This window comes from Staphylococcus sp. CoH_129_LAB_1, from assembly GCF_058191515.1.
The window spans coordinates 1-57,671 of sequence record NZ_JBXWKZ010000012.1 but is presented as its reverse complement, the minus strand read 5'-3'; the positions used below and the strand labels follow the sequence as shown (position 1 = coordinate 57,671).

65 protein-coding genes and 1 riboswitch (1 of these 66 running past the window's edge) are annotated in these 57,671 nt (G+C 31.3%); of the genes, 7 read left to right on the top strand and 58 right to left on the bottom strand.

Features of this window, described 5'->3' with window-relative positions; all coding sequences use genetic code 11:
* From AC2FB1_RS05390 to AC2FB1_RS05320, 15 genes are all read right to left on the bottom strand, one after another.
* A protein-coding gene (locus AC2FB1_RS05390) for a Tex family protein (RefSeq protein WP_490674260.1) crosses the window boundary here: on the bottom strand, window positions 1–388 show its 5' end (the start). It extends 1,760 nt beyond the left edge of the window; 388 of the gene's 2,148 nt are visible here — the first part of the coding sequence; its start codon is at window positions 386–388; the stop codon falls past the left edge of the window.
* 126 nt (window positions 389–514) lie between these two features.
* The gene (sigB, locus tag AC2FB1_RS05385; protein WP_490674259.1) at window positions 515–1,285 is read right to left on the bottom strand and encodes an RNA polymerase sigma factor SigB; all 771 of its coding nucleotides are present in this window, start codon (window positions 1,283–1,285) and stop codon (window positions 515–517) included.
* Window positions 1,260–1,712, bottom strand: coding sequence for an anti-sigma B factor RsbW (gene rsbW, locus AC2FB1_RS05380; RefSeq protein WP_049335593.1), 453 nt, complete (start codon window positions 1,710–1,712; stop codon window positions 1,260–1,262). The genes sigB and rsbW overlap by 26 nt, the downstream gene beginning before the upstream one ends.
* Before the next feature lie 28 nt (window positions 1,713–1,740).
* On the bottom strand, window positions 1,741–2,067 hold the full coding sequence (locus tag AC2FB1_RS05375) for an anti-sigma factor antagonist (RefSeq protein WP_490674258.1): 327 nt from the start codon (window positions 2,065–2,067) through the stop codon (window positions 1,741–1,743).
* A gap of 85 nt (window positions 2,068–2,152) precedes the next feature.
* Complete coding sequence (locus AC2FB1_RS05370; protein ID WP_490674257.1) at window positions 2,153–3,154, bottom strand: SpoIIE family protein phosphatase; 1,002 nt, start codon at window positions 3,152–3,154, stop codon at window positions 2,153–2,155.
* Between the two features lie 369 nt (window positions 3,155–3,523).
* On the bottom strand, window positions 3,524–3,886 hold the full coding sequence (locus AC2FB1_RS05365) for a type II toxin-antitoxin system PemK/MazF family toxin (protein WP_490674256.1): 363 nt from the start codon (window positions 3,884–3,886) through the stop codon (window positions 3,524–3,526).
* Window positions 3,883–4,053 carry a type II toxin-antitoxin system antitoxin MazE gene (gene mazE / locus AC2FB1_RS05360; protein WP_368863466.1) on the bottom strand — a complete coding sequence of 57 codons (171 nt, stop codon included), beginning with the start codon at window positions 4,051–4,053 and terminating at the stop codon, window positions 3,883–3,885. The genes AC2FB1_RS05365 and mazE overlap by 4 nt, the downstream gene beginning before the upstream one ends.
* A gap of 85 nt (window positions 4,054–4,138) precedes the next feature.
* Window positions 4,139–5,284, bottom strand: coding sequence for an alanine racemase (gene alr / locus AC2FB1_RS05355; RefSeq protein WP_490674255.1), 1,146 nt, complete (start codon window positions 5,282–5,284; stop codon window positions 4,139–4,141).
* Window positions 5,285–5,326: 42 nt separating this feature from the next.
* Window positions 5,327–5,680 (bottom strand): holo-ACP synthase, encoded by a 354-nt coding sequence (gene acpS, locus AC2FB1_RS05350; RefSeq protein WP_490674254.1) that lies wholly within the window; start codon window positions 5,678–5,680, stop codon window positions 5,327–5,329.
* Window positions 5,681–5,706: 26 nt separating this feature from the next.
* The gene (locus AC2FB1_RS05345; RefSeq protein WP_490674253.1) at window positions 5,707–6,183 is read right to left on the bottom strand and encodes a PH domain-containing protein; all 477 of its coding nucleotides are present in this window, start codon (window positions 6,181–6,183) and stop codon (window positions 5,707–5,709) included.
* A complete protein-coding gene (locus AC2FB1_RS05340; RefSeq protein WP_490674262.1) occupies window positions 6,180–7,679 on the bottom strand; it encodes a PH domain-containing protein in 1,500 nt (499 codons plus the stop codon). Before AC2FB1_RS05340 ends, AC2FB1_RS05345 begins: the two co-directional genes overlap by 4 nt.
* Window positions 7,669–8,148 carry a PH domain-containing protein gene (locus AC2FB1_RS05335; RefSeq protein WP_490674252.1) on the bottom strand — a complete coding sequence of 160 codons (480 nt, stop codon included), beginning with the start codon at window positions 8,146–8,148 and terminating at the stop codon, window positions 7,669–7,671. The genes AC2FB1_RS05340 and AC2FB1_RS05335 overlap by 11 nt, the downstream gene beginning before the upstream one ends.
* A 313-nt stretch (window positions 8,149–8,461) precedes the next feature.
* On the bottom strand, window positions 8,462–9,973 hold the full coding sequence (gene cshA, locus AC2FB1_RS05330; protein WP_490674251.1) for a degradosome RNA helicase CshA: 1,512 nt from the start codon (window positions 9,971–9,973) through the stop codon (window positions 8,462–8,464).
* Between the two features lie 231 nt (window positions 9,974–10,204).
* Window positions 10,205–11,560 (bottom strand): UDP-N-acetylmuramoyl-tripeptide--D-alanyl-D-alanine ligase, encoded by a 1,356-nt coding sequence (locus tag AC2FB1_RS05325; protein WP_490674250.1) that lies wholly within the window; start codon window positions 11,558–11,560, stop codon window positions 10,205–10,207.
* 15 nt (window positions 11,561–11,575) lie between these two features.
* Window positions 11,576–12,646 (bottom strand): D-alanine--D-alanine ligase, encoded by a 1,071-nt coding sequence (locus AC2FB1_RS05320; RefSeq protein WP_490674249.1) that lies wholly within the window; start codon window positions 12,644–12,646, stop codon window positions 11,576–11,578.
* 375 nt (window positions 12,647–13,021) lie between these two features.
* Here AC2FB1_RS05320 and AC2FB1_RS05315 point away from each other — a divergent pair, with 375 nt between their 5' ends.
* Window positions 13,022–14,206, top strand: coding sequence for an FtsW/RodA/SpoVE family cell cycle protein (locus tag AC2FB1_RS05315; protein WP_490674248.1), 1,185 nt, complete (start codon window positions 13,022–13,024; stop codon window positions 14,204–14,206).
* Between the two features lie 78 nt (window positions 14,207–14,284).
* Here the strand turns inward: AC2FB1_RS05315 and AC2FB1_RS05310 are convergent, their stop codons facing one another.
* The 3 genes from AC2FB1_RS05310 to csoR all read right to left on the bottom strand — a co-directional run bounded on the left by AC2FB1_RS05310 (window position 14,285) and on the right by csoR (window position 15,052).
* Window positions 14,285–14,422 carry an Lmo0850 family protein gene (locus tag AC2FB1_RS05310; RefSeq protein WP_002437525.1) on the bottom strand — a complete coding sequence of 46 codons (138 nt, stop codon included), beginning with the start codon at window positions 14,420–14,422 and terminating at the stop codon, window positions 14,285–14,287.
* Window positions 14,423–14,533: 111 nt separating this feature from the next.
* Window positions 14,534–14,743 (bottom strand): putative copper chaperone CsoZ, encoded by a 210-nt coding sequence (gene csoZ / locus AC2FB1_RS05305; protein WP_490674247.1) that lies wholly within the window; start codon window positions 14,741–14,743, stop codon window positions 14,534–14,536.
* Between the two features lie 15 nt (window positions 14,744–14,758).
* The gene (csoR, locus tag AC2FB1_RS05300; protein ID WP_490674246.1) at window positions 14,759–15,052 is read right to left on the bottom strand and encodes a copper-sensing transcriptional repressor CsoR; all 294 of its coding nucleotides are present in this window, start codon (window positions 15,050–15,052) and stop codon (window positions 14,759–14,761) included.
* A gap of 166 nt (window positions 15,053–15,218) precedes the next feature.
* Between csoR and cls the strand changes: the two genes are divergently transcribed.
* Window positions 15,219–16,703, top strand: a complete 1,485-nt coding sequence (gene cls, locus AC2FB1_RS05295; protein WP_490674245.1) for a cardiolipin synthase — start codon at window positions 15,219–15,221, stop codon at window positions 16,701–16,703.
* A 48-nt stretch (window positions 16,704–16,751) separates the two neighbouring features.
* Window positions 16,752–17,399 carry an HD domain-containing protein gene (locus AC2FB1_RS05290; RefSeq protein WP_490674244.1) on the top strand — a complete coding sequence of 216 codons (648 nt, stop codon included), beginning with the start codon at window positions 16,752–16,754 and terminating at the stop codon, window positions 17,397–17,399.
* A 68-nt stretch (window positions 17,400–17,467) separates the two neighbouring features.
* Here the strand turns inward: AC2FB1_RS05290 and yidC are convergent, their stop codons facing one another.
* The 7 genes from yidC to AC2FB1_RS05255 form a co-directional block, all read right to left on the bottom strand.
* Complete coding sequence (gene yidC / locus AC2FB1_RS05285) at window positions 17,468–18,337, bottom strand: membrane protein insertase YidC (RefSeq protein WP_490674243.1); 870 nt, start codon at window positions 18,335–18,337, stop codon at window positions 17,468–17,470.
* Window positions 18,338–18,425: 88 nt separating this feature from the next.
* Entirely contained in the window at window positions 18,426–19,064 is a 639-nt protein-coding gene (gene thiE / locus AC2FB1_RS05280; protein ID WP_490674242.1) for a thiamine phosphate synthase, read from the bottom strand.
* Between the two features lie 2 nt (window positions 19,065–19,066).
* Window positions 19,067–19,855, bottom strand: coding sequence for a hydroxyethylthiazole kinase (thiM, locus tag AC2FB1_RS05275; RefSeq protein ID WP_490674241.1), 789 nt, complete (start codon window positions 19,853–19,855; stop codon window positions 19,067–19,069).
* Complete coding sequence (gene thiD / locus AC2FB1_RS05270; protein WP_490674240.1) at window positions 19,848–20,669, bottom strand: bifunctional hydroxymethylpyrimidine kinase/phosphomethylpyrimidine kinase; 822 nt, start codon at window positions 20,667–20,669, stop codon at window positions 19,848–19,850. The genes thiM and thiD overlap by 8 nt, the downstream gene beginning before the upstream one ends.
* Window positions 20,662–21,351 (bottom strand): thiaminase II, encoded by a 690-nt coding sequence (gene tenA, locus AC2FB1_RS05265; protein ID WP_490674239.1) that lies wholly within the window; start codon window positions 21,349–21,351, stop codon window positions 20,662–20,664. Before tenA ends, thiD begins: the two co-directional genes overlap by 8 nt.
* Window positions 21,352–21,426: 75 nt before the next feature.
* A riboswitch (TPP riboswitch) is annotated at window positions 21,427–21,529 on the bottom strand.
* Window positions 21,530–22,168: 639 nt separating this feature from the next.
* A complete protein-coding gene (locus tag AC2FB1_RS05260; RefSeq protein WP_490674237.1) occupies window positions 22,169–22,915 on the bottom strand; it encodes a transglycosylase family protein in 747 nt (248 codons plus the stop codon).
* A 400-nt stretch (window positions 22,916–23,315) separates the two neighbouring features.
* Complete coding sequence (locus AC2FB1_RS05255) at window positions 23,316–23,711, bottom strand: single-stranded DNA-binding protein (protein WP_490674236.1); 396 nt, start codon at window positions 23,709–23,711, stop codon at window positions 23,316–23,318.
* A 193-nt stretch (window positions 23,712–23,904) separates the two neighbouring features.
* Between AC2FB1_RS05255 and AC2FB1_RS05250 the strand changes: the two genes are divergently transcribed.
* Window positions 23,905–24,345, top strand: a complete 441-nt coding sequence (locus AC2FB1_RS05250; protein ID WP_490674234.1) for a YwpF-like family protein — start codon at window positions 23,905–23,907, stop codon at window positions 24,343–24,345.
* Between the two features lie 49 nt (window positions 24,346–24,394).
* Here the strand turns inward: AC2FB1_RS05250 and fabZ are convergent, their stop codons facing one another.
* From fabZ to fdaB, 27 genes are all read right to left on the bottom strand, one after another.
* Window positions 24,395–24,832: a 3-hydroxyacyl-ACP dehydratase FabZ gene (gene fabZ / locus AC2FB1_RS05245; RefSeq protein WP_490674233.1), complete on the bottom strand. Its 438-nt coding sequence runs from the start codon at window positions 24,830–24,832 to the stop codon at window positions 24,395–24,397.
* A gap of 27 nt (window positions 24,833–24,859) precedes the next feature.
* The gene (gene murA, locus AC2FB1_RS05240) at window positions 24,860–26,125 is read right to left on the bottom strand and encodes a UDP-N-acetylglucosamine 1-carboxyvinyltransferase (RefSeq protein ID WP_490674232.1); all 1,266 of its coding nucleotides are present in this window, start codon (window positions 26,123–26,125) and stop codon (window positions 24,860–24,862) included.
* Between the two features lie 106 nt (window positions 26,126–26,231).
* Window positions 26,232–26,462 (bottom strand): DUF1146 family protein, encoded by a 231-nt coding sequence (locus tag AC2FB1_RS05235; protein ID WP_490674231.1) that lies wholly within the window; start codon window positions 26,460–26,462, stop codon window positions 26,232–26,234.
* A gap of 309 nt (window positions 26,463–26,771) precedes the next feature.
* Window positions 26,772–27,173: a F0F1 ATP synthase subunit epsilon gene (locus AC2FB1_RS05230; protein ID WP_490674230.1), complete on the bottom strand. Its 402-nt coding sequence runs from the start codon at window positions 27,171–27,173 to the stop codon at window positions 26,772–26,774.
* A gap of 21 nt (window positions 27,174–27,194) precedes the next feature.
* Window positions 27,195–28,607: a F0F1 ATP synthase subunit beta gene (gene atpD / locus AC2FB1_RS05225; protein ID WP_490674229.1), complete on the bottom strand. Its 1,413-nt coding sequence runs from the start codon at window positions 28,605–28,607 to the stop codon at window positions 27,195–27,197.
* Window positions 28,608–28,628: 21 nt separating this feature from the next.
* Window positions 28,629–29,495, bottom strand: a complete 867-nt coding sequence (gene atpG / locus AC2FB1_RS05220; RefSeq protein WP_490674228.1) for an ATP synthase F1 subunit gamma — start codon at window positions 29,493–29,495, stop codon at window positions 28,629–28,631.
* 31 nt (window positions 29,496–29,526) lie between these two features.
* Window positions 29,527–31,035, bottom strand: a complete 1,509-nt coding sequence (atpA, locus tag AC2FB1_RS05215; RefSeq protein ID WP_490674227.1) for a F0F1 ATP synthase subunit alpha — start codon at window positions 31,033–31,035, stop codon at window positions 29,527–29,529.
* Window positions 31,036–31,053: 18 nt separating this feature from the next.
* Window positions 31,054–31,593 (bottom strand): F0F1 ATP synthase subunit delta, encoded by a 540-nt coding sequence (locus AC2FB1_RS05210; protein ID WP_490674226.1) that lies wholly within the window; start codon window positions 31,591–31,593, stop codon window positions 31,054–31,056.
* Window positions 31,593–32,123, bottom strand: a complete 531-nt coding sequence (locus AC2FB1_RS05205; RefSeq protein WP_490674225.1) for a F0F1 ATP synthase subunit B — start codon at window positions 32,121–32,123, stop codon at window positions 31,593–31,595. The genes AC2FB1_RS05210 and AC2FB1_RS05205 overlap by 1 nt, the downstream gene beginning before the upstream one ends.
* 86 nt (window positions 32,124–32,209) lie before the next feature.
* Entirely contained in the window at window positions 32,210–32,422 is a 213-nt protein-coding gene (gene atpE, locus AC2FB1_RS05200) for a F0F1 ATP synthase subunit C (protein ID WP_002448651.1), read from the bottom strand.
* A 32-nt stretch (window positions 32,423–32,454) separates the two neighbouring features.
* Window positions 32,455–33,180 carry a F0F1 ATP synthase subunit A gene (gene atpB, locus AC2FB1_RS05195; protein WP_002448665.1) on the bottom strand — a complete coding sequence of 242 codons (726 nt, stop codon included), beginning with the start codon at window positions 33,178–33,180 and terminating at the stop codon, window positions 32,455–32,457.
* Between the two features lie 28 nt (window positions 33,181–33,208).
* Entirely contained in the window at window positions 33,209–33,556 is a 348-nt protein-coding gene (locus tag AC2FB1_RS05190; protein WP_490674224.1) for an ATP synthase subunit I, read from the bottom strand.
* 147 nt (window positions 33,557–33,703) lie between these two features.
* Entirely contained in the window at window positions 33,704–34,849 is a 1,146-nt protein-coding gene (gene wecB / locus AC2FB1_RS05185) for a non-hydrolyzing UDP-N-acetylglucosamine 2-epimerase (protein WP_490674223.1), read from the bottom strand.
* 20 nt (window positions 34,850–34,869) lie between these two features.
* On the bottom strand, window positions 34,870–35,499 hold the full coding sequence (upp, locus tag AC2FB1_RS05180) for a uracil phosphoribosyltransferase (protein WP_490674222.1): 630 nt from the start codon (window positions 35,497–35,499) through the stop codon (window positions 34,870–34,872).
* Between the two features lie 24 nt (window positions 35,500–35,523).
* Window positions 35,524–36,762: a serine hydroxymethyltransferase gene (gene glyA / locus AC2FB1_RS05175; protein WP_490674221.1), complete on the bottom strand. Its 1,239-nt coding sequence runs from the start codon at window positions 36,760–36,762 to the stop codon at window positions 35,524–35,526.
* Between the two features lie 24 nt (window positions 36,763–36,786).
* Window positions 36,787–37,311, bottom strand: coding sequence for a TIGR01440 family protein (locus AC2FB1_RS05170; protein ID WP_490674220.1), 525 nt, complete (start codon window positions 37,309–37,311; stop codon window positions 36,787–36,789).
* A gap of 109 nt (window positions 37,312–37,420) precedes the next feature.
* On the bottom strand, window positions 37,421–37,837 hold the full coding sequence (locus AC2FB1_RS05165; protein ID WP_490674219.1) for a low molecular weight protein arginine phosphatase: 417 nt from the start codon (window positions 37,835–37,837) through the stop codon (window positions 37,421–37,423).
* Entirely contained in the window at window positions 37,834–38,874 is a 1,041-nt protein-coding gene (locus AC2FB1_RS05160; RefSeq protein ID WP_490674218.1) for an L-threonylcarbamoyladenylate synthase, read from the bottom strand. The genes AC2FB1_RS05165 and AC2FB1_RS05160 overlap by 4 nt, the downstream gene beginning before the upstream one ends.
* A gap of 84 nt (window positions 38,875–38,958) precedes the next feature.
* Window positions 38,959–39,795 carry a peptide chain release factor N(5)-glutamine methyltransferase gene (prmC, locus tag AC2FB1_RS05155; RefSeq protein WP_490674217.1) on the bottom strand — a complete coding sequence of 279 codons (837 nt, stop codon included), beginning with the start codon at window positions 39,793–39,795 and terminating at the stop codon, window positions 38,959–38,961.
* On the bottom strand, window positions 39,782–40,858 hold the full coding sequence (prfA, locus tag AC2FB1_RS05150) for a peptide chain release factor 1 (protein ID WP_490674216.1): 1,077 nt from the start codon (window positions 40,856–40,858) through the stop codon (window positions 39,782–39,784). The genes prmC and prfA overlap by 14 nt, the downstream gene beginning before the upstream one ends.
* Window positions 40,858–41,457, bottom strand: a complete 600-nt coding sequence (locus AC2FB1_RS05145) for a thymidine kinase (RefSeq protein WP_490674215.1) — start codon at window positions 41,455–41,457, stop codon at window positions 40,858–40,860. Before AC2FB1_RS05145 ends, prfA begins: the two co-directional genes overlap by 1 nt.
* Before the next feature lie 174 nt (window positions 41,458–41,631).
* A complete protein-coding gene (locus AC2FB1_RS05140; protein ID WP_490674214.1) occupies window positions 41,632–41,889 on the bottom strand; it encodes a type B 50S ribosomal protein L31 in 258 nt (85 codons plus the stop codon).
* A gap of 115 nt (window positions 41,890–42,004) precedes the next feature.
* On the bottom strand, window positions 42,005–43,321 hold the full coding sequence (gene rho, locus AC2FB1_RS05135; protein WP_490674213.1) for a transcription termination factor Rho: 1,317 nt from the start codon (window positions 43,319–43,321) through the stop codon (window positions 42,005–42,007).
* Window positions 43,322–43,566: 245 nt separating this feature from the next.
* Window positions 43,567–44,994, bottom strand: coding sequence for an aldehyde dehydrogenase family protein (locus AC2FB1_RS05130; protein ID WP_490674212.1), 1,428 nt, complete (start codon window positions 44,992–44,994; stop codon window positions 43,567–43,569).
* A 556-nt stretch (window positions 44,995–45,550) separates the two neighbouring features.
* On the bottom strand, window positions 45,551–45,886 hold the full coding sequence (locus tag AC2FB1_RS05125; RefSeq protein ID WP_002448699.1) for a winged helix-turn-helix transcriptional regulator: 336 nt from the start codon (window positions 45,884–45,886) through the stop codon (window positions 45,551–45,553).
* 86 nt (window positions 45,887–45,972) lie between these two features.
* Window positions 45,973–47,244 (bottom strand): UDP-N-acetylglucosamine 1-carboxyvinyltransferase, encoded by a 1,272-nt coding sequence (murA, locus tag AC2FB1_RS05120; RefSeq protein WP_490674211.1) that lies wholly within the window; start codon window positions 47,242–47,244, stop codon window positions 45,973–45,975.
* 395 nt (window positions 47,245–47,639) lie between these two features.
* Window positions 47,640–48,497 (bottom strand): class IIb fructose-bisphosphate aldolase FdaB, encoded by an 858-nt coding sequence (gene fdaB / locus AC2FB1_RS05115; RefSeq protein WP_490674210.1) that lies wholly within the window; start codon window positions 48,495–48,497, stop codon window positions 47,640–47,642.
* 162 nt (window positions 48,498–48,659) lie between these two features.
* Between fdaB and AC2FB1_RS05110 the strand changes: the two genes are divergently transcribed.
* Window positions 48,660–49,181 (top strand): DUF2529 domain-containing protein, encoded by a 522-nt coding sequence (locus tag AC2FB1_RS05110; protein WP_490674209.1) that lies wholly within the window; start codon window positions 48,660–48,662, stop codon window positions 49,179–49,181.
* Between the two features lie 151 nt (window positions 49,182–49,332).
* On the opposite strand, the gene pyrG is transcribed toward AC2FB1_RS05110, so the two are convergent.
* From pyrG to AC2FB1_RS05095, 3 genes are all read right to left on the bottom strand, one after another.
* Window positions 49,333–50,943, bottom strand: a complete 1,611-nt coding sequence (pyrG, locus tag AC2FB1_RS05105; protein WP_490674208.1) for a CTP synthase — start codon at window positions 50,941–50,943, stop codon at window positions 49,333–49,335.
* A gap of 197 nt (window positions 50,944–51,140) precedes the next feature.
* Window positions 51,141–51,668, bottom strand: a complete 528-nt coding sequence (gene rpoE, locus AC2FB1_RS05100) for a DNA-directed RNA polymerase subunit delta (RefSeq protein WP_490674207.1) — start codon at window positions 51,666–51,668, stop codon at window positions 51,141–51,143.
* Between the two features lie 109 nt (window positions 51,669–51,777).
* Entirely contained in the window at window positions 51,778–52,638 is an 861-nt protein-coding gene (locus AC2FB1_RS05095; protein ID WP_490674206.1) for a GNAT family N-acetyltransferase, read from the bottom strand.
* A gap of 178 nt (window positions 52,639–52,816) precedes the next feature.
* Here AC2FB1_RS05095 and coaW point away from each other — a divergent pair, with 178 nt between their 5' ends.
* Window positions 52,817–53,617: a type II pantothenate kinase gene (gene coaW, locus AC2FB1_RS05090; RefSeq protein ID WP_490674205.1), complete on the top strand. Its 801-nt coding sequence runs from the start codon at window positions 52,817–52,819 to the stop codon at window positions 53,615–53,617.
* 69 nt (window positions 53,618–53,686) lie between these two features.
* Here coaW and AC2FB1_RS05085 read toward each other — a convergent pair whose 3' ends face one another.
* The 3 genes from AC2FB1_RS05085 to AC2FB1_RS05075 form a co-directional block, all read right to left on the bottom strand.
* Window positions 53,687–54,352: a DUF2750 domain-containing protein gene (locus tag AC2FB1_RS05085; protein ID WP_490674204.1), complete on the bottom strand. Its 666-nt coding sequence runs from the start codon at window positions 54,350–54,352 to the stop codon at window positions 53,687–53,689.
* 103 nt (window positions 54,353–54,455) lie between these two features.
* A complete protein-coding gene (ldmS, locus tag AC2FB1_RS05080) occupies window positions 54,456–55,652 on the bottom strand; it encodes an L-aspartate--L-methionine ligase LdmS (protein ID WP_490674203.1) in 1,197 nt (398 codons plus the stop codon).
* Window positions 55,653–55,656: 4 nt separating this feature from the next.
* Entirely contained in the window at window positions 55,657–56,832 is a 1,176-nt protein-coding gene (locus AC2FB1_RS05075) for a M20 family metallopeptidase (RefSeq protein ID WP_490674202.1), read from the bottom strand.
* A 259-nt stretch (window positions 56,833–57,091) separates the two neighbouring features.
* On the opposite strand from AC2FB1_RS05075, the gene AC2FB1_RS05070 reads away from it, so the two are divergent.
* On the top strand, window positions 57,092–57,562 hold the full coding sequence (locus AC2FB1_RS05070; protein ID WP_183958337.1) for an S-ribosylhomocysteine lyase: 471 nt from the start codon (window positions 57,092–57,094) through the stop codon (window positions 57,560–57,562).
* The last annotated feature ends 109 nt before the right edge of the window (window positions 57,563–57,671 follow it).

Genomic DNA, 57,671 nt, shown 5'->3' with positions numbered 1-57,671 from the left:
TTAAGAAACGAGCGAATGGTTCTAATCCTTTTCGTTTTGCTTCAGTTGCTCTCGTTTTCTTTTTTTGTTTAAAAGGACGATATAAATCTTCAACCCTTTGTAATTTTGTTTGCTGAAGAATATCTTTTTTTAATTCGTCAGTAAGTAAACCTTGTTGCTCAATATTATGTATAACTTCTTCTTTACGTTTTTGAAGATGCGCTGCATATTGATATTCATCAGATATCTGTTTAATTTGAACTTCATCTAAACCGCCAGTTGCTTCTTTTCTATATCTTGCTATAAACGGTACTGTGTTATTTTCGTCTAATAAATTTAATACAGCTATGACTTGTTTCTCTAAAAATTGATATTTTTTTACAATATCTTTAATTAATATTTTTTCCACGTTATAACCACACTTTTTTAATAAATTCTTTTTAATTTTAACATATCTTTATTTTTACAATACATGTTCTAATAATAAAAGGAGCGACATAGAATTCAATATGAACTCATTGTTCGCTCCTTAATTTTATTGCTTGGCAGCTTGTTGTAGTTTTCGTATTGCTGTTCGTTGTAATCTAGAGACATGCATTTGACTAAGTCCAATACGTTCACCAGTTTCCTTTTGACTTAATCCTTCAATAAACGTACATTGAATAATTTCTCTTTCTCTGTCAGATAAGATAGGTAAAATGCGTTCAAGTATCATTCTTTTTTCAGTAAGATCGTAGTTGTCATCTTGCTGTCCCATAATATCTAGCAATGTTACTGTTGAGCCATCTTTATCTGCTTCAATTGAATGATCCACACTTAGTGCATTATAACTTTGACCCATTTCCATTGCTTCTAATACTTCTTCTTCACTTACTTCTAAACGATTCGCAATCTCCAAAATTGAAGGAGAACGGCCAAGTTCATTCGTAAGTTCATCGCCCACTTTTTTTATCCTCGGGCCAATTTCTTTAATTCTTCTAGGAACATGAACGCTCCACGTTTTATCTCTTAGATATCTTTTAATCTCACCAATAACAGTTGGCACTAAGAATGCTTCAAATTTGCGATCGAAAGATATATCAAATCTGTTAATAGCACCTATTAAACCAACCATACCCACTTGAACTAAATCTTCATGATGTGATTGTCCTTTTGAATATTTATATGCTAAAGACTCAATTAGTTTACGATAATGTTTGACTAGTTTGTCTTGCGCATGAGGATTTATATTGTCTTGGTGTTCTTTAATCCATTGGTTAATTTGTTCAGGTGATATTTCATTAACTGATTTCGACTCTTTCGTCATTATTTGGCACCTGCTCTTTTTTTATATACTTAATCATACTGATTGTTACACCAGACTCTTTTGAAACTTTTACTTCATCCATTAATGATTCAATTAAAAATAGTCCTAAACCACCTTCACGTAAGAAATCGATATTTTCGTTTTCTTGATAAGGTCCTAATTTCGATTTTGTAGATTCATAATCAAAACTTTCACCTTGATCTGAAATAATAATTTTAATTTTATCATCGAATAATTCAAAACAAATATTAATCATACCATTTTGTTCACTATGTTTATATGCATGTTTTACTGCATTTGTTACTGCTTCACTTACTGCTATTTTTGAATCCTCAATATCATCGTATGAAGCTCCTGCTCTTGTAAAGACTCCTGACAATGTTAGACGGATTAAACTTACATATTCTGCTGAGGCAGGCAACTTCATTTCAATATAATCATTTTTGAGTGACAAGTTACTCTACCTCCGTTCCTTCATTAACATGCATTAAATCTTTTAAACCAGTAATATCAAATAATCTACTAATTCTATCTGTTACACCTAAAATATATAATTCTTTATCATTTTGATTTAAAGCTTTTAATGTACCTACGAATAAACCTAACCCTGTTGAGTCCATATAACTTACATTTGCTAAATTCACATGAATGTCATGAGTTCCTTCTTGGCGCATAGGCACAAGTACTTCTTCTAACTCAGGCACTGTATATACGTCTAATTCTCCACCAACAATAACTTCATAATAATCATCATGGGTTATCGTTTCTACATTAAGATTCATTTAATTACACTCCTAATCTTTTTCAATATGTATACTATAGCAACTATACCCATTATAATTATAATATAATCAAAATATTAAATAATTAATTCACTCTTTTTATTATTAAAATTGTCATGTCATCTCTTTTTTGAGTATTTTGTATTTTCAAAATAGCTTCATATAAGATTTGAACAATATCTTGGGGGTGCATGTGTTTATATTTTCTAATCAAATTTAAAATAGTATCTTTTGCGATAAATTCTCCTTCTTTATTTCTAGCTTCTGTTACACCATCAGTTAAAATAATAATTAAATCATCTAAATAAATTGGAATTTCTTGTTGGCTATAACGTGTATGTTGACTAACACCTAGCACTCTTCCTCGAACTTCAATTTCTTCAAATGTTTCGGTTTCAGCTCTATAAATATATCCAGGTTCATGACCAGCTGAACTACAATACAGTAAGTGATTCATTTCTTCATATAATCCATAAAACATCGTAACAAACATATTTTGATTAACATTTTTTTCTACTACACGATTAAGTCGCTTTAAACCATCACTTGGTAATTGTGAATGTCCATAAGAGTCCATTCCAAATTTAATCATACTCATCGCTAATGCAGCTGGAATCCCTTTTCCAATAACATCTGCCACAGCAAAACTCATGGTACCATCTTTATGATCAATTAAATTAAAATAATCTCCGCTTACTTTCTGAGCAGCTACTGAAATAACACCTATTTGTATACTGTCAAATTGTGGAATATCTGTTTTTAACATCGTTTGTTGAAGTCTAGAAGCTAAGTCAATTTCTTTATCGTGGAATTGCATTTTATCAACTAAATTTTGATAATCTCTATAGCTATATCCAAAACCTTTTACTACTTCTTTTAGTACATCCAATGTATCTATAATTTGAGTTTTGTTTAAATTTAGAGAAGTAATATACGTTTTATGTAAATCAACAATATCCTCTGGTAGAATATCCTTTTTAATTACTTCTTCAGTGAATTCGTCACACTTCTTTAAAAATTGTTCTCTATTTTTAGTAACTAAGCTCTCATCTATAAGTTGCTTATAGTTTTTTTTAAATTCTTCCACGAATCTTTGCCTCCTTACTTCATAGCTGATTAAACATTTTTCTAATATTGTCTGACAATCCAATATTTTAATAATTTATATTAATACGAAATAAATATTATTCTAAAATAACTGTTCTACTTAAAAAGGGAGCGAGACAGCATTTTTTGTAAATACACTGTCTCACCCCCGCAAGGTTAATTGAAATTGAAAACTTGATTTAAACATTTTCAATACAGTTAACTGCTGCGACATCTCTAAATAGTCATAAACTTACTCAATCGTATTACTGTGTCTAACTAAATTTAATCTAATTAAAATCATTTAAAAGTACAATTGATTTATTTTAAAAGTTTATTTTGTATTTTTTTGATTTATACATATAAAACACTAATTTTTTTGAGAACGAACATCGTGTAAGCCTAAACTGATATCCAATGCATCGTCAACTTCTTTCATTTTATCTTCTGATAAATATGTAACTTTCTCTTTCAATCTTTTTTTATCTAATGTTCGTATTTGTTCGAGAAGAATAACTGAATCTTTATCTAAACGATATTTTTTCTTTTCTATTTCTACATGTGTTGGTATTTTCGCTTTATTAATCCTACCAGTAATCGCAGCTACGATTACTGTAGGACTATATTTATTACCAGTATCATTTTGAATGATAACTACGGGTCTTACTCCCCCTTGTTCAGACCCTTGAACTGGTGATAAATCAGCTAAATATACATCGCCTCTTCTAATCATTCACTTTTATAATTAGATGTAAGATATGATTCGTTACAATCACAAGCTTCACATTCTAATGGAAATGCTTCAGTTGCTAGGGAGAGGTTTAAATCGGCCATTTGGACATAGCCCTCTTTTAATGATTGTTCAAGACTGTAGCTTCTATTCTGATTAAAAGTTAACATACACTGAACCTCCAATTGATACAAATAAGACATTATAAACTTTAATTTAATTTTATAATAACAAATTTTGTAACAAGTGACTATACTAATTTAATAATTCATTTGTAACTTCAAATTTTTTATTTAAATAATATATTCTTGGAAGTCTACGACCTAAATTACATAAAACTTCATAATTAATTGTATTTTGTTTTATAGCTAATGCTTCTACTGCTTGTGGAGAATTTAAATTGTTATCTATTAAAATAACCTTATCTCCTTCTTTCACATCCTCAGGTACACTAATAATCAATTGATCCATACATACTCTTCCAATAATTGTACATTGATGATGATTGACATTTACGTCAAATCCTTGCATAGATCTTAAGAAACCATCTGCATATCCAATTGGTAAAATCGCTATTTTCATTTTTTCGGTTGCAGTGAATGTACTTCCATAGCTTACAGAGTCTCCCGGATTTAAATATTTAGTTTGAACGACTTGAGTCAATAATTTAGCACTTGGTTTTAATTGAACATCTATTTTCTTTCTAACATATTCGGAAGGATAATAACCATATAGTGAAATTCCAAGTCTTAACGCATTACATAATTTACAATTTGCTAATAAAGCGCCCGCTGAGTTTTGAGCATGTATATATTTTGGTTGCTCTGCTTTAGTTACAAGGTCTTCAAAAAATGCATATTGTTGTTTCATTGAATCACTAGGTTCATCTGCATTGGCAAAGTGAGTAAAGACGCCATCAAAAATAAGAGTTGGATGTTCTTTAATAAGATTAATGACTAACTGATACTCTTCAAGCGTTTTAATTCCTAGTCTTCCCATTCCGGTATCTAATTTCACGTGAAGATATACATGATCTGAGTTATCTTCTATATACTGAATCGCTCGTTCTAACCAAAACTGTGAGGGCACAGTTAAGGTAATGTCATATTGAATCGCTTTATTTATATCTTTCGGTGATATCGCACCTAAAACTAATAATTTAGCATTTATATTATGTAAGCGTAATTCAATAGCTTCATCTAAAGTAGCAACTGCAAAAAATTGAGCCCCATTATTTTCTAAAATTTCTGCTATTTTTACACTTCCTAATCCATACCCATTCGCTTTAATTACAGGAATCACTAACTTATCACTTTGAAGTGTTTTAAAAATATTATAATTGTATATAATGGCATCAAGATCTACATTTAAATATGTCGGTCTATAAGCAACATCTGACATATGAAGCCCTCCTTATTTAAACTTATAAAAAATTGATATGATTTATTTTTCTAATATTACTTCACTCATTGCGTAATGTTGTGTATGCGTAATCGAGACATGAACAACAAAACCAGGATATTCGATGCAAGGTTTACCCTTTTCATCGTTATAACAATCAATATCATTAAATGATACCGTTTTTCCTAATCCTGTTCCTAATGCTTTACTAAATGCTTCTTTAGTTGCAAACCGTCCAGCTAAAAACTCGAATTTTCTTTTGTCATTTTTAAAAGAATTAAATTTTTGTTGTTCTTGCTCTGTTAGTATTCTCTGTATTAGTTTATCCTTCTGTTTAATATACACGTCTTTTATTCGGTCAATTTCAATTAAATCAATACCAATACCATGTATCATATTAATACCTCACTTCATTATACGCTTTAGTTCATATAGGTCTTTTTTTTATTTTGAATCATTTGTTTCAAATCATTCGCTTCTTTTTTTGTAATTAGCTCTATATTGTATCCTCCACCTGCAGTAGATAAATGAAGATGCGCTAACTTATATTTTCTCATTATAAATCCTTCTATGACCTCTATATTTTGTATTCTATAAAATGGAATAATGACTGTTTCAACAGCAATCATCCCTTTTCTAATATAAATATCATTTTCGTCGTAGTAATAACGAAAATAATGATATCTCAAAAGCGGTATAATAATAATAAATAATATGATATACAGCAATATAATTACTATAGAAATCACTATGTTAATTGAAAGTTTTGATATATGCGTAAAATAAGAATCTATAACATTGAGTAGAAATAAAATAACACTAATAATAATGAGTCCTATCATTGATGCGATTCTCATCACCTTTAAACCGCTTGTATTCATAAAACTATACTCACTCAATAGTCAGAACCTCCTAAATAGGTACCTATATATAATTGCACCTGTTTTTCAGAAGCATATTTAAGCTTAATATCTTCACTTACTGCACCCTTAGCTATTATAAAATGTAAATGCGCTAAATGGCTCTTTTCTAACAATGGATTTTGATTAACATTCATACCAATAATTTTATCCTTTTTAAAGTAATAAGAGTTAATATTCATTATACTTACTTGGCGAAGTACTATTTCATTTTTTCTATTGCATAATCCAGAAATAGATATGTACAAATACGCATGAATTACCATAAAAATAATAATTATCAACGCTAAAACATAGCTCCACATACTCCAATAATAGGCACCTATACTTGCACCAAGAATCAATATGATACTAGGTATAAAAAAGTGGCGATGATACCCTCGTTTTGGCACATTTTCAGTAATAGAGTTAAATTGCATTTCAGGAACTAATTTTCTAATAATAGAATAAGCCTCTTTTTTATTAATAAATGGAAGAATCATAATTTTTCCGTTTTCACTTACATCTTCATTAGATTTAACTTCTAAATCACTTGTAATAATAAAGTATATAGAGGTATATCCAAATAACTTTCTAATAAATGACTGTTTTTCTACAACAGCTTGTAATCGTTCGGTGGGTACTGTTATATTTTTTACATTTAGTAATCCGTAAGTAATTTTCAACTCATTATCACGTTGTGTGATTGTATAGTTATAATAACGAAGAACAACAATTAGAGTACCTATAACATAACAAAATATAAGTACAATCAATATAATAATAGTCACTAAAAACGTAACTGACTGTATCCATTGAAAAAGACGAGACGTCCATTTTTCCCATGGGATAATATCTTCAAATGCACCTATAATGGGGGAAATAGTGGCGAATGCTACACCTATCACGCCACTTGTCAATGCCATAAAAATCAATAGTTTATTAGACATTTTAAATATTACTTTATTATTACTACTATCTTCAGATATTAATTCTTGTTCGCTATTATTAGGCTTATTATAATCCTCTATTTCTTGACTGTCTAACTGAAGTTGCCTTTTTTTAATTGTACGTTCAATCAATTCACTTTGTTGTTTCGAAATCGTTTCAAGTTCAATACCATCACTCGGCGTTTTAATTTGTAATCGTACGCCACCTACTAATTGATTAATCAGTCCTTGTGTGGTATCTAAGGATTGAATTCGATTCAAATTTAATTCTTTGCGTTTTTTATTTAACCATCCAGATGTGACTATAAATTGATCATTTTCTATCCAATAACGCGTTAGACGTACTTTTTGAAATTGATTAATCATAGAAAAAAGAATAATCAATAAAAAGATACCTGGTCCAATATAATGTCTAATATTTGTAAAATCAAAATTCCATATATTAAATCCAATAAACACGATAATAACAAAAATGTTTTGCTTTATAACATCTATTAGACCCGTGAAATAAGAAATCGGATGTAATTTTTGAGGCTTAAATATCATCATTACTACCTCGCATTTGTGATAAGATATGTAATATTAATCGTTCTGCTTCTTTATTAGAAACAACAGGTGTTGTGAGTTCATGACCTGCAGTCACAACAATGACTCTCTTAAGATTAAACTTTTTCAATAGCGGATTTGTTTTAACCTTTAAAAGTTGTAACCTTTTAATTTTTGTTGTTTTATAGCTTTTAAAAATAAAAGCATTCAAAATTTCTACATTATTATTTTCTATATTATAAAATCTATAATAATATCTAATGATAGGATCGAAGATGAAACGAATAAGAGAAAAAACAGTTAATACAAGTAGAATATACAAAGTAAAATGTGGCCAGTGAAATGCTTTCGAACAATAAAACAAACCACCTAAAATAATGATCTCTATCAGAAACGTGACTCCACTTACTAACCAATGATATAAAAATGCAGATTTAGGACTTTTATGAAAAGAGCGATGTAATTGCACAAATAAACTCCTTACCAATTTTTTTTATATTATATCATACTATTTTTTTGCATTAATTTAACTCATATTAATGTAAATATCAAAACTAAAATACCATATATTTAAATACATTCAATTATTTTTTTCTTTAAAACATTATTAGTTAGTATAGGCATCTGTAAAATTAATTATTATTTAATAAGTACTTATAATCAAAAAATCCTTAGACACTATCAAATGTCTAAGGATTTTTTGATATTAGTGATTGATGACTGAGGTGAAAATGAATTCTATGCCATTCTCAATCATAAATATTTAATCTTATAAATAACACCTATTTTTGTAAATCAGCAAACGTACGACCTTTGATAGACGTTTTTCTTTTATCTTGTCTATCTCGACGATCTTGCTTTTTACCTTTTTTCTTATTGAAATTGCCTTTTGATCGTTTATTTTTGTTATCAAATTTATTATTTCGTTTACCGCCACGTCTTGACTGATTGCCTTTATTATTACGACTCTTTCTTGCAAGTGGTTTTTCGAAAGTTAATTGAACTTCAACTTCATCATTTGCTTCTACAAGTTCTTGTAATAATGAAGCTACTAATTCAGTGCTATCATATTCTTCTAATAATTCATTAGAGATACGTTTTAAACGATCTTCACTCTCACGTGACAACCAGTTTTTAACTTTGTCTTTGATGTCTTCTTCACGTGCTTTAAGCACTTCTTTACGATGAGGTGGTCTTAAAGCTTTCATTCGTCTGCCATTAACTTCTTCAATTTGACGAATATAATCCATTTCAATTGGATTAACAAAAGTGACAGCAATACCTTCTTTGCCTGCACGACCTGTACGTCCAATTCTATGTGTATAACTTTCAGTATCTTGAGGTATATCAAAGTTATATACATGACTTACACCTGAAATATCAAGACCACGAGCTGCAACATCTGTGGCAACTAATATATCAATTTGATCGTTTTTGAATTTTTTTAGTACTTCTAAACGTTTAGCTTGGGTAATATCTCCGTGTAATCCTTCTGCTTTGTAGCCTTTAGTTAGCAATGCACTTGTTAATTCATCCACACGACGTTTTGTTCTACCAAATACAATAGCTAACTCAGGTTGATGTACATCTAAAAAATTAGTAAATGTATCAAATTTTTCTAATTCCTTAACAATTGTATAGTATTCATCGATTTGAGGATCCGACATTTCATTATTCATCGTTTTAACAATTTGTGGTGATTTCATAAATTGCTGTACTAATGTCTGAATAGCTTTAGGCATTGTCGCTGAAAACAGCATTGTTTGTCGTTGTTCAGAAGGGATTTTATCCATAATAAATCTCATATCATCAATGAAGCCCATATTCATCATTTCATCCGCTTCATCTAAAATTAAAGTATGAATATCATTCGTTTTTAATGTACGACGATTTAAATGATCGATAACACGTCCTGGCGTCCCCACTACAATTTGAGGTCCTCGTTTTAACGCTTTAATTTGTCTATCAATTGGCATACCACCAAAGACAGTAACAACTTGAATATTTTGTCCACGACTAAATTCGCGTAATTGTTCGGCAACTTGCATTGCTAATTCTCTTGTAGGCGCTAAAATTAAAGCTTGAACACCTGATTTTCCAACAACTTTTTCGATTAAAGGAATCCCAAAAGCTCCCGTTTTACCCGTGCCTGTCTGAGCTTGTCCAAGGATATCTTTTCCTTCTAATGTATAAGGGATACTTTCTTTTTGGATTGGTGTTGGTTCTTTAAAACCCATTTCTTCTAGGGTTTTTACCGTTTTATCCGAAATCCCTAATTCTTTAAAATTTTGCAATATAATTCTCCTTTTAATTCTTTTATTTATCAATATACGTTTTTGTATATAAGGTCTGCTTATTACGTCAACTTCTATATAGTACCACCTAAAAATAGTTATAGCAATAAAGCAATTTTTATATCTGTAGTAAATAACGCTTTTAAGTAGGATCTTCGTTCTATTAAAATAATAAAAAGAAGTTGCTTTGAAACCTTTCATTTCTAAGCAACTCTCAACTATTATAAATAATTAAATTAAAGCATTTACTACTTCTTCAAGTTTATTTCCACGTGACCCTTTAACTAACACTTTATCATTAGGTTGCAATATAGACTTTAAGTAATTAGTCAGTTCATTTTTATCTGAAAAATAAGCTACATCTTCCACAAACTGTCCGCCTGTATTACTAATAAACTTAGCATCATTACCATAAGTCAGTAATGTATGAATACCTTTATTTTCCATATAAGCACCTACATCTTCATGCATATATTGACTATTTTCACCCAACTCTAAAGAATCAGCGAGTACAATAATTTTACGTCCATTCATATGACTTAATGTATCAATAGCAGCTTTCATACTTGTTGGACTTGCATTATAAGCATCATTTATAACAGTAATTTGATCATCAGTAACATGTCGTTCCATTCGCATACCTGTAAGTTGTACATTTCTTATATTTGTTTGAATCGTTTCATAATCTAAACCAAGTTCGTGTCCAATTGCAATAGCGATAGTAGCATTTTTCATATTGTGAATACCTAAAATGGGTAATTCATAATGTTCGCTATTATTTATCATAAATGCTATGCCATCACTTTTACTATCTTCAACTTTACATACTAATGCATTATCTTGATTTAAACCGACACTTAACAGTTTAGTATTATTTACTTTTTCAATATGTGGTTTTAGAAGTGGCTCATCTCCATCATATATGAAGGTACCCCCAGATTTAAGTCCTATAGTAATTTCGAATTTTGCTTTGGCAATACCTTCTCTAGAACCTAAATCCTGCATATGAGATTCACCAATATTAGTTATAACCGCAATATCAGGTTCTGCAATTTTAGATAACAATTCAATTTCATGGAATCCTGACATACCCATTTCCAAAATAGAAATTTCAGTGTCTTCGTCCAATTGAAGAATGGTTAAAGGTAATCCAATTTCATTGTTATAGTTACCTTGTGTTTTTTTAACTCTAAATTCCGTATGTAAAACACTTTCAATCATATCTTTAGTTGTTGTTTTACCATTAGAGCCCGTCACTCCAATAACTTTGGGGTTAACATGTTTTAAGTACGCTTTAGCTAATTGCTGTAAAGCTATTAATGTATCATCTACCCATATGATAGGCCCTTGAATTGAATCGCTAATGTCGTGTCCTTTTTCATAAAATGAAGCACCAGCGCCATCTTTGAGAACTTGTTCTACAAATCGATGCCCATCTACATTTTCTCCTTTAAACGGAATAAATAACATATCTTTTTCTACTTGACGAGAATCGATAGTGACTCCTTTAATTTGATGTTCTAAATATGCTTCTTCAATATCACAAGATATCCAACTTTGAATTTGTTTTAATGAAACTTCAATCATACTTAGGCCCCTCGCTTAATCGATAGTATATTTATTTTTCTTTTTATCTTCATAACGTTCTTTAGCTAAATCGATTAATTTAGTGATTAAATCAGTGTATGATAATCCCATATTTTCCCATAAACTTGGATACATACTAAATGCTGTAAAACCAGGCATCGCGTTTGTTTCATTAATGTAGATTTGATTATCTTCTGTCACAAAGAAATCAGCACGTACTAATCCAGAACAATCTGTAGCTTTAAATGCTTCTAATGCCATATTACGTAAAGTCATTTGAACATCTTCATCTAAATCAGCTGGAATTTGTAAACTAATTTTACCGTCTTTATATTTTGACTTATAGTCATAGAATTGAACATCTTTAATAACTTCTCCAGGACATGTTGTTTCAGGATAGTCATTACCTAAAACTGCGACTTCAACTTCACGCGCATTGATACCTTGTTCAATCACTAACTTACGATCAAATCGAAATGCTTCTTCAATACCTTTTTTAAGTTCATCTTCATTATTACATTTACTAATTCCAACACTTGATCCAAGGTTAGCTGGTTTTACAAATACTGGATATGTTAATTTATCATTAACGAGTTTAATGATATTACCTTCATATTTTTCATATTCACTTCTTAAAAAACTAATATATGGTAATTGTGGTAAACCGCGATGTTCAAACAATTGTTTCATTACTAACTTATCCATCGAACTTGATGCAGCTAATACACCGTTTCCTACATACGGTAAATCTAACACTTCAAATAAACCTTGAATTGTACCATCTTCTCCATTTGGACCATGTAATAATGGGAAGATTGCATCATATTTATTACCTTCTCCATTTTCTTTTAAAAGTAGTGTAATTTCTCCACAATCTGTGTCTTCTAAATGTAATTCTTCAACAGTTTCAATATTTTTTGTAATATTTTCTTTTTTCTTCCATTGACCATCATTTGTAATATATATAATATCTACTAGATACTTATCTTTATCAATCGCATTTAATACATTTTGTGCTGTTAATATTGATACATCATGCTCAGCACTTTTACCGCCATATACGATACAAATATTTTCTTTTACCATGTTTTATATCCTCCATCGAGAAAAATAATGACAAAAGCATTTTATAAAGTAATGTTTGATTACGCCTTTGTTTTTCTCATCATAATTATAATACTATAATGTATTAAGTTTAAGTTGTTAATTACACTTTTCATTAACGTTATGTAATTTAGATTATTCTTTCTAAATGTCAATATTATCACAATATCAGTGTTTTTTGCATTTACCAATAAATAAAAAATTGTTTATTTATTAAAGAAAAGTCCCTTATTATTCATTATTATTTTTTAGATTAAACCGCTTCCACTTTATTTCATCTTCTTTATTTTGTAGCATAATCATATAAAGTCATGTAAAATCTATATATACTATTCAACAGAATTTAAGGAGTTTTTTATGAAATATTCATCCCGTCAACAGCCTACAACACATTGGCTTCGAAAAATTGACTGGATACTTATAGCATTAATAACGATTTTAGCAATCATTAGTGTTACTACAATCAATTCTGCTATGGGTGGCGGCCAATATAGTGCCAATTTTGGTATTCGTCAAATTATTTATTATATTTTAGGAGCAATACTAGCATTTATTGTGATGATTTTCTCTCCAAAAAAAATAAAAAATAATACATATATACTGTATATCTTCTTTTGTATCTTATTACTAGGTTTATTAATTATTCCTGAAACACCTATTACGCCTATTATTAATGGTGCTAAAAGTTGGTATGCATTTGGCCCAATAAGTATTCAACCTTCAGAATTTATGAAGATTATTTTGATACTTGCTTTGGCTAAAATCGTTTCTAATCATAATCGATTTACATTTAATAAATCTTTTCGTACTGATTTAATCTTATTTTTTAAAATCATTGGTGTATCTTTGATACCTATGATGTTAATCTTACTTCAAAATGATTTAGGGACTACATTAGTACTGTGTGCCATTATTGTTGGAATCATGTTAGTAAGTAGTATTACATGGCGTATTCTTGCTCCAATCTTTGTAACTATAGCAGTAATAGGAAGCAGTATTGTTTTAGCCATTATATATAAACCCTCTCTTATTGAGAAAGCATTACATATCAAAATGTATCAAATGGGGCGAATTAACTCATGGTTAAATCCATATGCTTACAGCACTGGAGATGGCTACCATTTAACTGAATCACTAAAAGCGATAGGTTCTGGTCAATTATTTGGTAAAGGTTATAATCATGGCGAGGTTTATATTCCAGAAAATCATACCGATTTTATTTTTTCTGTTATCGGTGAAGAAATTGGATTTATTGGTGCAGTGATATTGCTTCTTATATTTCTAGCTTTAATTTTCCATCTTATTCGCTTAGCCATAAAAACAACGTCATCATTTAATAAGATATTTTTAATTGGCTATATTTCTTTGCTCGTCTTTCATATTTTACAAAATATAGGTATGACGATTCAGCTCTTGCCTATTACAGGTATACCGTTACCATTTATTAGTTATGGTGGTAGTGCATTATGGAGTTTAATGCTAGGTATTGGTGTTGTACTTTCTATTTATTACCATCAAAAGCCATTATCAAAAGAGACTTAGTATAAACGTTAATAACTTGAAAATAATTTAAAAGCCTGCGATATGATTTGATATCGCAGGCCTTTGTTCAATTAAATATTATTTAAGTTCTTGAGTAACCGTTTTTGTGGTAGGCAAAGTATTAATAATGTCGAAACGAGATTTTGTTTTTTTTATATTTACGCCTAAAGAGGATAATAATTTGACTACATTTTGTAACTTATCAGATTTATTCATGGTATTTCACCTCGTTTTTTGACCTTCAAGGTTATACTACCCTAATTTGTCATGCTTTACTACCATATTTGAAAATTATTTTAAATTATTTAAATCACATTAAAATTTTTATTAAGATAATACTTTAAATCCATCATCATAAATTTCTTTTTCAATACTATTTAAATTAGTAGGTGTTTCATATTCAATATTAACACTATTTCTTTCTCTATCGATTAATACAGTATTCACACCAATCATATTTAGTAACCGTTCTTTTAATATTTTTGCTTGTTCATCCGTTTCAATATTATCTACAAATATAGTATTACTTTTTAACATACTATCATCTCCTAACTAATCTTTAACTAGTTTTTGAAATGTCACTAGTAGTTCTTCCATTGCTTCTTCTTCAGCCCCTTGATTTATTTTGTCCATAATACAGCTTTTCATGTGATGTTCTAGTAATTTAGTAGCAACACTATTAAGTGCTGAACGTGTTGCTCTTATTTGAGTTAATACATCATCACAATATACGTTTTCATCAATCATTCGATTGATTGCTTTAACTTGTCCTTCTATTCTATTTAATCGAGATTTTAAATTTAATTTAACTTGCTCAGAATGATGGGCATGATCTTGACTTTCCAACTATTTCACCCTTTCTATAGCTTCTATATCATCGTATAATCTACTCTTTATTTCGTCAATTACACATTTTAATTTTAAAAATTAATTATAGTATTTATTATAGTGCATGATACAATATTTGTTAGTACATTAATTTTAAAATATTTAGGAGGTTCAATTTATTAATATGGTAGAAATCGTACAATTATCCTTCTCATATTCTTCTTTAATTATTAACATCATATTAATCACTGCCTTTATATTAAACTTTATTTTCGCATTTATCATTATCTTTATGGAACGTCGTAGTGCAGGCTCGATTTGGGCATGGCTTTTAGTTCTTGTATTTCTACCTATAGTAGGATTTATTTTATATTTATTATTAGGACGTCAAATACAACGCGATCATATTTTTAAATTAAAAAAAGAAGATCGTAAAGGTTTAGCTATGATTGTTGATGAACAGTTAAATGCACTTGAAAAAGACGATTTTTCTAAAGGTAATCATCAAATTGTTAAGTTTAAAGAAATGGTACACATGTTACTCTATAATAATGCTGCATTTTTAACTACTGATAACAGTATAAAAATCTTTACAGATGGTCATGCTAAGTTTGACGCTTTAATTGAAGATATTAATAATGCTAAAGATTATATACATATTCAATACTATATTTTTAAAAGTGATGGTCTTGGACGTCGTATTTTAAAGGCACTCGAAGACAGACTTGAAGATGGTATAGAAGTTAAAATGTTATATGATGATATGGGCTCAAGAACATTACGCAAGAAAGATTTGAAACAGTTTAAAGACAAAGGTGGATACGCAGAAGCTTTCTTTCCTTCCAAATTACCTTTAATTAATTTAAGAATGAATAATCGTAATCACCGAAAAATTGTCATTATAGATGGTAAGATTGGCTATGTTGGTGGTTTTAATGTTGGCGATGAGTATCTTGGTAAAGATAAAAAATTTGGTTATTGGAGAGATACTCATTTAAGACTTGAAGGTGACTCTGTCAATGCATTAGAGTTAAGATTCATTTTAGATTGGAATTCACAATCAACACGTGGCAATATCAGCTATGAAGATAGATATTTTCCTGACGTAGATTCAGGTGGCGAAATTGGTGTTCAAATTGCTTCAAGTGGACCTGATGAAGACTGGGAACAAATTAAATATGGCTATTTAAAGATGATTATGTCTGCAAAACATTCTATTTATATTCAATCACCTTATTTCATTCCTGATCAAGCTTTTATTGATGCTATAAAAATTGCCGCTTTAGGGGGCGTCGAAGTTAATTTAATGATTCCAAGTAAACCTGATCATCCTTTTGTTTATTGGGCTACATTAAAAAATGCTGCTTCTTTATTAGATGCAGGTGTTAAAATTTATCAATATAATAATGGATTTCTACATTCAAAAACACTTATTGTCGATGATGAAATTGCTACTGTAGGTACAGCAAATATGGATAATCGTAGTTTTACATTAAATTTTGAAGTTAATGCATTCATTTATGATGAAGATATTTCTCTTCAACTTAAAAAAGCATTTATTAAAGATATGAAGGTCTCATATGAGTTGACTAAAGAATTATATAATCAACGTAGTACTTGGATTAAGTTTAAAGAAGGTATATCTCAATTATTATCCCCAATTCTTTAAACTCATTCATGCGATTTTTCATGTTAAATGATTTTAAAGGAGTAGTTTATGAAACAAGAACAACAAATTTCATTAGCTAAAGAATATATGTATCAATTCCATAAAAATGATTACTCAGGTCATGATATTGCACATATTGAACGTGTTACATCGTTAGCTAAGTATATTGCCAAACAGGAACATCAAGGTGATTTTCTTACAATAGTATTGTCGGCTTTATTGCATGATGTCATAGATAATAAATTGACTGATAAAAAGCATGCTTTAAGAGAATTAAATCGATTTTTTAAAGAAATAGAATTGGAAGATACTGTTCAAAAACATGTCATTTTTATTATTAAACATTTGAGTTACAGTAATGGTAAAAATGATGATATTCAACTTTCAATTGAAGGACAAATTGTTAGAGATGCTGATCGTTTAGATGCGATTGGAGCTATAGGCATAGCAAGAGCTTTTCAATTTTCCGGTCATTTTAATGAGCTTATGTGGACAGAATCTCCTCATAGTTCGGTTCCTTCAGAAGATGAAATAGTCAATCTACCTCCTTCAGCCATTAGACACTTTTATGATAAATTGCTAAAATTAAAAAGTTTAATGCATACACCAACTGGATATCGATTAGCTAAAGAACGCCATGAGTTTATGAAAGCATTTTTAACTCAATTTTATAATGAATGGCATGTAGCTGAATAAAAAAAGAGTAGGAAAAGATTTCACATAATCTTTTCCTACTCTTTTTTCGTTCTCGTATTAACCTTATATTATTTTTTCTTTTTATTATTTTTAGAAACTACTTGCGTATTTTTCCCTTTTTTATTTGAATTATTTTCTTTATATGCTTCAATCATGGGTCCAACTTCTTGTTTTGCGACTTTTTCATAATGTTTATTTGCAAAGAATGTTTGAATAATTAAGAATGCCGCACTGACAGACCAATATAAACCTAGTGCTGAAGCTGAACTTAATGAAATCCAAATAATCATAATTGGTGAAACAATCATCATCATATAAGTCATTTGGCGTTGTTCTTCAGGCATTTGTTTACTTGATACCCATGCTTGAATAAAGTATAACACACCTGCAATAATAGTAATCCAAATATCAGGATGTACTAAATTAAACCATAAGAAATGTGGATGTTCTGTAATACCGCCACCAATACGATAACGCAATACGAAATATAATCCCATAACAACAGGCATTTGAATTAAAACAGGTAAGCAACCTAAAGCGCTTTTCATAGGATTGATGTCATATTTTTTATAAACTTCCATCATTTCCTGATTAGCAGCCATTTTTTCTTCTTGATTACGTGCTCGTTTAACTTTTTCTTGTACACCTTCTACTTCAGGTTTAGCAATTTTCATTTTTTCACGCATCATATGACTATTTTTATAGTTTGACAGCATGAAAGGCAATAAGATAATACGAATAACTAATACTAAAACGATGATTGCAATACCATAATCATCATGAAAAACAGAATGGCCTAACCAATGTAAAATTTTAGACATTGGTTCAACGAATGTATTGTAGAAAAATCCATTTCTATTACTAGATTTGGAATAGTCACATCCAGCTAAAAAGACCATTACCCCTAATAACAAAGGTAGTAGCGCTTTCTTCTTCATTTTTACACCTCTATTGATATATTCACATAGAAATTATTTTATCATAGTTAGAGTGTACTAGAAAACAAAAAATGAAAAAAAGAGATATTTATTTGAAATAGTGCTTTAATTTATTAACAGTCTTGTCAATATTTTTACTGTGTGTAATGACTGAAATAACTGAAACACCATCCGCTCCTTCTTTAGCTATAGGTTCACAATTATCTTCAGTAATTCCTCCTATTGCAACCATAGGTAAACTTGGATTGAATTTTTTAAGTGTTGAAATCATTTTAGGACCTACAGGAGCACTTGCATCAGATTTTGAAGATGTCTCGTACATTGGACCCACGCCTATGTAATCTACATGTTCTAAATCTGACTGTTGATATTCTTTTACGTTACCTACACTTAATCCTATAATTTTATTTTTAAAACGTTCAGCAAAAGAAGCAATCATTTCATCATCTTGACCTACGTGTATACCATCTGCATCAATTTTTTCAGCTAAATCCACATCATCATTAATTAAAAAAGGTACTTTATACTCATGGCAAAGTGTTTTCAATTCCTTAGCTAAGGCTTCTTTTTCATCCCCTACTAAAGCATTTGGCCCTTTTTCACGAAATTGAAATAAAGTAACTCCTGATTCTAATGCTGCTTTTAAAACATCTTTAATGTTTTGATCACCGATTATGTCTTGTGTTCCACATATAAAATAGACTTGTAAACTTTTTGAATCAAACATATTTAAACCTCTTCACGTTTTACAAATTGTTTATAAGTATCATAGTTAAGTTGATACATTTCATCAAGTAATTGAGGTAAGAATGTTCCAGGTCCATTAACCTTTTCGCTTTTTTCAGCAATCTCTGCGGCAATATTATAATAACTTACTGATTCTTCTAATACTTGTAATGATGGATGTGTATTTCTAAATAAAAATCCAGCAATTAAACCGCCTAATAAACAACCAGCGCCTGTGATTTTTGCAAGTAATGGAGAACCATTTGTTAATTTGACAATTTGATTATCTTGAATAATAACATCTTCTCTACCTGTAATAACAATTGCTGTTTGATATTTTTCATAAGCTTTTTTAGCGATTGTCACTACATCTAAGTCTGTTTCTCCATCAGTGCCTTTCATTGTAGTATTTGAATCTACTAGAGTAAGAATTTCAGATGCATTTCCTTTAATTACAGAAACATTTATTTCAGAAAGAAAAGTTTCACAAAATTGTTTACGATATGTTGATGCACCTACTGCAACTGGATCAAATACAATGGGTGTACCTTGTCTATTAGCAATTTTTCCGATTCTTAAAATATCTTTTTCATTTACTTTAGTTAATGTCCCAATATTTATAAGTAGTGCCCCTGCTACTTTATAGAACTCTTCTGCTTCTTCTGGAGCTTCACTCATTGCTGGACTTGCACCAATACTCAAGAGTCCATTCGCAGTGAAATTTTTAACTACATCATTGGTATAACAGACTACTAGTGGATTCTCTTGTCTTATCTTTTCTAAACTATTCATCGTCTAAACCAACTTTCTTCATATAAGCGAAATGGTTTACCGGACCACGTCCTTGACCGATTTCAGGTGTATGTTCAATACTTAATGAAATAAATTTTTTAGCTTTTTTTACAGCTTCATAAATTGTTTTGCCTTTAGCGAGTTCGGCTGTGATAACAGCTGAGAATGTGCAACCTGTACCATGAGTATGTGGCGTATTAAATCGCTTCTCTTCAAATGTATAGACATCATCTTTAGTAAATAAAAAGTCTTTAGCATTTTTTAAATCAGCAGAATGACCACCTTTAATGACGACACCTTTGCTTCCTATTTCATTTATAAATATGTGACCTGCTTTACGAATATTTTTTTCAGTATCAATTTTCAAACCAGTAATTTCTTCAGCTTCAGGAATGTTAGGAGTAACGACATCAGCTAATGGTAAGAGCGTTTCCTGAAGATGTTTTTTTGTTTCATCATCCATTAAGGAATCGCCACTTTTAGCTAGCATAACTGGATCGATAACATAGGGAATATCGCTATGCTTTTTTAAATACGTTTGAATCAGTTCCATCGTTTCATGTGTAGCAATCATTCCAGTCTTAATTGCATGAGGTAATTCATCATCAAATACACTATCTAATTGTTCTTTAACCCAACTAGTTTCTAGATTATGAATATGTTGAACTCCTTTAGTATTTTGAGCCACAATACTTGTAATAGTAGCCATTCCATATACTCCACAAGCATGGAATGATTTTAAATCTGCCATAACTCCAGCACCACCGGAAGGATCAGTACCGGCAATTGTTAATGCAATCTTAGGTTTATTCATGATTTTTTCCTCCAAAATCCCATTTCTCATCAATATAGGCCATATTAAAGAAATGACGTTCGTGGATAGTACTTTGTAAAAACGCTTCTTTAATTTCTCTTTTTTCATTTTCAGTACAATGTTCCGTTAGTTCATTTAATAAACGATCAAACACTTCAATTAAAGGAGCCATTTCTGTACTATAAAAATCAAACCACTTAGCAGTAAGTGCATCTCTATTAAGGTTTGAATCTTCTAGACCCCATTTGGCAATGACTTCATATACATAAGGACATGGTGCCATTGCAGCAATAGTATATGCAGCATTTTCATGTGTATACGCATGATAATACATATGTTTAATGTAATGATCTCCACTAGGTGGCCATACTTTTTCTTTTACAATTTCTTCATATGATTCATTAATATAGTCAGCTAAAATTTCGTGGGCTTCTACTTCGCCATCTAACATAAATTCAATTTGCTCTACTAAGAATTTTACATCTTTCATACTAGGTGCTTTAGGAATAAGTAAGGCATATAAATTAGTAAATTCTTTTAAATAAGAAGCATCAGCACGTAAGTACTGGCGCACTGCTTGTTTTGATAATTTTCCTTTTAATAAATCTTGAATAAAACCATCATTATAAATTTCCTCAATAATTGGTTTTGACGCTTGTTTTAATTCATCTGAAAAACTCATTAACTATTCCTCCTTAAATAAAAAAACTACATTTCAACGTAGAAATGTAGTCAATATTCAAAAAATAGAATGAGTGAATATGTATTACTACTTTCCTACGTTGGTATTAACCAAATCAGGTTATAAGGGTCTGAATCCTTCATCTCAGCCATATTATAAGGCTCCCCTAGTAGTTTTCAATTAATTTAACCATAACAAAACCATTGTTATAATTCAAATAAAAAAAGATGTGAAATAAAATTAATGAGAGACCGGGACATAATTCCTATCAAAATAGCCAGTAATTGCGTTTATTATAAATTCATTTACTGACTTCTTTATTTACAATACTACGTATTGTTGGCTCGCTTTCTTAGATGACAGCTTCATCCTGTAGTCTTTAGCTTGTCCTGTTCCCACAAGAGTCTCACCAAAATACTTTGTGTTTATATATAATTTTACATTGAAATACTTAAAAAAAAATAAGGCCCTTTCGTATAATTTAATAAATATCAATAAACTAAATTAACAAGGTTCCTTATATATAAAGAATATAACATGACTCAACTCGCTCTACTAATGGCACTCGATATAAGAAGACGAGCAACCCAACGAGTTGAAAATAATCAAAAATTTATAAAAAAGACAAGTTCTATATTATTTCAATAGAATTTATCTTTTTTCACTTATCCAGAAACTTTATGTCCCAAACTTTTATAACTATAATAAACAACGCATGGTACAAAACTCTTTTTAATCAGTCATCGATTGTCAATATATTAAAAAGGCCTGAGACAACTCATAATGTCCCAGGCACTATTAATTTATTTATTAAGTTTTACGCTGTAACCCATTGAGATGGACCTGCAGTATTATAAAGTTTTACTGCCGCAGCATCTTGAACACTTTCAGGTGCTTGTGCTGGTGATACACCTTTATATTGTGCTGGTGCTACTGAATCCCAAGTTGATTGTAAGAATTGATATTTACCTGCTGCACCAGAAGAAGGGTTGATTGCATGAATATCTCCACCTGATTCACGTTGAGCGATTTGTTGTAAATGACTATTTACATTTACTGATGAACCGCTTGTTGATTGTTTAGGTTGATTTGTAGTTGCATTAGCAGGTGCTTGTTGTGTTTGAGTTGCTTGTTTAGTTTGTGTTGTTTTTGGTGCTTGTTGTGTTTGAGCTTCATTTGTATAGTGTTGACTTACATTTGAAGTTGAAGCTGATTGATTTATGTTATTATAATTATTATTTTGGTAAGATACATTTTGTGTTGTTTGAGTAGAAGCTACGTTTTGATTAGTACTATTTTCAGTTAAACCGTTTGATGGATAATATTCCCATTTAAAATATGTTCCATCTGACCAAAAATGATAAGTCTTACCATTTAAATTAAATTGGTAATTATATGATCCTTCTTGAATAGGATGTTGATTTAATGATTGATCGTTAGATTCCGCTAATTGAGCTAATTTTTCTTTATTAATTTGATTTTCACTTGCATCAGCATGACTTACGTTTCCTGCTACTAATCCTAATCCTACTGCTAATGAAGATGCAATAATTGTCTTTTTCATAATAGTAAAATCCTCCTAAGTCATTTGTTTTCTAATTATTTTACGAGTACTACTCTAACATCTAAGAAGGCCTAACAGGTTACAGTGAAATAAAAAAAAACGTGCTTTTTTTACATTAAAATTACATAGATATGTAAATAGTTCTTATTAAATATTTGCTACGAAAACTTTAATAGCAGTATTTATTGTATATATAATAGTAAAATCAATTGTAATGACTTTGTAATATTTCAGAAAATGGACCGTGCTTTTTTAAATTATCTAACGAATTAATTGTAGCTACTGTCTTATAAATTATTAAAAAGGTCGGCATATTTATACCGACCTCTTGAGTATATTTGAGTATAATTGAAAGATTTATATTAATTGGAAAGGGTTGGAGTATTAAAAATAGAGAGCTTTAGTTTATATTAATTAATTCGTGATTATCAAATGGATAAGTGTCTGTAATAAGTGAGCTATCTGAGAGTATTTCTTTATTTAACTTTGGGGACATAAATTTAATTGTTTCAACATATAATTCGGTTACAAAATGAGTTTGATTTTCCTTTTCATATTTACGAGAACGCATTTGACCAGTGATACCTACTAATGACCCTTGAGAAGTATATTTTTCAATATTGGTAGCCATCTTACCGAATGCTTTACAAAATATATAATCACTGGCTATTTCATCATTTTCATCTTTATAATTACGTTCAGTAGCCACACTAAACGTTGCAATCTTCACCTCCTCATTGTCATAAATTTTCGCATTTTTAGTCATACGACCTACGATTACTATCTTATTTAACATGTGTCACCTCCTTATATCGTTATATTAAATAGATTTTAATATAACGTCAAAAAGCTATTTTTTCAGATTTTTTACCTTTTTAGAATTAATATCTGATATATTTAAGAAAAATAGTAAAAAATGAGGAAGCTTATTTAACAAAAAAACGATAATCATATAATTTAAAAATTTTTAAGAGTATGGGTGAAATATTATGAAGACTTTTAAAGCAGTTCGATTTCAAATAGTAAGCGATAGTAATAGGATTTCAGAATTTGAACTTTATGATGGTGTAATTATAAATAAAGAAAATAGTGGTACAGGTTGGCTACTAGAAATTGTCATTTCAGATACGCATTATGATACAATGCAAAAATATTATGAATCACAAACATTATTAGATATAAGAGTAGTGATTACTAGACCTTCGAATGATCCAGCATTATTTGATGCAACAATAAAAAATATTTCTCTATTTGAAGGAAAAATGTCAATTATTTTCGAGTGTCATATTTATACACATCGACAAGTATACGCAGAAACTCTATTAGAACAACTTATTGATGAAGGATTATCAGGAGAAGATTTAAAAACCACATTCAACAGAATGATGCAATCTAAGCCAAAATTAAAAGAAGAAAAATTTGAAAGATAAAAATAGAGTAGTAACGAAATGAGTTATTTCGCTACTACTCTATTTTTAATTAAGCATCTTGAATAGCAAAAGTAAGTTCACAACTACAAGCAAGTTGTCCATCAACAGTAGCTTTTGCTATACCTTTTCCAATAGGACCTTTAATTTTTGTAATTTCAACCTCTAACATTAAAGTATCACCTGGTGTAACTTGCTTTTTAAATCTACATTTATCAATACCTGCAAATAAAGCAATTTTACCTTTATTTTCTTCACTATTTAACATAGCTACTGCACCTGTTTGTGCTAAAGCTTCTGTGATGAGTACACCAGGCATAACTGCATAATCAGGAAAATGTCCTTGGAAAAATGACTCATTACCTGAAACTTGTTTTAAACCTACGCAACGCTTTCCTTCTTCATATTCAACAATACGATCAATAAGTAAAAAAGGTTGTCTATGAGGGATGATTTTTTTTATTTCATTATAATCAAAAACTGTTTCCATAATTATTACCTCAAATCTATTTAAAAATTAATCATTCACTCTTTTAATATCTGCACCAAGTGATTTTAACTTTTCATGGAAATTAACATAACCACGATCTAAGTGTTTAAGTTCTGTCACTTGGGTTGTGCCTTCTGCTACTAAACCAGCCAAAATTAGAGCTGCGGCTGCTCTTAAATCCGTAGCTTTTACTTGAGCACCTTGTAGTTGACTTTTACCTTCTATTTTAGCACTTCTACCTTCTACATTAATATTAGCATTCATTCTTCTAAATTCTGCAACATGCATAAATCTATTTTCAAATACTGTTTCAGTCACTACTTTATGACCTTCAGAGGTTAATAATAATGCCATCATTTGTGATTGCATATCTGTAGGGAAACCTGGATGAGGCAGTGTTTTAATATCTACAGGTTGAAGTTTCTCATTTGTAGTGACATGTACACCTTTCTCATTAAAATCAAGATTAACTCCCATTTCTTCTAATTTATAAATTAAACTTGTCATATGTTCTTTAACAGCGCCTTTTACAAAAACATCACCTCTTGTTATTGCTGCTGCGATAATGAGCGTGCCTGCTTCAATGCGATCAGGTATAATCGAATGTTCAACTCCTACTAATTTTTCAACACCATGGATAGTAATTGTGTCTGTACCAGCGCCAATAACATTACCACCCATTTCATTGATATAATTAGCTAAATCTACAATTTCAGGTTCTTTAGCTACATTTTCGATAACCGTTTTTCCCTGTGCTAAAGAAGCACCCATTATAATATTTTGAGTTGCGCCTACACTCGGGAAATCTAGATGAATATTTGCACCTTTCAATCCATCCTTAGTGCTTGCATATATATTTCCATTCTCTAAATGAATCTCTGCACCTAATGCTTCAAAACCTTTGATGTGTTGTTCAATTGGACGAGCACCAATTGCACAGCCACCTGGTAATGCAACGATTGCATGACCTAAACGTGCTAATAAAGGTCCCATTACTAACACACTTGCTCTCATTTTACTCACATATTCATAAGGCGCCTCTTCATTTAATGTAGCAGAAGCATCAACTATAACTGACCCATTTTTTTTATCATAATTCACTTTAGCATTTAAAGTAGATAAAACATTATTGATAGTAACAACATCACTTAAATCGGGCACATTCGTTAATTTACTTTGCCCTTCAGATGCTAATAACGATGCTGTAAGTATAGGTAATACAGCATTTTTAGCTCCTTCTACTTGAACTTCACCAGTAAGGCGATTGCCTCCATTTATAATTATCTTATCCATATTAATCCTCCACATTAAACTCCTATTTCTTATAACATTTCCCATTTTAAATTACTTATTTAATTAGTATATCTATAATTTTAGTTAATTGGTAGAAATTCATTTTTTAAAATAAATATTTGATTTGTGTAGAATACTGTAATAAGTCAGTGATAAAGTTACTTACTCCAGTACCCATTAAAATGGCTAGGAAAATCATACACACTTGCACTTGTGTTGCATATCCTTTTTTAAAAAATTGATCTAATCTGAGAGAATTTAATGCCCAGTACGCAATACATATACATATTACATGCAAAAATAAATGTATTATTGCAAATTGACCAACATATTCCATTCTTCTCTCTCCTTAAAGATTTCTGTAATATATTGTACATTAAAAAAGTTAAGAATGATACATAAGAACACTGCGAGATTTAATAAAAGTAGCTAAAAATAAAATTTGAAGTCAATATTATTCTAAGTCCTTTTATACATAAAAAAAAGAGCTTGAAACACTAATAATGTCTCAAGCTCTTTTAATATATTAAGATTAATTAACTAAATCATAAACATTTTCATGTCTATGATTTTTTATTAGTCATTATCATTAAAGTGAGACATTATATTTAACATGAACATTGTCTCACATCATTTCATTTATTCGTTAGTTTAATTCAGCTACACGCAGACGGTTTTCCGCTCTAGCTAATGCGCGTTTAGCTCGGTTAATGTCACTGTTATCCTCATCATCTATATGAGACTGCGCTCTTTGGCGAGCCAACTTAGCTCTTTCTACATCGATCTCACTAGCTGTTTCAGCTGTTTGAACAATGACAGATACATTATGTTGTCTAATTTCAACAAAGCCACCACTAACAGCTATATACTCAGTACCATTCTTAAATTTAACTTTAACATGGCCTATCTTTAATGCGGCAACTGTCGGAATATGTCCACTCATGATACCTATTTCCCCCGCAGTAGTTTGAAATACTACGAGTTCAACATCATCTTTTTCGTAGACTGAACCATTAGGAGTGACAATATCAAGATTTACTGTATTCATTATCTTTACCTCCTAATTAGTTTAAACTTCAACACCCATATCTTTAGCTTTAGCAATAACATCATCCATACTTCCAACTAAACGGAATGCATCTTCAGGAATATGGTCATATTTACCATTTAAGATATCTTTAAAGTTCGTCACAGTTGTTTTAACTGGAACATAAGAACCTTTTTGACCAGTAAATTGTTCAGCCACATGGAAGTTTTGTGATAAGAAGAATTGAATTCTACGGGCACGTTCTACCGTTAATTTATCTTCTTCAGATAATTCATCCATACCTAAAATTGCAATGATATCTTGTAATTCTCTGTATTTTTGTAATGTTGATTGAACTTCACGTGCAACTTCATAATGTTCTTGACCAACAATAGATGGCTCTAAAGCTCTAGAAGTTGAAGCTAATGGGTCTACCGCTGGATAAATACCCATTTCAGTTAATTTACGTTCTAAGTTTGTAGTAGCATCTAAATGTGCGAACGCAGTTGCTGGCGCTGGGTCAGTATAGTCATCGGCAGGAACGAATACTGCTTGGATTGAAGTTACTGAACCTTTATTAGTAGATGTAATACGTTCTTGTAACTGACCCATTTCAGTTGCTAATGTTGGTTGATAACCTACAGCTGAAGGCATGCGTCCTAATAATGCTGATACTTCAGAACCAGCTTGAGTAAAGCGGAAAATATTATCAATGAATAAAAGTACGTCTTGACCTTGTTCATCACGGAAATATTCAGCCATTGTCAATGCTGATAAAGCAACACGCATACGCGCACCTGGTGGCTCATTCATTTGTCCAAATACCATGGCAGTTTTATTGATAACGCCACTATCACTCATTTCATAGTATAAATCGTTACCTTCACGAGTACGTTCACCTACACCAGCGAATACGGAAATACCACCATGCTCTTGAGCGATATTGTTGATTAATTCTTGAATTAATACGGTTTTACCTACACCGGCACCACCGAATAAACCAATTTTACCGCCCTTAATATAAGGTGCTAATAAATCTACAACTTTGATACCTGTTTCAAGAATTTCTACTTCAGTAGATAATTCATCAAAATTAGGTTGACGACGATGAATAGGATCACGTCTTACAGAACTATCTATTTTTTCATTTAAATCAATTGTTTCTCCTAAAACGTTAAACACACGCCCAAGCGTTTCTTCACCTACAGGAACACTAATATCTTTACCAGTATTCACAACTTGCATACCACGTTGAACGCCATCAGTTGAATCCATTGCAATAGTACGAACAACATCGTCACCTAATTGCAATGCAACTTCTAAAGTTAATTTGAATGTGCCATCGTTTTTAGGTACTTCAATAATTAGGGCATTATTAATTTCAGGTACTTCATTATGTTCAAATCGAACGTCAATTACAGGACCCATAACCTGAGTTACACGGCCATTACCCATGTTATTTCCTCCTTTAAAATATTATTCAAGTGCGGCAGAACCACCAACAATTTCTGTAATTTGTTGAGTGATTTCAGCTTGTCTTGCTCTATTATATTGTAATGATAAGTCATCAATAAGTTCAGTTGCATTATCAGATGCATTTTTCATTGCAGTCATTCGAGCTGCATGTTCACTAGCTTTAGCATCAAGAATCGTTCCATAAATTAAACTTTCAACATATTGTGGAAGAATAACTTTTAAGATTGAGTCTTTATCTGGTTCAAATTCATATGAAGACATTTGACCTTGGCCTTGACTAGAATCTTCTTGAGATAATGGTAGAACTTGTTTAACAGAAGGTTTATTTTCAAGAACACTAACATAGTGACTATAATAAATCTTAAGTTCATCAATATGTTCTTCACTGAATAAGTCAATTGCATGCTTTGCGATAGCTTGTATTGATTTAAATGAAGGTTGATCAGGTACATCAACAAGTGAACTTTCTACTTCATAACCTCTATTTTTAAGGAAATCAACACCAGATTGACCTAAAACAATAATGCTATACTCATCACTATTTGTATGTTTTTCTTTAATGTCATTGATTAGTCGTTTAAGCACATTCGAACTATAAGCGCCCGCTAATCCTTTGTCACTAGTAATGACTAAGTAACCACCGCGTTGAATATGTCTTGGTCTTAACATCGGATGATTTGAATTTTTACTTGCTCCTGCAATAGCAGTTATCGCATCTTGCATTTTTTCCATATAAGGTTCGAATTGCTTGGTATTTTTTTCAGCTCGACGTAACTTAGAACTTGAAACCATGTTCATTGCTTTGGTAATCTGTTTCATTTTTTTCGTCGATTTAATACGACCATCTATCTCTTTAAGAGAAGCCATTATCTCACCACCTTTTTGATTTAAAGTTTAGTTACTCAGACTTACTAAAACTTTTCTTAAATTCATTAATAGCTGTTTCAAATTTAGCATCATCTGGAAGCTGACCAGTTTCTCTGATTTCTCCTAATAATTCTGAAGCATTTGATTTAGACCAACTATTTAATTCATCTTCAAAACGTGTAATGTCTTCTACAGGAATGTCATCTAAATAACCTTTTGTTAAGGCATAAATAATTAACACTTGGTTTTCAACAGGAAGTGGTTTATTTTGATCTTGTTTTAAAACTTCAACCGTACGTTTACCACGTTCTAATTTTCTAGCAGTATATTCGTCTAAATCAGAACCAAATTGTGCAAATGATTCTAACTCACGATAAGATGCTAAATCTAAACGTAATGTACCAGCAACTTTTTTCATTGCTTTAATTTGTGCTGAACCACCAACACGTGATACAGACTGACCAGCATTAATCGCAGGTCGTACACCTGAGAAGAATAAATCAGATTGTAAGAAAATTTGTCCGTCAGTAATTGAAATCACGTTAGTTGGAACATATGCAGAGATATCCCCAGCTTGTGTTTCAATGATAGGTAAAGCAGTAATTGAACCGCCACCTAGTGCATCGCTTAATTTAGCTGCTCTTTCTAATAATCTACTGTGTAAGTAGAAAACGTCACCTGGATACGCTTCACGACCTGGAGGTCTGCGTAATAATAATGATAATTCGCGATAAGCCGCTGCTTGTTTAGTTAAATCATCATATACAACAAGTACATTTTTTCCATTAAACATGAACTCTTCACCCATTGTTACTCCTGAATAAGGGGCGATGTATAATAATGGTGCTGGTTCCGCTGCTGATGCAGATACAACGATTGTGTAATCTAATGCGCCAGCTTGACGTAATTTTTCAACATTTGCACGTACTGTTGAATCTTTTTGACCAATTGCTACATAGATACAAATTGTATCTAAGCCTTTTTGGTTTAATATTGTATCAATACCAATCGTTGTTTTACCAGTTTGTCTATCACCAATGATTAATTCACGTTGTCCACGACCAATTGGTACTAATGCGTCAATCGCTTTAATACCAGTTTGTAATGGTTCATCAACTGATTTACGATCCATAACACCTGTTGCTTTTTGCTCAACAGGGCGTGTCTTAGTTGCATTAATAGGACCTTGTCCATCAATCGGTTGACCTAATGGATTCACAACACGCCCGATAAGTTCTTCACCTACTGGCACTTCCATGATACGGCCAGTACGTTTAACTTCGTCGCCTTCTCTAATTTCAGTATAAGGTCCTAAGATTACGACACCCACATTTGATTCCTCAAGGTTTTGTGCTAAACCAAGCACACCATTTGAAAACTCTACAAGCTCACCAGCCATACAATCATTTAATCCGTGAATTAATGCAATACCATCACCAATTTGAAGGACGGTACCTACATCATCAACAGACATTTCTGACTCATAGTTTTCAATTTGTGAGCGAAGTAATGCACTGATTTCTTCAGCTTTGATGGCCATCTATGTCACTCCTCTTTTTTAATTAACTCTTTTAAATTTACGCTCAATTTGTTCTAAATCATTTTTTACACTACCATCTAATACAGTAGTCCCCACTTTTGCTCTAAAACCGCCGATTAAGTTAGGGTTAATTTTAGTTGTGATATGTACTTTAGACAATTTAGTTTTGTTAAGAATTACACTTTCAATGCGAGATAATTCTTCTTCATTCAATTGATATACAGATTCAACCAAAGCATCACCTTGATTATAATGGCGGTCATAAAAATATTTGAATTCTTTAGATATAGAATGAATAAGCGCTAAATGATGATTATTTGCTAAAATCATTAGCATATTTTTTAAGTAATAATTCGCATCACCAAATACAATACCTACAAATTTACGTCTTTCAGAAGCAGGTTGGTTAGGATTTGAATCAATTGCTTTTAAATCATCAGTATATTTTAAAGTTGCATTACTAACTTCTTGCAATTCTTCATACATTAAATCTAATCGATTTTTATCAATAGAGACATCAAATAAAGCTTTAGCGTATTTTTTAGCTACATCTGCCATTATTTATCGCCTGCCTCTTTAAGATACTTATCAACGAGACCTTTTTGATCTTGTTCTGAAATTTCTTTTTGTAAAACTTTAGAAGCAATTAAAACTGACAACTCAGAAACTTGATTATTAATATCTGCAAGCGCACGTTCTTTTTCACTATTGATTTCACTTTGAGCTGTTTCAATCATACCGTTTGCACGTTCATGCGCATCTTTAATAATGTCTTCATGTTGCTTACGTGCTTGAATTCTTGCATCTTCAAGAATACTATGAACTTCATCTTGTGTTTCTTTAAGTGTCTTTTTATTTTCTTCTTCAAGTTTTTGTGCATTCAATTTTGCTTGTTCAGCTTCGTCAATATCTCTATTGATATCGCGCTCACGTTTATCCATTACTTCTTTCAATGGACCCCAAGCAAATTTTTTCAATAACGCCAATAGGATAATAAATGTAAAAATTGTAACAATTGTTGTTCCCCATTCAACGCCACCTGTAGCTGCACCTAAAACAAATGAATTAGTTAATGCGTTCACTGGCATTTGACACTCCTTTCATTATTAATCATCACTTTGCCACTAAATAAAACGAATGGCGAAGATCAAAGAGACTTCGCCTCGAAAATTTTTTATCTGAATAATGTCATGAATGAGATAACAACGCCAATGATTGGTAATGCTTCAACTAAACCAATACCAATGAACATAATACTCATTAATTGACCACGTGCTTCTGGTTGACGTGCTACACCTTCAACTGTTCTTGAAACAATAAGACCGTTACCGATACCAGCACCTAATGCTGATAAACCGATTGCAATTGCTGCTGCGATTAAACCCATATTAATAATTCCTCCTAAAATGTTTGTTTATGTTAATGTGCGTCCGCAACTTTATGGGACATGTAAACCATAGAAAGCATAATAAAGATATATGCTTGGATTGTACCAACAAAGATTGAGAATCCTTGCCATATAATTAAGCCAGGAATACTAATTATCCAGCCCCAGCCGTTTTGGAAAAACAAGCCAGCTAATAGAGATAATAGTAACTCACCAGCGAAAATATTACCGTAAAGACGTAAACCTAGTGTTAATGTTGAAGAGAATTCTTCGAAAACATTAATAATTGCTAATGGCCAGAAAGGTTTAAAGTAATTACCAACATATGCTTTTGTTCCACGCATTTTAACACCATAGTAATGTGTTAATAAAATCATCATCGTTGACAACGTCAATGTTACTGTCGCGTCAGCAGTTGGAGATTTCCACCATAAATAATGATCATGTGTAACAATTGCAAATGGTAAACCTAGCATATTGGCAACAAAAATAAACAAAATTAATGTCACTGCTAAGAAGTGAAATTGACCACCTTTTTTCCAAGCCATGTTACTCTCAATAATACCTCTTACAAAATCGAAAATCCATTCGATAAAGTTTTGTTTGCCACTAGGTCTTTTCTTAAGATTACGCGTACAAACAATAGCTATTATAAAAACAATAATAGCAGTAATAATAAGCATCATAATACTTGCTAAGTTGAAAACAATATCAAATCCAAACACATTCCAACTTACGAGTGGGGATTTGTGATCCATGTACTCACCTCTTTCTGTATATAGTTTACTATTTTAGCAAGAGAGGGCGTAAAATGATTAATACATAAGAAATCATAAGGCCTATCATTATACCAATGATATTTACATTCTCTTTGAAGACAACCCATACTATACATGCAATAATTGCGACTAAGTATCTCCATACATTGCCTGTAGAAATATGTATATTATCTGGATGTTTAGCCTTAGAAAGATATATTTCAAAAATGTATGTATTGATTAGTGACCCAATCGTCCCAACTATTAAGCCTAATAAAAAAGAATTAGGTTTAATAAAATACAAAATACTTAACAATATTAAAAAATAAATGTAATATTGAATGAATTGTCTTAATATGATGCTGAACCGTTTCATTCTTTGTGCCTCCAAAACTTATGACAATCATGGAAACCGTTCCACTCATACAAATTTAATAATAATATAGGGTAATTTATGTGTCAATTCTATTCAAATTGTTGTTAAATTTAACATGGTTATTGTCATAAAATGTTCACAAATTGATTAATAATTTTTTGACTTTTCAAATTCTTTAGGTATTTCTTTTGTTATTCCTAAGTAATATTTAATACTTTCACATATACGTTCAGATGCTTTCCCATCTCCATATGGATTTTGAGCATGTGCCATATTATTATAAACTTTTTTATTCTTTAATAATTTCCTAATTTCTTGATACACATTGTTATACTCTGTACCAATTACCTTCAATGTTCCAGCTTCTACTCCTTCAATTCTTTCAGTTACATCTCTAAGTACTAAAACTGGTTTATTTAATGAAGGTGCTTCTTCTTGAATACCTCCAGAATCAGTTAAAATTAAGTAAGCTTGATTAGCGAAATTATGAAAGTCAACAACATCTAATGGTTCAATCAGCTCTATACTTGGGTGGTTCTCTAAATAAGTGTAAGATAGTTTTCTAACTTCCGGATTCATATGTAAAGGAAAAACTACTACAACATCTTCAATGGTATCAACGATATCTCTGACTGCTTTAAAAATATGTTCCATAGGTTTTCCTATGTTTTCTCTACGATGAACGGTCAACAATACAATTCTTTTATTTTTATGCTTCTCTATCAACTCAGAAGTATAATTTTTATTAATTGTAAAATTTAGTGTATCAATAGCAGTATTACCAGTAATCACTATTGATCTTCTATCTTTATTTTCTTGAATTAGATTGTGTCTCGCACCAATTGTAGGAGCAAAGTGTAAATCGGCAATGTTACTCACCATCTGCCGATTTACTTCTTCTGGAAAAGGCGCGTATTTATTTCCACTTCTGAGACCCGCTTCCACGTGGCCTACAGATGTATGATTATAGAATGCTGCTAATGCGCCAGAAAAAGTGGTTGTTGTATCTCCATGAACAAGTACCATATCTGGGCATTCTTTTTTCATAATTTGCTCAAGTTGAATAATAGATCTAGCTGTTATTTCTGAAAGACTTTGTCCTTTTTTCATGATATTCAAATCATGATGTGGTTTTATATTGAATGTTTTTAAAACTGAATCAAGCATTTCTCTATGTTGAGCAGTTACAACAATAATTGGTTCTAGCACTGAATCTTTTTCAAGTGCTTTAACTAAGGGTGCCATTTTAATTGCTTCTGGTCTTGTACCAAAGACTGTCATAATCTTTCTCATAATATTTACTCCTATAGTACTTATTTAGTACCAAATAATCTATCCCCAGCATCTCCTAAGCCAGGTGTAATATATGCTTTATCATTAAGTTTCTCATCTAAAGCTGCAATATAGATATCAACATCTTCATGCGCTTCTTGCATTTTTTCAACGCCCTCAGGTGCGGCAATTAAGCACATAAAACGAATATTCTTTGCACCTCGTTTTTTTAGTGAATTGATTGCTTCGATTGCTGAAGCACCTGTAGCTAACATTGGGTCAACAACTATAATTTCACGCTCATCGATATCTTGAGGTAATTTAGCAAAATACTCTACTGCTTTTAATGTTTCAGGATCACGATACAATCCAATATGTCCTACACGTGCAGCTGGAACTAAACTTAATACACCATCTGTCATACCTAAACCTGCTCTTAAAATAGGTACAATTGCTAATTTTTTTCCTGCTAACCGTTTTGCTGTCATAGTTGTTACAGGGGTTTCAATTTCTACGTCTTGCAATTGTAAATCCCTTGTAACTTCATATGCCATTAGCATACCCACTTCATCGACAAGTTCTCTAAATTCTTTTGTTCCGGTATTTTTATCACGGATGTAACTCAATTTATGTTGAATGAGTGGGTGATCAAATACGTGTACTTTACTCATATTTCATTTCCTCCAATTATGTTGTTATTCATATAGCGGATATTTTTGAGTTAATTGTTTTACTCTATCACTAGCTTCTTCTAATTTTGCTTCGTCATTTGAATTTTTTAATGCTGTACTGATAATTAAAGCTACTTCTTTAAATGCTTCTTCATCAAAACCACGTGTTGTTGCAGCAGGAGTACCTAGTCTAATTCCACTTGTAACAAATGGTTTTTCTTGATCAAAAGGTATTGTGTTTTTATTACATGTAATACCAATTGAATCTAATATTTCTTCAGCTTGTTTTCCAGTTAAATTAACTGATTGTTTTACATCTACTGAAACTAAATGGTTATCTGTGCCCCCTGAAACAATTCTAAATCCTTCGTTTTGAAGCGTTTCAGCTAAAGTTTTAGCATTTTTAATGACTTGTTCTTGATACACTTTGAAATCTGGTTCTAAAGCTTCTCCAAAAGCAACAGCTTTTGCAGCGATAACATGTTCTAGTGGTCCACCTTGTATTCCAGGGAATATTGTCTTATCTATATCTTTTTTATACTTTTCCTTACAAAGAATCAGACCTCCACGTGGTCCTCTCAATGTTTTATGAGTGGTACTTGTAACAAAGTCTGCATATTCTACAGGATTAGGATGTAATCCAACAGCTACTAAACCTGCAATATGAGCCATATCAACCATTAATTTAGCACCAACTTCATCAGCAATTTCTTTAAATTTCTTAAAATCTAGTTGTCTAGAATATGCTGATGTACCAGCTACAATTAATTTAGGTTTATGCTTCTTAGCTAATTCACGAATTTCTTCATAATTAATTCTTTCAGTTTCTTTATCAACTCCATAATCGACAAAATTATAAAATTTACCACTGAAATTAACTGAAGCACCGTGTGTTAAATGACCACCATGACTTAAATTCATTCCAAGCACAGTATCTCCCATCTCTAAAGCAACTAAATATACTGCCATATTAGCTTGAGAACCCGAATGTGGTTGTACATTTGCATGCTCAGCTCCAAATAAAGCTTTGATACGTTCAATAGCAATAGTTTCTGTAACATCAACGTATTCACAACCACCATAGTAGCGACGTCCTGGATAGCCTTCTGCATATTTATTTGTCATTACAGATCCTTGTGCTTCCATTACTGCTTCTGAAACAAAGTTTTCTGAAGCAATGAGCTCAATGTTATTGTTTTGACGGTTGTATTCATTTTGAATCGCTTCATAAATAATGTGATCTTGTTCCTTAATATAAGACATATGTTCCCCTTCTTCCTTTAGAACTTATTCATATTTCGCTCTTTCTCCACCAATTTTTTTTGGTCTTGAAGTAGCAATCGTAACTATAGCTTCACCAATTTTTTTTACGCTTGTTCTTAACGGTACACAAACATGATTAATGTGCATTCCAATAAGCGTCTGACCAATATCAATACCTTTAGGCACTTTTATATACTCAATAACTATTGGATCTTTCATATGCTGATAGGCATATGTAGCAAGACTTCCTCCTGCATGAACATCTGGTACAACTGTTACTTCTTCCATAGTAAATGGATTATAATCTTCACGCTCAATTGTAATCGCTCTATTGATGTGTTCACAGCCTTGAAACGCAAATGAAACGCCCGTTTCACGTTTTATACGTTCTAATTCATTAAAAATAGTTTCAGCAACTTCCATTGACCCAACTGAACCTATCTTTTCACCAATTACTTCAGAAGTTGAACATCCTATCACACAGATTTCATCTTTTTTAAAAAAAGATTGTGCTTTCAATTCATCTAGTAAAGTTGTAAGTTCTTGCATATTATTTCACCTCACTTGCAAAAATAAAAAGAAGCATAGCAGACAAGCTATACTTCTTTATTATACCTTATTTATAACTCTACTTATACTATTAGCGTAATATTTCTCTTTATTCTTCGTGTTTCAATTTGCTAATAAGAGAGTATAATTGATTAAATGTTTGACGATAGGTATCTATGCTACCACCGAATGGATCACCTATTTCACCCGATTCAGACACATATTCACATAATGTATATATGGGATAATTTGTGCCATATTGTTTAATTAACTGATTTTTATGATTATTAGTCATTGTTAAAATCAAATCACTTTTTAAGTCGTCTTGACTAAATATTTGAGATACAGAAGGTTCTGGTAATTTATTTTCTAAAATAATTTCTAGTGCTTCAGGAGTAATGGATTGTCCATTCATTGCAAATAATCCACGTGATTGGATAGAATCATTAGGTAAAAGTGCTGTAGCTATACTTTCTGCAATTGGACTTCTACAAGTATTTCCAGTACATACAAATGTTATTTTCATAATTCTCTTCCTTTAACTATTTGATTACCTGTTGCCTTTATCATTCGGTTCATTACTGCTTCAGAACCTTCAATGTTATCAAAAGCATATATGAATGCTTTTTTTATTCGTTCATCATCATCAATATCATGTAAAATTTTATATAAGTTATGATTAGCCCCTCTAATATCTCTTTGATTTTCGCAAAGAGAGATAAATATACAATCTTTAGGTACATACTTTTTCATACTAGAAGGTAAAACAAATGCTAACCCTGATTCATTTAACTCAGAAATAGGTTGTATAAACTCAGTTAACATATATACAGGTGTTTTAGGTGCATAGTGTTTATATTTCATACCTGGTGCTATGGGATGTTCTAATTGATTATAATCATATTGAATAACGCTACCGGGTACCACGTGATTAAGCATTGTTTGAGTAATTGATCCTGGTCTTGCTATTCTAAAAGGAAATTGTGTGCAATCTAAAACTGTACTCTCCAAGCCTTCTTCACTTTGATCGCCATTCACAATACCATCTATTTTTCCATTTAAATCATTATAAACATGTTGAAATGTCGTTGGAGAAGGTCTTCCACTTATATTTGCACTAGGTGCTGCAATGGGCAAGTCGACATATTCTAATATTGCTCTTCCAATCGGATGACTTGGCATTCTTACAGCAATAGAATTAAGCCCACCTGTCACTTTTTCACATAAGTATCCTTGTTTTAAAGGAAGAATAAACGAGATTGGGCCAGGCCAAAATGCATTCATTAATTGCTTGGCTTCCTTAGGAATAATTGATACAAATGAATCCATTTGTGATTGCTTGTAAATATGAACAATAAGTGGATTATCAGACGGACGTCCTTTAGCTTTATAAATGTTTTCTACTGCCTGTTCATTTTTAGCATTTGCACCTAAACCGTAGACTGTTTCAGTAGGTATCGCAATTAGACCCCCATTCTCATAAATAGTTTTTATTTCTGCTAATTGAGAAAACGCTTGGAGATCTTGACTATACTCTTTCATATTCCATATTTTTGTTTTCACTTTTATCACACCTTTCACATGTGTGGAGTTATTAAAGAAAAAGAAGTGGGTTAGAAAATAATACCTTTCTTTCCCACTCCACTTTTACCATTTAAATGAAATCATCCTATTTAATCCATTAATATCTTTCAAGAGATTTACATTGATATGCGGATATTTATTTATAATACGTGTTTTTAATATTTCTCCTTGACTATATCCTATTTCAAAAGTGACATAAGCCCCTTTATTAAGTACTTTGGGTAAATCGTCTAGAATCGTCTCATAAATCTCATATCCTTCATCCTCAGCGAATAAAGCAATATGTGGTTCATACTTTACTACTGTATCTTCCATATCTTTCATCTCAGTTTGATCAATATAAGGAGGATTTGATATTAGACCATCTAGTTTTATATTTTCTTTGATAAGTGGTTTAAGGGCGTTACCTTTTAGAAATCTGATATCCGCTTTTAATTGATGTGCATTATCAGATGCTATCTCTAGAGTTTCTTCGATAAGATCTGTGCCTATTACATTTAAAGTCGGATTTAGTTTTTTAAGTACAATTGCAATCGCTCCACTACCTGTTCCTATATCAGCAATTGTACTTCCATCCTTACAATGCTCTAAAAAATGAAGCATGACTTCCTCTGTTTCTGGACGTGGAATAAGACAATGAGCATTTACTTTTAATTGATATCCATAAAATGATTGAAAACCAACAATATATTGAATGGGCTCTCCTAGTAACATTCGGTCTAATGCAAGTGAAAATTTTGCTTCTTCAGCTTGAGACATCTCATCATACATATGCATTAAATAATCTGTCCTAGACCATTTAAATAAGTCTAACATAAGCCATTCCGCTCTAGATTGCTCAAACCCTTTTTCTTTAGTTAATTCAATCGCTTCTTGTAAGGTATCTTTAAAGCTCGCCATTATTTAATTCTTTCAGTTTTTCAGTTTGCTCAGAAAGTGTTAATGCATCAATAATTTCTTCTAATTTACCTTCCATAATTTGGTCAAGCTTTTGTAAAGTTAAGCCAATTCGATGGTCTGTCACACGACTTTGAGGATAATTATAAGTTCTTACACGTTCAGAACGATCTCCTGTACCTACAGCCGATTTACGTTGAGCTGCATATTTTTGTTGTTCTTCTTGTAATTTCATATCATATAATCGCGCTTTTAATACTTTTAATGCTTTTTCACGGTTTTGAATTTGTGATTTTTCTGAAGACGTTGCAATGATACCAGTTGGAATGTGAGTAATACGCACAGCAGAATCTGTTGTATTAACGTGTTGTCCACCAGCACCACTTGAACGGTACGTATCAATTTTTAAGTCTTCATTACGCACTTCAATTTCTACATCTTCAACTTCAGGTAATACAGCTACAGTCGCTGTAGAAGTATGAATACGTCCACCAGATTCTGTTTCGGGCACACGTTGTACACGATGGGCACCGTTTTCAAATTTCAACTTACTATAGGCACCATTACCTGAAACTGAAAAACTGATTTCTTTATATCCGCCATGATCACTTTCTGTCGCTTCAACAATTTCAGTTTTGAAATTTTGAGATTCCGCATATCTTGTATACATTCTTAATAAGTCACCTGCGAAAATAGCTGCTTCGTCTCCACCAGCAGCTGCTCTAATTTCGACAATAACATCCTTTTCATCATTTGGATCTTTAGGAATTAATAAGAATTTAAGTTGTTCTTCTAATTCTGGCAGTGTACTTTTTAATCCTGATGCTTCTTCTTTTAACATTTCAATTTCTTCTTTATCATCTGTTTCAGTAAGCATTTCATCTATTTCTGCTACTTCTTCTTTTTTATTTTTATAATCTCTATAAACATCTACTGTTTTCTGTAAATCTGCTTGCTCCTTAGAATATTTTCGTAATTTATCTGGATCGTTAACGATTTCTGGATCACTTAACATTTCATTTAACTGTTCATATCTTTCTTCAACAATACCTAATTGATCAAACACTACATTTCCTCCTTATCATTTATGCTAGGTGCTACAATATGGTGTGCTCTACATCTTGGCTCATAACTTTCATTTGCCCCTACTAATATAATAGGATCATCAATTCTTGCTGGTTGTCCATTGATTAAACGTTGTGTCCGACTTGAAGACGAACCACATACTGAACAAACGGCTTGTAATTTCGTTACTTGTTCACTTACAGCCATAATTTGAGGCATTGGTTCAAAAGGTTCACCTCTAAAGTCCATGTCTAACCCTGCTACTACAACTCTATGCCCCTCTTCTGCTAGCTTTTCTACTATATTTACAATTTCATTGTCAAAAAATTGAATTTCATCTATACCTATGACATCAAATTGAGATAAATCTTGTAATAGTATTTCTCTAGCTGTTGTAATATTAATGGCTTCTAGCTCATTACCATCATGTGATACAACTTTCTCTTTATGATACCGGTCATCAATAGCCGGTTTAAATACGATTACTTTTTGTTTAGCATAAATTCCTCTTCTTAATCGACGGATTAATTCCTCAGATTTTCCACTAAACATACTTCCAGTAATGCATTCAATCCAACCAGAATGGTAAGTTTCATACATTATAAGTTCCACCTTTTTCAAAAACATAATCGCTTAATTATATCATATTTTGGATTATAATAAATGAGTTTATTACTGGGTTATTATTGAAGAAATTAATTAATTGTTTTAAATATAAAAAACACCTGCTTAATTCTATACATCATAGATTAGGCAGGCATTTTAAATTCAAAATTAATTGTTGTTTGATTTGAGACCAAACTTTTTGTTGAAACGTTCCACACGACCATCCGCAGCAGCGAATTTTTGACGTCCTGTGTAGAATGGATGTGAATCAGATGATACATCTAAGCGAATAACTGGGTATTCTTTACCATCTTCCCATTCCATTGTTTCTGAAGAAGTTTTAGTTGAACCACTTAAAAATTTAAAGTTCGTTGTTGTATCTAAAAAGATGACTTTGTGGTAATCAGGATGAATTCCTTGTTTCATTTTTTTCAGCTCCTTTGCCCTGAACCATCTGGAACAGAGTTATTTGTGAGTTTTTACCCAATACTGTGTAATTATAATAGTTATTGAAAGAAAACGCAACCCTCTATTAAATATTTTAGATAATTGGTTTTCCTGTTTTTGTGCTTTCAGCAGCTGCCTTTTGTAATTGCTCAAAAAATTCTTTGTTATTTTCTGAACGTTTTAACTTTCTTATAAAACGCTCCGTAAAATCAGTAGAATCAGTAAACATATTTCTAAGTTGCCATAATGAATCTAATTCAGCTTTACTAATTAATAATTCTTCTTTACGAGTAGAACTACGGCCGATATCAATAGCTGGGAATATTCGACGTTCGGATAATTTACGATCAAGATGAAGTTCCATATTACCTGTACCTTTGAACTCTTCATAAATCATATCATCCATACGTGAACCTGTATCTACTAGAGCTGTTGCTAAAATAGTTAGACTACCACCTGCTTCAATATTACGAGCAGCACCGAAAAATGCTTTAGGCTTATGTAAGGATGCTGGATCCAAACCACCTGACAATGTTCTACCACTAGGCGGAATAACAAGGTTATATGCTCTTGCTAAACGCGTAATAGAGTCCATCAAGATAATAACATCTTGTCCTATCTCTACAAGACGTTTTGCTCTTTCTAATAATAACTCTGCTACCTTAACGTGGTGTTGAGGAGGTTCATCAAAAGTAGAATGTACTACTTCTGCTGACTCTACTGAACGTTCTATATCAGTTACCTCTTCAGGTCGTTCACCTACTAATAATATAAATAATTTAGCGTCTGGTTTATTTGTACTAATTGCATTTGCAATTTCTTTAAGTAATGAAGTTTTACCAGCTTTAGGAGGAGCGACAATAAGACCACGTTGACCTAAACCAATTGGAGTAACTAAATCCATAATTCGAGTAGAATAATTTTGAGGCGCTGTTTCAAGAATAATTCGTTCCTCTGGGTATAACGGAGTAAGTGCTTGGAAATGAGGACGTTTTTTTACAACTTCTGCATTTTCATCATTAACAAAGTCAACTTGTAGAAGTCCATAGTATTTTTCATTGTCTTTAGGCTTTCGTACTTTTCCAGTTACTTTATCGCCTCGCTTAATTTCAAAACGTCTAATTTGACTAGCTGATATATATATATCTTTTTCACCTTTAGAATAATTAACAGTTCTTAAGAAACCATATCCATCAGGTTGTATATCATCTAAAACACCCTCCATATAGTAATTTCCATCTTTTTCCATTTGAGCTTCCATAATTGCCAAGACAAGCTCACTTTTATTCAATTTACTATAATTAGTTAGTTTTAATGATTTTGCTTTTTGCGTAAGTTCTTTTGTCGTATAATTTTTATACAATTCATGAAAAGATTCATATTGTGGTGATGTTCGTTCTCTCTCAGGCATAAATTGCACCCATTTCTTATATTTTTATAAAAATCATCTAGCTACTATCTTTGTCAAATCATCTAAATGATAATAACTTAAATGTTTTAAACGTTAGCATCTTAATACTAGAATTAATATAGCAAATTTTTAATTTAATTACAAAATGATTTTATTAAATTTCAAAAAATAAAACAGCTCATGGAACTAAAACTATTCCATGAACTGTATTTATATTAAAATATTTCATTATACTTAATACTTAATTATTTAAAATAACCGGCAATTGACTTTACTTCTAAGAACTCTTCAATTCCGTAGTCGCCCCATTCACGACCAATACCAGATTGTTTATAACCACCAAATGGTAAATATGGTTCGTTTGGAGATTCATTAATTTGAATTCTACCTGCCTCAATTGAACGTGCTACTTTTTGAAGCGTTTCTTTATCTTTACCAATTACATATCCTGCTAAACCATATTTAGTATCATTAGCAATTTCGATTGCTTCGTCTAAATCATTATAAGTGATTACTGAAACAACTGGACCAAAAATTTCTTCTTGTGCAATAGTCATATCATTTTTAACATTTACAAAAATAGTTGGTCTAGCAAAATAACCTGTATCTAATTCTTCTGGTTTACCTGGACCGCCATATAATAATTCAGCACCTTCTTCAATACCTTTATCAATATAAGACTGTACTGTGTCGAATTGTTTTTTACTAATGATTGGTCCTACTTGAGTATTTTTATCAAGTGGATCGCCAACTTTAACATTACTAAACTCTTCTTTTAAGGCAGTTAGGAATTCTTGTTTAATACTTTCTGGAACTAAGATTCTTGTTCCTGCAGTACATACTTGACCAGTATTATTAACAACCTTTCCAGTTGTAGCTTTTGCAGCTTCTTTAATATCTACATCGTCAAGTACGATATATGGTGATTTGCCACCTAATTCAAGAGATACTTTTTTGATATCTTTAGCTGCTTTTTCCATAATTTTAGAACCTGTAGCTCCAGAACCAGTGAATGACATCATTCTTACTTTAGGATGTTCGCTTAATGGATTACCTACACCTTCACCATCACCATTAACTAAGTTAAATACGCCTTTAGGAACGCCTGCTTTTTCAAAGATTTCAGCTAAAATTATTGCAGCAAATGGTGTTTCTTCAGAAGGTTTTAACACAACTGGACTACCTGCAGCAAATGCTGCTGCTAATTTAAGAGATGTTTGATTAGTTGGAAAATTCCATGGTGTAACTAATCCAGAAACGCCAATCGCTTCTTTAGTTACCAAATCATCTCCACGACGTTCTTCAAATTCAAATGAATCTAAAGCTCTACGTGCTTCTGAAAAGTGTTGTAAACCCATTTGATAATGAACATTTTCTGAAACAGTTAGTGGAGCGCCTAACTCTTCAGTAATTGTTTCAATAATATCTTGTTTTCTATTTTTATATTCTTCTACTATTCTATCTAGTAGTTGTTTTCTTTCTTCAACTGAACTATGGCGAAATTCTAAATATACGTCATGAGCAGCTTGAACCGCTTTTTCTACGTCTTTTTCATTACCTTTTGCAACTTTTCCAATAACTTCTTCTGTTGCTGGATTAATTACATCAATTGTTTCGTTACTTTCACTATCAATCCATTCGCCATTAATATATTGTTGAGTATAATTTTTCATCAATAATTCACTCCTTAGGAATGTTTATGTCTAATATATATCCGATTTGATTTTATTTAAACATATTAAAAAAAGCCTGAAACATAATTCCTATCAAAATAGAGGCTGGGACATAATTCCTAAAAAAATAGCCAGTAAATGAGTTTTTTATAAATTCATTTACTGGCTTCTTTATTTACAATACTACGTAATGTTGGCTTGCTTTCTTAGGGAACAGCTTCAGCTTGTAGTCTTCAGCTTGTTCTGTTCACACAAGAGTCTCGCCAAAATACTTTGTATTTATATGTAATTTTACATTGAAATACTTTAAAAAAATAAGGCCCTTTCGTATCATTTAATAAATACCAATACACCAAATTAACAAGCCTTCTTATATATAAAGAATATAACATGACTCTACTTACTCTACTAATGGCACTCAATACAAGAAAACGAGCAACCCAACGAGTTGAAAATAATCAAACATTTATAAAAAGACAAGTTCTATATTATTTCAATAGAACTTGTCTTTTTTCACTTATCCAGAAACTTTATGTCCCAGATTCTTTTAACTATATTATTTAACTGAATCGTTATGTTCTAATGTGACGTAATCTCTAGCCCATGCTTCAATTGGTCTTAAAGCCTCAGCAAGTGCTTTTCCTTTATCGGTTAACTCATAAACGATAGAAACAGGACGTGTAGAAATGACTTTTTTGTCTACTAATCCCCACTCACCTAATTCTGTAAGCTTAATACTTAATGCACGTGGAGTAATTGTTTTTAAATCCCTTTTCATATCCGAAAAGTGTGCAGTATAATCAGCGCATCGAGATAGGTAATTAATGATTAAACCGTTCCAACTTCTACCAACAATTTTAAAGGTTTCTTCGAGATATGGACAGATTTCCATTGTCTTCACCTCTATTCAAAACTTCTTAAACATTACAGGTATTTAATATACTTCAGCAATTAATATATTAAGTATATCAGAAATCGTTAAACTTGTTCAGTCCAAATATCTGCACCTAATTCTTTGAGATGTTTAACGATATCTGTATATCCTCTATAAATATGTTTAACATTATAAATTGTTGTAATACCTTCTGCTAATAATCCAGCAATAATCAAGCAAGCTCCAGCACGTAAATCACTCGCATAAACTTCAGTGCCTTGAAGTTTCGAAGGTTTAATTGTTGCAGTACCAGTAACAGTATCTGCTTCAATACTTGCCCCCATTTTTTTGAGTTCATCTACATGACGAAAACGAGCTGGATAAATCGTTTCAGTAACAAAAGATGGACCATCTGCCATAAATAATAAAGGCGTGATTGGTTGTTGTAAGTCAGTAGCAAATCCAGGATAGACTAATGTTTTAATGTCTACATTATTATATGATGATTTACCTTTAATTACCGCTTGTTCTTTATCATCATCAATATCGATATCAACACCTAATTCTTTTAATTTAACTGTGAGTGCTTCTACATGTTTAGGTACAATATTTTTAATTGTTACTTCTTCACCACAAGCAGCAGCAATACACATATACGTACCCGCTTCAATTCTATCAGGAATTACTTGGTATTCAGCTCCATATAATTCATCAACACCACTGATCTTTAGAGTACTAGTACCTGCACCTTTAATATTCGCACCTAAGCTATTTAAAAAGTTGGCTACGTCTACAACTTCTGGTTCTTTAGCAGCATTTTCAATTGTTGTTTGTCCTTTTGCATGAACAGCTGCTAGCATAATATTAACGGTTGCACCGACACTGACCATATCTAAAAAGATATTGGCTCCGCGCAATTCTTTTGCTTCAATTTTCATTGATGTTTCACTTGATTCATCAATTTCAGCACCTAAAGCTTTAAACCCTTTAATGTGTTGATCAATAGGACGTGGTCCTAATGGACAACCACCTGGTAAACCAATAACGCATTTTTTAAAACGACCTAACATGGCTCCCATCATATAATAAGAGGCACGTAAAGATTCAACTTTATTATTTGGTAACGGTGCATTTTTAATCTTTGTTGTATCAATTTCTAATATTTTGCCATTAAGATTAGTTTTAATATTTAAATCTTCTAATAAACTCACAAGTGTTTCGACATCTGAAATTTGTGGTAACCCATCAATTTTTACTTGTCCTTGTGCTAATAAAGTAGCTGGAATAATTGCTACAGCACTATTTTTTGCACCGCTAATTGTAACTTCACCTTTAAGTGTTCGGCCACCTCGGATTTTAATTACTTCTTGACTCATTTATTTTTTCTCCTTTAATCGCCTTTTGTAAAATTAAACATAATTTGCATTATAAATTATATATTATTTATTTATAAAACACTAACTTTTTCAAAAGTTTAGCAATTGCATTATTAATATTTAATAACCTAATAATTCATATAACGAATTGATAATACTATTATAATTCAATTTATACAATTATTTAATTCTGTTTTTCATAAATTCAAAAAAGATAAATTACTTATTACAAGTCAAGCGCCAACAAATGATTAAAACTCAAAATCCCTCATTTTATAAAGAATTATAAAAGAAATCTTAGTAATATAAAATAAAATTCTTTGAGAAAAAAACTGTCAACAAAGCGAACACTTTGTTGACAGTTATGGTTACCCTAGTCGTTAGTAACAATTATTTTATTTAGCACGATTAGATGTACCAAATTCTCTAATTTTACCTTTTACTGTTTCTTTAATAGCTTCACGTGCTGGACCTAAGTATTTACGAGGATCGTATACTTCTTGATCATTGTTTAATACATCTCTAACAGCTTTAGCTGAAGCAATTTGATTTTCAGTATTTACATTAATTTTTGCAGTACCATAAGGAATTGCTTTTTGAATATCTTTAGTTGGGATCCCTGTACCACCATGTAAAACAAGTGGTAATCCAGTTGATGCACCAATTTCTTCCATTTCTTTGAAACCTAATTTAGGTTCACCTTTATAAGGACCATGTACTGAACCTAGTGCTGGAGCTAGTGTATCAATGCCTGTTCTTTCAACTAATTCTTGGCATTCTTTAGGATCTGCATAGATGATTCCACCTACAACATCATCTTCTTGCCCACCTACTGTACCTAATTCAGCTTCAACTGACACGCCATGTTGATGTGCATATTCTACTACTTTAGAAGTAATTTCAATATTTTTTTCGAATGGACTATGAGAAGCATCAATCATTACTGAAGTGAATCCAGCATCAATAGCTTCTTTACATTTTTCAAAACTTGAACCATGATCTAAATGAATAGCTACTGGTACAGTAATATTTAAATCATGCATTAAACCTTCCACCATTTTAACTACTGTATAAAAACCACTCATGTAACGTGCAGCACCTTCTGAAACACCTAAGATAACTGGCGCGTTTTCTTCTTGAGAAGCTTCTAAAATAGCTTGTGTAAATTCTAAGTTATTTAAGTTGTATTGACCAACCGCATAACCATTTTCTTTCGCATCGATTAACATTTCTTTCATTGAAACTAATGGCATGAAAGTTCCTCCTTGTATCCAATTACATAAATTTTTCAAAAATTATTATAGCAGATAATAATTTTTATTGCATGTACTATTTGTAAATCATTGATGATTTTGGAAGCTTCATTGCATAAAACATTATATTTCATTACAATACTAATGAAATGGAGGATAATCATGTCAAAAATATTACAAACACAATTAACTGGTATATTTAATCGCTTAGAAAATCAAGCATTAGATATACAAATGGCTGCTCAATGTTTAATTCAAGCTATTGGTGGAGAAGGATATGTATATATTAAAGGATATGGAGATTTAAAATTTTTTGAAACCTTTATATTAGAAAGTAATGAAAAATTAAATTCTAGTAAGAAATTGAGTGACTTAAAAAGTTTAAATGACTTAGACACAACTGATCGTGTATTTTTATTTTCTCCTTTTTATACCGAAGAGGTTGCTAAAGATGTTCAACAGTTAATAGAGGAAGATATTGATTTCGTTTTAGTATGCAATCATCCTAAACAAGAAGATTTTCCTGAACATCTTATGCATTTTGTAAACTTATCAACTCCACGGCCAATCGTATATACTGAAGATTATGACAAAATTGTACAACCTCATACAATGTCATTTAATTATATTTACTATGAAATATATACACAAATGATTGAAATGACTAGAGACTTGGAATTATAACATTAACTTTCATATAGCTAACCTATCTTTATAAATCACTTTTATACGAATTGGTGATCTACATGTGCACCCTTTAAATTCTATATGAATTGATATAAATGAAGCGGAATAGACTTAAAAAAGAAGTCTGTTCCGCTTTTATTTTAATATTTTAATTTTTTTGTTGTTGCTTATAAGCAGCTTCTACAAAAGCTTTAAAAATTGGCTGTGGTCTATTAGGTCTAGATAAGAATTCTGGATGGAATTGACAAGCAATGAAGAAATCATTCTCTGGAATTTCTACCATTTCCACTAAGCGACCATCTGGACTAGTACCAGAAAAAACCATTCCTTTATCTTCTAATCGTTCTCTATAAGCATTATTAAATTCATAGCGATGACGATGACGTTCTTCGATGTTTGTTTCATTATAAATATCATGTGCCAAAGTATGATCTTTAATAGTACATGGATAAAGACCCAAACGTAAAGTTCCACCTAAATCTTCAATATCTTTTTGTTCAGGTAACAAATCAATAATTGGATATGGTGTATTTGGATCAAGCTCTGCTGAATGAGCATCTTTAAGGCCAACAACATTTCTTGCAAATTCAACAGTTGCTAATTGCATTCCTAAGCAAATACCAAAATAAGGTATATTATTTTCTCTTGCATATTTAATAGCTGAAATTTTACCTTCACTTGCTCTAAAACCAAAACCACCTGGAACTAAAATTCCATCAACATCACTTAAGTAACTTTCTACATTTTCATCAGTCACTTCACTTGAATCAATCCATTTTACTACAACATCTTTTTTCAGTGGATAACCTGCATGTTTTAATGATTCAACTACTGACAAATATGCATCTTGTAAACTTACATATTTACCCACTAAGCCGATGGTAATAGTGCCATCTAATGAATTTACAGTATCTAATAAATATTGCCATTCATCTAATTGTGTATCGAATTTAGCATCTAAATCTAATCGTTTAATTACAATATCGTCCATATTTTGAGCACTTAATTGTAATGGAATTTCATATAATGATGATGCATCCCTACATTCAATAACACTCTCTTTATCAATATCACAGAATAAAGCGATTTTATCTTTTAAATCTTGAGTCATTTCATACTCTGTTCGAACAACAATTAAATCAGGTTGAATACCTAAACCACGTAATTCTTTTACACTATGTTGTGTTGGTTTAGTTTTCATTTCTCCAGCTGCTTTAATGTATGGAAGTAATGTACAATGAACATACATAACATTCTCACGGCCAAGGTCACTTCTAATTTGGCGAATAGCTTCAATAAACGGAAGAGATTCAATATCACCTGTTGTCCCACCTATTTCAGTAATGACAACATCAGCATTTGTACTTTCTCCAGCTAATAATAGGCGTTCTTTAATTTCATTTGTAATGTGAGGAATTACTTGAACTGTTCCACCTAAATAATCTCCACGACGTTCTTTTTTTAGCACATGTGAATATACTTTTCCTGCAGTTACATTAGAATATTTATTTAAATTGATATCTATAAAACGTTCATAATGTCCTAAGTCCAAGTCAGTTTCAGCGCCATCATCTGTAACAAATACCTCTCCATGTTGATAAGGACTCATTGTACCAGGATCAACATTAAGATATGGATCAAATTTTTGAATTGTTACTTTAAGTCCTCTGTCTTTTAACAATCTTCCTAGAGAAGCGGCTGTGATTCCTTTACCTAAAGATGAAACTACTCCGCCGGTTACAAAGATAAATTTTGTCATTGTCTGACCTCCTAATTTATTAAGGGTTGCTTCCTTACTCTATCTCTACAAAATTTAAACATTTCCTAAAAATAAAAAAATCGCTCCCTCTCACATATTTGTAAGGGGAGCGTATAGCATTTATACACGTGTCCTAATTAAAGGAGCCCGAATAAAATTCTAACATTTTTTATTCAAAAGTCAATTAAAACAAATATTTAGTCATTAAAATCTTCTGCGTCTTCAAATGCTTCTTCTTCACCTTCAGCGATGTCTTCATCTTCATCTTCTTCAATAACGATATCTGAATTATCAATGTCTTCTTCATTATCATCCGAATCATCTAATGTTTCTTGATCATCAGTTTGAGCTGGAATATCATCGTCATCATCCATTTCATCATCACCAAGTAACTTAAGATTTTTATCTTCATCGTCGTCATCAAGAATATCAAATTTTTGAATTGTTGGTGCGATTTTTTCTTCAATATCATCTACTGAATACCAATCACGTAATCCCCACTGATTTTCACCAACATTTAAGAAACGTCCATCTGTATTTAAATCAGTATAAAATTGTACAATACGATTTTCTATTTCATCATATTCGTAATTACCGAGACTTTTAAATTCATCAATAATGTCGTAGAGATTCATTGTTGACCCTTTATCGTGTAATAAAGTATAAGCCATATCGATAAATGATTTTTCATCAACCATTTCTTTAGTATAATCTTGAATTTTCATTATAACTAAACTTCCTTTCAAAGGATTTTATTATCTTTACATTGCTTTTATTAATAGTAACAAAGATAAATTATAAATGACATTTTATGATTTCGCAATTGCAATTCAATTAGTAATTAATATATTTTTTAAAAATAACTAAGTCATCTGATTGATCTGTTTCAACAAAGCCACTATTAATACATAATGGCTTAAGTTCATTATTTTCTCCAAATAAAGTAATTCCTATACTTTTTATTTCTTTAAAATGTTTACGTACATATGTAGGCAGTTGTCTTAAAGCACTTCCAGCAATTCCTTCTTTTCTTTGATTCTTATACACTTCTATTGCCGCGATATTTAGATGAATGTCTAGCTGTTCAAGCGCAATAAATCCAACTTTTTGACCATCTTTTAATAAATTAATAATTTGATACATTGCGATACTCGAAACTTTATTTTCAACTAATTTCAATGATGATACATGTTTAGAGTCCAGATCTAAATAATATAAACGTTCTTTACCAATGGGCCCTTCTTCTTTAGTAGCGGTATGCATAAATCCAGCACGTTCATATACATTCCATGCCCCTTCGTTTTCAGTATCTACAACCAAATACAAATGGTTGAAATCTGGGAATAATGCCTGGACATATTGAGGTAAATACATCATCATTGTTGTACCATAGCCTTGACCTTGAAATTTTTCATTAATAGACAATGAGCGAACATAAATGACATGATCAGGTGTATCATATCCTTCATGTTGATAATATTGATGAAGTACGAAGAATCCCACCACATCTCCATTTTCATTAATGGCAATATTAGCTACTCGGTTTTCATCTTTTAAAGCATCTTCTAATACAGTTTTAGGTAATGATGAATAAATTTGTTGTCGTTCACTTAATTCAAAGTTTAAGACATCATTACGATATTGTTCTTCAAATTCCTGAATTATAATATTTTCAAATTGCTTTACTATACTCATAAAATTAACCCCTATATTTCAAAGTTTTTTTAATAATACCATATATAACCACTGATTCTTATTAAATTATCTATTTACTTCGATATTTACCATTCATTTTATAATACTATAAAATAATTGCAATTCGTCAAAATTATTATACTATTAACATGTTATATTAAATATAGAGGTGAAAAAAATGAGAGTTGGTATTGATGCCGGTGGTACATTAATCAAAATAGCAATGGAAGATGATACACATCGTACATTGTCAACTGAATTAACAACAGATATACATAAAGTCATTCAATGGTTAAATCAAAATGAATTCGAAACAATCAATTTAACAGGTGGTAACGCAGGTGTTATTGCTGAAAATATTGAACAGCCATCACAAATATTTGTTGAATTTGATGCTGCTTCAAAGGGATTAGGTATTTTACTTAAGGAGCAAGACCATCATATTAATCAATACATATTTGCAAATGTAGGTACTGGTACATCTTTACATTATTATAACGGTCATCATCAAGAACGTGTTGGAGGAATTGGTACTGGTGGTGGAATGATTCGAGGTTTAGGTTATTTATTGACTGAAATATCTGATTATGAAACACTTACAAATCTCGCCCAATCTGGAAATAGAGATATTATTGATTTAAAAGTTAAGCATATTTATAAAGATTCTAAACCGCCTATACCTGGTGAACTTACTGCTGCAAACTTTGGCAATGTATTAAATAATATGAATGGACATTTTACTAACTCAGATAAATTAGCATCTGTAGTAGGTGTCGTTGGAGAAGTGATTACAACGATGGCGATCACAGTAGCTCGTGAATATCAAACAAAAAATGTTGTTTATATTGGTTCTTCTTTTAATAATAATCCCTTACTACGAAAAGTTATTGAGGATTATACTATCTTACGAGGATGTCATCCTTTTTACATTGAAAATGGTGCATTTTCAGGTGCAATCGGCGTCCTTCATTTAAGCTAATTCAAACTAAAAATATTAACATAAAAATCCCAATAGATTTCTTAAAAAAGAAACCTATTGGGATTTGATTTAAAATGATAATTCATTAGATACTTTTTGTGGAGAAACAATTGTTCCTACGACTCCAGGTTTTAAGTCTACTGCGACAGCTTGATCATTATCTCTTAATTTATCAAGCCATTCACTAAATACACTACCTTCAATTTCGATTAAATCACATTCTTCAAAATCTTTATCACGAACTTTTCGTGCCCGATTTTTAATACTCCATACAGGCATAATATTAGGTTTTTGACTTTCGTTATCACTAATAAGAATAAATCTTTTTTCCCCTTTACGTGTTAAGCCAAAAACATGATTTTCTTTTGAAATATCTTTTGCAAATTCTTTGAGTCGAATTTCATCTAATTCTGGCATTAGCTCATCAATCATTTCTACTACTTTAACTAACTGACCTTCTTCATTTTTAGAAGCGTTAATGAGTACTTCATCTTTTTCATCAAACAAATTATCCATATCATATGTAACAAAAGTGTCAATATCAATATTTAATAGTCGATCATATTGAAGATCTGAATTATTTAAATAATCTTTGGCTGCCTCTTCATTCGTCCACATTCCTGTGTAATCACCATCTTTATGGCGAATACGAATTAATTTTTTATTTTTACTGGCTAATATAATGACTTCATTAATTAATATATCTTTAAAATAGTCATTTTGCTTATAGTTCATTACAAACCCTCTCTTTTAATATACTATTTAAATATTAAAATATAATAAAATCATCGTCAAATACACTGTTATCATTTATTATTATTTTAAAATATTTAATATTTTATTTAGCATAATCAAGTTCGCTTATAAATGCTTTTTCTAAATTTTCTACTTCTTCTTTAGAATTTCCATTCCATATGCAACCAAATTGAGATTTCACTTCATCTTTACCAAACCAATCACCATCATAATATGATAGTGGATAAAGTACACCTTTTTCAACATATTTAAAAATCACATTAAAGAAACGGGTATTATCCCCTTTTGAAAAATAGCTGTAAAATTTTTGATAATTAGGATTTAATTCATTTTGTAGTAATAACATACTAGTAGAACCATTTTGTCTGAAATTTAAGTCGATAGCGAATACATCACCATTTCTATCTAATAATAAATCAAAACCAGCAACACCGATAAACCCTAAATTCACACCATTTTGCATGATTTCACGCCCTGCTTCAATCACTTTATCAGGTACATCGTGAACATTTTCGTTTCCAGCATAGAATCCATATTTATCAGTAATTTGGTGGGCTGTTCCTAAATATGTGATACCTAGTTCTTCAGAATAGGCAAATTGTACGCAATAATTTTTAACTGCTTCAATTTTTTGTTCAATAATTAGATTCTCAGTCGCATCTGTAGCTTCAAAAATTCTCTTAGTAGCTTTTTCTAAATCTTCATCATTATAACAAATCATAACACCATAACCACCTGCAGTAGGTAATTCATCTCCAGGTTTAATTACGAATGGATAACTCCAGTCTTGTATACGTCCTTTGAAGTCTCTAATCGATACAATTTCACGATTAGGTAAATATTTATGATTCGTCCATTCAGGAATACGCGCTTTATTATTCAGAGCTACAAAAACGTCTTTATCAATTGCATACGCTTCGTCATCTACTATGTCATTGTTTTCGATATATTGAAAATATACTTTTTTTCCTTCTTTGTTGATAATCTCTTGTAACAAGTGTTCATACGTTTCACGATTTCTAAATGTATAAAGATGCTCTGGTATTTTTTTACCAATAAGATCAAATAGTTGTTGTAATTTATCTGTAATACTCGCTTCGTGTACAACAATCGGCATATCCTTAGCGATAATCATTTCACGACCAGTCAAAAAATTAGACTGATGTTCTTCAGTTGTGAGCCAGGGATTCAATGCATAAGAAGGTCTTGAATTATATACAATATTTTCATCATACAAATCACTTAACGTTAACTTTGGAACATGATATTCATTTTTCATTTTTTTACCCCTTTATTTGAGAGTGTTGCTCTACAACCTCATCAAATAGTTTTTTATTTTCAATTAATTCTAGTCCCATAAGAGCAATAATTTTCGCGCCTCGAATCAAAGCTTGATCGCCATGGACACTTGCAGCTGCTTCTCTAAAACGGTGTGTATGACCTACTAAATTTCTTGAGCCAATTTTAACATGTGGATGAATCGTAGGAACTATATGACTCACATTCCCAGTATCTGTCGAACCAAAACCAAAATCATCATAACTTACTTCTTCGCCAACTTCTATGGCATATTTTTCAAATAATTCATCTAGTTTAGGTGTTTTTATAAATTCATTTACACCATTTTGAATAGGACCAAATTCATAGTCACAACCCGTTTGGATGGCTGCACCTCTTGCAATTTGATTTACACGTTCTGTTAAAACATCCAATTCTTTTCTAGAAGTTGCACGTGTATAAAATCTTGCATGTGTAAAATCAGGTATAATATTAGCAGCTTTACCTCCATCTAAAATCACACCGTGCACACGATGACTTTTTTTAATGTGTTGTCGTAATTGAGCCACGCCATTGAAATAAGAAATCATCGCATCTAATGCATTTAAAGCCTCATCCGCATTTTCTGAAGCGTGGGCGCTTTTACCATAAAATTTAATATCAAGCACATCAACAGCTAATGTATTTATCGTTGGGTATGTTTCATTTCCAGGATGGATCATAAGTGCAATGTCAATATCATCAATCACACCGGCTTTTACATATGAAGCTTTCGCACTTCCATTTTCTCCACCTTCCTCAGCAGGACATCCTAATACAACTACTTTCCCACCAACATGGTCGATTACTTGTTTAAGTGCTACTCCAGCTAATACACTTGCTGTCCCAATAATATTGTGACCACATGCGTGACCTAAACCAGGCAAAGCATCATATTCAGCTAAATAACCTATAGTTGGTCCTTCTTTTTCAGAGTGGTAAGTTGCAATAAACCCAGTAGCATGTCCGGCAATGTCTGTTTCTATTTCAAAATCATTTGCTCTTAATTGATCAATTAATGTTCTTGAAGCAAATATCTCTTCATTGCCTAACTCAGGACGCTCGTGTATACGATGGCTTATTTCGACATAATCGTACTTTTTATTCTCTATATAGTCTAATATCTCTTGTTTACTACTCATCAATCTATACTCCTTTTATACACGAATATTAATATCTATATTTATTTAGATATCAAGTCCATCAATTTCTTGATGTATCTGTAAATTTAATTATTACTTATTTTATCGGATTTACTATAAATTGTCATTAAATTCGTTTGAATTTACAAAATTTTCTTACAATAAGTATTTAAATCACTTAATTAAGAAAATTGTAAATGATTGGCACTCTTGTTACAATCATATTATTCAAGCAATGTATTTATAGGAGGAAATAAAAATGACTAAAATGAACGTTGAAAGTTTTAATCTTGACCATACAAAAGTAGTTGCACCATATATTCGCTTAGCAGGTACAATGGAAGGAATTAATGGAGACGTTATCAAAAAATATGATCTTCGTTTTAAACAACCCAATAAAGCACATATGGATATGCCTGCACTACATTCATTAGAGCATTTAATGGCTGAAAATATCAGAAATCATTCTGATAAAGTTGTAGATTTAAGTCCTATGGGCTGTCAAACTGGTTTTTATGTTTCTTTTATTGATCATGATGATTATGAAGATGTTTTAAATATTGTTGAAAAAACATTAAATGATGTATTAGAAGCTACAGAAGTTCCTGCTTGCAATGAAGTACAATGTGGTTGGGCTGCTAGTCATTCTCTTGAAGGTGCTAAAGCTCTCGCAAAAGAATTTTTAGATAAACGTAATCAATGGGATGATATTTTCGGTGAAGGCAAATAATTCTTTATCATCATAAAAGCACCCTATCTACATAAGTGGACTGACCCCAATTAGTGGGAATGATATAAAAACACTTTCGTTGAATTCATATTAAAATGAATCATGCGGA

What these genes read in the sequence shown, in the direction of transcription:
- AC2FB1_RS05190 (WP_490674224.1), bottom strand. Translation starts at nt 33,556, where the DNA reads ATGAAACGGTTCAGCATCATATTAAGACAATTCATTCAATATTACATT.
- AC2FB1_RS05260 (WP_490674237.1), bottom strand. Translation starts at nt 22,915, where the DNA reads ATGAAAAAGACAATTATTGCATCTTCATTAGCAGTAGGATTAGGATTA.
- pyrG (WP_490674208.1), bottom strand. Translation starts at nt 50,943, where the DNA reads ATGACAAAATTTATCTTTGTAACCGGCGGAGTAGTTTCATCTTTAGGT.
- atpE (WP_002448651.1), bottom strand. Translation starts at nt 32,422, where the DNA reads ATGGGTTTAATCGCAGCAGCAATTGCAATCGGTTTATCAGCATTAGGT.
- prmC (WP_490674217.1), bottom strand. Translation starts at nt 39,795, where the DNA reads ATGGCGAGCTTTAAAGATACCTTACAAGAAGCGATTGAATTAACTAAA.
- AC2FB1_RS05075 (WP_490674202.1), bottom strand. Translation starts at nt 56,832, where the DNA reads ATGAGTAGTAAACAAGAGATATTAGACTATATAGAGAATAAAAAGTAC.
- sigB (WP_490674259.1), bottom strand. Translation starts at nt 1,285, where the DNA reads ATGACGAAAGAGTCGAAATCAGTTAATGAAATATCACCTGAACAAATT.
- AC2FB1_RS05320 (WP_490674249.1), bottom strand. Translation starts at nt 12,646, where the DNA reads ATGGTAAAAGAAAATATTTGTATCGTATATGGCGGTAAAAGTGCTGAG.
- atpA (WP_490674227.1), bottom strand. Translation starts at nt 31,035, where the DNA reads ATGGCCATCAAAGCTGAAGAAATCAGTGCATTACTTCGCTCACAAATT.
- rsbW (WP_049335593.1), bottom strand. Translation starts at nt 1,712, where the DNA reads ATGAAGTTGCCTGCCTCAGCAGAATATGTAAGTTTAATCCGTCTAACA.
- mazE (WP_368863466.1), bottom strand. Translation starts at nt 4,053, where the DNA reads ATGTTAACTTTTAATCAGAATAGAAGCTACAGTCTTGAACAATCATTA.
- ldmS (WP_490674203.1), bottom strand. Translation starts at nt 55,652, where the DNA reads ATGAAAAATGAATATCATGTTCCAAAGTTAACGTTAAGTGATTTGTAT.
- AC2FB1_RS05310 (WP_002437525.1), bottom strand. Translation starts at nt 14,422, where the DNA reads ATGAATAAATCTGATAAGTTACAAAATGTAGTCAAATTATTATCCTCT.
- wecB (WP_490674223.1), bottom strand. Translation starts at nt 34,849, where the DNA reads ATGAGAAAGATTATGACAGTCTTTGGTACAAGACCAGAAGCAATTAAA.
- AC2FB1_RS05110 (WP_490674209.1), top strand. Translation starts at nt 48,660, where the DNA reads ATGTCAAAAATATTACAAACACAATTAACTGGTATATTTAATCGCTTA.
- alr (WP_490674255.1), bottom strand. Translation starts at nt 5,284, where the DNA reads ATGTCAGATGTTGCTTATAGACCGACATATTTAAATGTAGATCTTGAT.
- AC2FB1_RS05205 (WP_490674225.1), bottom strand. Translation starts at nt 32,123, where the DNA reads ATGCCAGTGAACGCATTAACTAATTCATTTGTTTTAGGTGCAGCTACA.
- coaW (WP_490674205.1), top strand. Translation starts at nt 52,817, where the DNA reads ATGAGAGTTGGTATTGATGCCGGTGGTACATTAATCAAAATAGCAATG.
- fabZ (WP_490674233.1), bottom strand. Translation starts at nt 24,832, where the DNA reads ATGGAAACAGTTTTTGATTATAATGAAATAAAAAAAATCATCCCTCAT.
- AC2FB1_RS05125 (WP_002448699.1), bottom strand. Translation starts at nt 45,886, where the DNA reads ATGGAAATCTGTCCATATCTCGAAGAAACCTTTAAAATTGTTGGTAGA.
- AC2FB1_RS05315 (WP_490674248.1), top strand. Translation starts at nt 13,022, where the DNA reads ATGAAATATTCATCCCGTCAACAGCCTACAACACATTGGCTTCGAAAA.
- atpG (WP_490674228.1), bottom strand. Translation starts at nt 29,495, where the DNA reads ATGGCTTCTCTTAAAGAGATAGATGGTCGTATTAAATCGACGAAAAAA.
- csoZ (WP_490674247.1), bottom strand. Translation starts at nt 14,743, where the DNA reads ATGTTAAAAAGTAATACTATATTTGTAGATAATATTGAAACGGATGAA.
- rho (WP_490674213.1), bottom strand. Translation starts at nt 43,321, where the DNA reads ATGCCTGAGAGAGAACGAACATCACCACAATATGAATCTTTTCATGAA.
- murA (WP_490674232.1), bottom strand. Translation starts at nt 26,125, where the DNA reads ATGGATAAGATAATTATAAATGGAGGCAATCGCCTTACTGGTGAAGTT.
- AC2FB1_RS05085 (WP_490674204.1), bottom strand. Translation starts at nt 54,352, where the DNA reads ATGAACTATAAGCAAAATGACTATTTTAAAGATATATTAATTAATGAA.
- AC2FB1_RS05170 (WP_490674220.1), bottom strand. Translation starts at nt 37,311, where the DNA reads ATGCAAGAACTTACAACTTTACTAGATGAATTGAAAGCACAATCTTTT.
- murA (WP_490674211.1), bottom strand. Translation starts at nt 47,244, where the DNA reads ATGAGTCAAGAAGTAATTAAAATCCGAGGTGGCCGAACACTTAAAGGT.
- AC2FB1_RS05210 (WP_490674226.1), bottom strand. Translation starts at nt 31,593, where the DNA reads ATGGCAGATGTAGCTAAAAAATACGCTAAAGCTTTATTTGATGTCTCT.
- atpB (WP_002448665.1), bottom strand. Translation starts at nt 33,180, where the DNA reads ATGGATCACAAATCCCCACTCGTAAGTTGGAATGTGTTTGGATTTGAT.
- AC2FB1_RS05095 (WP_490674206.1), bottom strand. Translation starts at nt 52,638, where the DNA reads ATGAGTATAGTAAAGCAATTTGAAAATATTATAATTCAGGAATTTGAA.
- AC2FB1_RS05290 (WP_490674244.1), top strand. Translation starts at nt 16,752, where the DNA reads ATGAAACAAGAACAACAAATTTCATTAGCTAAAGAATATATGTATCAA.
- thiE (WP_490674242.1), bottom strand. Translation starts at nt 19,064, where the DNA reads ATGTTTGATTCAAAAAGTTTACAAGTCTATTTTATATGTGGAACACAA.
- AC2FB1_RS05145 (WP_490674215.1), bottom strand. Translation starts at nt 41,457, where the DNA reads ATGTATGAAACTTACCATTCTGGTTGGATTGAATGCATTACTGGAAGT.
- AC2FB1_RS05365 (WP_490674256.1), bottom strand. Translation starts at nt 3,886, where the DNA reads ATGATTAGAAGAGGCGATGTATATTTAGCTGATTTATCACCAGTTCAA.
- AC2FB1_RS05165 (WP_490674219.1), bottom strand. Translation starts at nt 37,837, where the DNA reads ATGAAAATAACATTTGTATGTACTGGAAATACTTGTAGAAGTCCAATT.
- AC2FB1_RS05375 (WP_490674258.1), bottom strand. Translation starts at nt 2,067, where the DNA reads ATGAATCTTAATGTAGAAACGATAACCCATGATGATTATTATGAAGTT.
- thiM (WP_490674241.1), bottom strand. Translation starts at nt 19,855, where the DNA reads ATGAATAGTTTAGAAAAGATAAGACAAGAGAATCCACTAGTAGTCTGT.
- acpS (WP_490674254.1), bottom strand. Translation starts at nt 5,680, where the DNA reads ATGATACATGGTATTGGTATTGATTTAATTGAAATTGACCGAATAAAA.
- upp (WP_490674222.1), bottom strand. Translation starts at nt 35,499, where the DNA reads ATGAGTAAAGTACACGTATTTGATCACCCACTCATTCAACATAAATTG.
- AC2FB1_RS05325 (WP_490674250.1), bottom strand. Translation starts at nt 11,560, where the DNA reads ATGATTGAAGTTTCATTAAAACAAATTCAAAGTTGGATATCTTGTGAT.
- glyA (WP_490674221.1), bottom strand. Translation starts at nt 36,762, where the DNA reads ATGTCTTATATTAAGGAACAAGATCACATTATTTATGAAGCGATTCAA.
- thiD (WP_490674240.1), bottom strand. Translation starts at nt 20,669, where the DNA reads ATGAATAAACCTAAGATTGCATTAACAATTGCCGGTACTGATCCTTCC.
- tenA (WP_490674239.1), bottom strand. Translation starts at nt 21,351, where the DNA reads ATGAGTTTTTCAGATGAATTAAAACAAGCGTCAAAACCAATTATTGAG.
- yidC (WP_490674243.1), bottom strand. Translation starts at nt 18,337, where the DNA reads ATGAAGAAGAAAGCGCTACTACCTTTGTTATTAGGGGTAATGGTCTTT.
- AC2FB1_RS05235 (WP_490674231.1), bottom strand. Translation starts at nt 26,462, where the DNA reads ATGGAATATGTTGGTCAATTTGCAATAATACATTTATTTTTGCATGTA.
- AC2FB1_RS05140 (WP_490674214.1), bottom strand. Translation starts at nt 41,889, where the DNA reads ATGAAACAAGGAATTCATCCTGATTACCACAAAGTCATCTTTTTAGAT.
- AC2FB1_RS05250 (WP_490674234.1), top strand. Translation starts at nt 23,905, where the DNA reads ATGAAGACTTTTAAAGCAGTTCGATTTCAAATAGTAAGCGATAGTAAT.
- rpoE (WP_490674207.1), bottom strand. Translation starts at nt 51,668, where the DNA reads ATGAAAATTCAAGATTATACTAAAGAAATGGTTGATGAAAAATCATTT.
- fdaB (WP_490674210.1), bottom strand. Translation starts at nt 48,497, where the DNA reads ATGCCATTAGTTTCAATGAAAGAAATGTTAATCGATGCGAAAGAAAAT.
- AC2FB1_RS05130 (WP_490674212.1), bottom strand. Translation starts at nt 44,994, where the DNA reads ATGAAAAATTATACTCAACAATATATTAATGGCGAATGGATTGATAGT.
- AC2FB1_RS05070 (WP_183958337.1), top strand. Translation starts at nt 57,092, where the DNA reads ATGACTAAAATGAACGTTGAAAGTTTTAATCTTGACCATACAAAAGTA.
- AC2FB1_RS05255 (WP_490674236.1), bottom strand. Translation starts at nt 23,711, where the DNA reads ATGTTAAATAAGATAGTAATCGTAGGTCGTATGACTAAAAATGCGAAA.
- cls (WP_490674245.1), top strand. Translation starts at nt 15,219, where the DNA reads ATGGTAGAAATCGTACAATTATCCTTCTCATATTCTTCTTTAATTATT.
- atpD (WP_490674229.1), bottom strand. Translation starts at nt 28,607, where the DNA reads ATGGGTAATGGCCGTGTAACTCAGGTTATGGGTCCTGTAATTGACGTT.
- AC2FB1_RS05340 (WP_490674262.1), bottom strand. Translation starts at nt 7,679, where the DNA reads ATGATATTTAAGCCTCAAAAATTACATCCGATTTCTTATTTCACGGGT.
- AC2FB1_RS05230 (WP_490674230.1), bottom strand. Translation starts at nt 27,173, where the DNA reads ATGAATACAGTAAATCTTGATATTGTCACTCCTAATGGTTCAGTCTAC.